The organism is Alteromonas sp. C1M14 (assembly GCF_018860965.1).
Classification (GTDB): Bacteria; Pseudomonadota; Gammaproteobacteria; order Enterobacterales; family Alteromonadaceae; genus Alteromonas.
Genome location: NZ_JAHKQF010000015.1, coordinates 230,685 through 288,355 on the forward strand (window position 1 = coordinate 230,685; position 57,671 = coordinate 288,355).

Genomic DNA, 57,671 nt, shown 5'->3' on the forward strand with positions numbered 1-57,671 from the left:
TCTACTCGCTGCGGGTTATAACGTGTTAACAGTAGGTGTTCTTTTACTGATTTACCCTGTTCAGCACGCATGGATTTGCTTTGTAAAATACCTAAAATACGATCGGAATCTCGTACTGACGACACTTCAGGGTTAGTGACAACAATGGCTTCATCAGCAAAATACAAGGCCATTTGCGCGCCCTGTTCAATTCCCGCCGGTGAATCACAAATAATAAATTCAAAATCTTCGGCTAAATCGTTCAGAACCTGTTGTACCCCTTCCATGGTCAACGCGTCTTTGTCACGAGTTTGAGAAGCCGGAAGAATAAACAGGTTATCGGTACGCTTATCTTTAATTAGCGCTTGGTTTAAGGTTGCCTCTTTATTGATCACATTCACAAAGTCATACACAACCCGACGCTCACAACCCATGATCAAATCAAGGTTACGCAAGCCCACATCAAAATCAATCACCACGGTTTTGTGTCCAGCTAACGCCAGCCCGGTTGCAATGGCAGCGCTGGATGTGGTCTTACCCACCCCACCTTTGCCAGATGTTACTACTATAATTTTCGCCATTTTTTAATCCCCAAACGTGTGGCGCCTTGATCAATGAAGCTTTTCAACGACCAACGCATCCTCATGTAAATAAGCCTGTGCCGGTTGCTTCCAGCACTGTTGTTGTATGTTTTCCTGCATCACAAATCGTCCGGCAATGGAGACCAATTCCGCTTCCATCGTATGACAAAAAATGCGGGCTGCGGTATTCCCTTTTACGCCGGCTAATGCCCGCCCTCGTAAGGTACCATAAACATGGATGTTACCATCAGACAATATCTCGGCACCTTCACTTACCGCACCGATTATAACCAAATCGCACCCTTCTGCATAAACCTGCTGTCCTGACCGCACGGGACGAGAAACCATCTTGGCGGGTTTGACGGGCTCTGAAGTTGCTTTATTTATGGGGGCAGCCGTGACGTTGTCGTCACGGTTAGAAGATTCTGAGGTCTCAGATGGTTTTTCTGACTTTGGCGTAAGTGCTTTATCACTTAATTTACTTTGGCTAATATCAGCCATACCTAAATCGTTGATCACCCCTTTGAGTGCATCGGTGATCCCTTTTACAGCCATGGGTTGAAGCCCCTGGCGGCGACACAATACCACGAGTAATTCAAACTCGGTGGCCGACAAAGCAATACCAAGATGAATAATGAGCGATGAGCGGGTGAAAAAATGTGGCGCGCTGGCAACTTTGGCAGCCAACTGAGTTTCAAATTCATCGGGTTCAAACTGAATGACTTCCAACACTATGCTGGTAAGTGTGGTGCCTTTCATACGAAAGCACGATTCTGTCATGTAGCATATCCTGAAGTTATGGTGAGTATCCCGCTTCCCTTTTGCGACGCAATAAGGAACGAGGTCTCAACTCTACCAAAATCCAGGATCTGGGCAACCGAAAGGCGACTGACAGCCTCATGAGTGTTTATTTTTTATCCAAAAATGACGCCATTGCCGCCCTTTCCCGATAAAATGGCGGCCTTTTACGGCTTAGCGTTCTTCAGGAAACAGATACTGACAAACACGATTGGCACATTCAGAGGCCTTAGCAACAATCTTAAAGCGTGCCTGCGGCATCAATTCATCCAACCAATTGCCAATGCGTTGCACACTGGTTTGACAAGGTTTTCTGTCGAGACCAAATCTCACCGCTAAATTGGCACTGGCTACCTCACTGACTAAAGTGGTATAAGCATCAAATTGAACCGGATCAGTAAGGTGTCCCCCCACATTCATTCGCGTTGGATGGCCCGCCCAACGTATTAATTGCGGCAACAGTGTGGCGTAATAAGCGGCTGTGACGTGCTTGGCATACAATCCGGTCTCTGGCGGCATTTCAATATAGTCATGTTCGTCATGCCAACTCGCCACCTGCCCTTCGCGAATATCCACCTTCATGGCCTTTAATCTGTCTCGTAACAACGAAAGGGGGGCAACGAAGCTTTCTTCGTAGGGCATAGCATTATAATTGGTTAGACAGCTGGCGTTATAAACCAACTGAATACGACGACCTGACTGCACCATACCCTCGTCACCGTCACCTAGAGACAATTCAGCAGAAGGCATCGAGTAGTAATGAAAGACAGGCGCTGGCAACGCATCTTTTTGCAGTTTATAGCCCTCTTTTTTCCACTGGGTACGGGTAGCCCACAGGTTGCTCGTATAACCATAGGTCCGGGACGCCATAGACAGCATCAACCAAGACCACATCGACTGGTACGGCACCTTAGAACGCACATTAAATTGGGCTACCGCTTCGGGCTGTTCAACCCAGCGTAAAATACAGTCGCTATCTTTCAATAACAAGTGCTCAAGCAACGTTGGATAAATGGCTTCATCCAAATCCCAGCTCTCATGATGCAAAACGATAATATCTGCCAAGGTTTGACACCCGGCCACGGGTTGTCGTCGCAAGAAGTAATACAGGCTTTTTGCCGAGCAAATGTCTTTTCTGACAATATCCAAATCGTTAATGTATAAGATCCAAAAATGCAGCTCTTTTAATAATGTATATAGTTCTTTTTTTGAAACCGCTTCCCACCGGCTAGGAACTTGAAGATCAAATATCTTACTGATTTGGGTTTCATTGTAGGCGCCGGCAATTTTCTCCAAAATAGCTTGATAGGATAAACCTAGCCAATCCTCAATATCCGCAATTTGTTTACTAATTTCACACAAATTCGATACGCTCGCATCCAAACTTCTATCTTGGCCGAGAAAATGAATAGGTCGAGGGCTATTGGCAGTTTTTGCTAGAAAACCACTAAAAGGATCACCACCACTGAATTTCGCTGACAAACGTAGCAGCGTTTGTGGGCTAAAGCCCGTTGCTAAGGAACACTCCAATTGCAACGGGTAACTCTCGCGAAATTGGGAAAGGGTTAACATATTTACATCCTTCTCTATCGATTCAGGCCCGAACGTGCTGTATTGACCTGGTGACGGGTGACAGCCGGGTCCTGATATAGAAAGGAGTGTAGCGAACAGATTAACCCTGTTCGATATGGAAAATGATAATCAGATGTCTCTGTGTATAAGTACCAGAAAAATCAAATCTAGCACTTTATATTTAATATATTAATAATCAGTAAGATAGCAGCGTAATTCTTCACGATGTCTTGCCATATCAATAACAAAAATCCCGCTGTTTTTCGCTAAACTGACAAACCTCGTGAAAGGCTTTACGTAAAAAGCCAGGAGCATGTCTATTTAGGCCCCTGTCAATGCCATGAAGTTACAGTGCAAAACCACTGTGTCTAGGTGAAGATAACAGCAATTCATCACTAAGCACGCCTTTACCCTTTCCGCCGCGCCATCTAATTTGCAGGCCGGCTTCAAAGGCTTGATATTCCACCGCAAAGGCTTTTCCCATGTAACCGGCTACTATCCAGTTGTCAGTGAGTCGATATTGCCCTTCTACCATGAGATTACCACTAACCCCCGTAGAACGGTTATACCCTAAGGAGGCATTGTCATTGTCGGGGGTTTCATCGGTATAAAGGGGAAAGCGGGGATCATCTTGCTCCGCTAAATGAGAAACACCTAATGTCCCTTTTAGTTTGATTTGCCAATGGCGGGTCTCGGCCGTTAGCAGTTCTGTGTAGATACCGGTACTGATCAAGTAATCAGGACTAAAATAACCACCATTACCATAGGTAAAACCACTTAGGTTATGACGGTATTCGGTATAACTGGTATAAGGCCCCAGCCGCCAATAATCTAACTTCGAAGACACTACACTGGCTATGTTGTAGCTTAGATCTGTGCGCAACGAAATGGCCTCATTATCCTTCACCAACTCGCCGGATAATTGACTTAACTGTAAGGTGCCTGCCAAAGATAGATTCGTGGTTATGCCATAGGCGGCCAAAAGCCGGATCCCATCTTCAATAACATACCCCCATGGGCTTTCGTGATTAGCATCATAGGTGCCTGTTTGGCTAAGCATGCTGTCTTGTTTTTCTTTTCTAAAGACGGAGGTGGCCAGTGTCACCCTAGGTAAAAACCAGGTCGCAGACACCTGGCCGGTCAACTTGGCGTTAACGGGCTGATCTAACATGCCGTAATTGAGATTGGCGTAAAAGTTCATGCCCTTGGCTTGATAAACCAGTTCACCACGAATGCGTTGATCTTCAAAGCCCGTAATGCCGTTAAAGGGGGCGGACAACTGACCGTCGGCGAACCATGCGTTTTGTTGTACTTCGCCGGCATAAAACTGCACCACATCCACCCCTAGCCGCCATTGCCAGTTTTGGTAAACATCACTAATACCCAAGGATTGGGTAAGCACATCAAAGTTACCTAAGCCTTCCTCTCCACTACGAGAGCGGGTCGTTAATCCATAGGTAACACTGAAACTATCGCGACTGTGGGCCTGGGTAGCCCGTTCATCTCCGTTAAGATAAGCGAATAAAAATTGCTTTTGACCCCATGAGGCTTGACCCTCACTGACCTGACGCAAACGATTCACCACCGCAAAACGATCAGACAGCTGTGCAAGCACAACGTCATTGTTTTTATTCAAGGTGATCAGTTCATTTCCAATCACTTGATCATTAGGCGTCGCGTCTAATACCTCGGTAAAGGCGGAAGTGGCCAGAGAGGCTTGTCCATCCTTTGCTGCCGCCCACCCTAACAGGGTTTGCTCTTCAAGTTTAAGGGGGCGGATTGTCTGCAATTGCTGGGCAGCGCCAATACTATTTTGATAGTCACGGCGATTGTAAAAATCGACTTGTTGCTGCGCTAACCCGTCGGCGCAACGTTGTACAAAGGTTGTCGTCTCAGTCTGACAAGCTAAATCCAGTGCCTGTTGACGCTGACCATCAGACCACAACGTTAAGTACTGTCCTTCCACATCCTCAATAAGCAAGAATAACTCAAACGCATAGGAATACTGTTGGGCTTCGTACTGTTGCCATGCCTCGCCCTCTATTACTTGTGATACCACCGCTGCCTGCGCCCCGGTTAACCATTCTTTTAATAAAGTGAGGTTGTGATTATCGATGGCCTGCTGGGTTTTTCTACTTGCTAGGGTATCGAGTCCTTGCGCTGCCGATTGTTGTTCGGCGTTTGTTTTGCTCACCGCCCTAGCTTGGGTAAATTGTTGTTCGGCAGTCTCCCATGCATTTCGCGCGAGTGCCGTCCACCCCATCAACAAGTGGAAATCGGCCCGCTGTAATCTATTTGTTAACCGTATAAGTTGCGCAAAAGCCTCATCCTTTAGATTTGCTCTTTGTTGTTCACTAAGCTGGGCAAACCCTTCTAATGGCGCGCTCAAAGAGGGAGGAGTTTGCTCATCCTTTGCCTGATTATCCAAGGGTGTTTCATCCCCTGCGGCAGACTCGGGTTGCACAGCAATGGCCTTGGGTAAGCGCCCATTGATCCTGGCAATTTCCGTTTTTACATCGTCTGGTATTTGCCAATGAGGATAGGCCTCTTGCAAACGCTGAAATTCGCGATTTGCTAACGCTGTCTGCTTTTGATTGATGTGATACCACAACCCGGTGGTATCCGGCTGCCCTTCTTCTAAGGGAGTAAGGCCGACATTTTGTTCTTTATAGGTGGTTTTTGTTTGCCCGAACGCAGTGGCCGTGACCAAGGTCAATGCCATCACAAGGGCGCTAAACGGGTATTTTTTTGCCCTTGTCTTCATCATTGACTATCTGCCACTGCCAACATGGAAAGCAAAGTCAAACTTGCCGAATAATAATCCATGGTTCTGTTCACTTCTGGCCATTGGGGCGCGTGTTCCTGGGTTAGGCTTAACACAGCCTCTGCCACCGCGCTCATGCCTGCGCTCATCTCATACTCCGCCCCTTGCTGTGTTGTTAGATCCAACGTGGCAGGTACAAATTCTTGTCGCCACCAGGCATAAAATGGCGCCAATAATTGCGCCTGCTCAGGTGCCTCTAGCGCCTTACCAGCCCACGCTAGGTGAAGAGGAATACGTACCGCATTAAAACCATAATCAGCGGACACCACATTATCCAGCGTAACCAGTCCGTGCTCGAAACGTAACCAATCAGGGGGTAATTGGTAAACGCTAAACTGAGCTTCTTTAATAAGGGCAATGCCACTATCAAATAAGGCTTGCCAACGGGGGGCATGCTCAGTGTGCTTTTTAATGGCTAATATGGCGGGAAATACCCAGTATGAAAGATTAAGCTGCACGTTTGTACGGGGGGGGGCAGCATCGGAGTCATCAAAACCATACTGACCCGGTAACAATAGCGTATAGCCATCTGCAGATACTAACAGGTGTTGTTCCACCCCATGAATAATGTGCTTTGCCTCGGCTTTATAGGCATTATCCTGCCACTTGTCTGCAGCACGAAGCAACGCCCAACTAATCAGTAGTTCACCATCAGACGCGTTATTGGTATCGTCAATACAGGCCCTATCTTTGCTAGGACAAGGTCGATATCGCCAGCTAAAAAGCCCATCCTCTTTTTGCAGCGTCGATTTAGTCCATAGCCAGAGTGCATCAAAGGTGGCTTTATCATTGGCGGCCACGGCAAATAGCATCCCGTAGCCCTGCCCTTCGCTATGAGAAACCCCCTCATTGCCGTCATCAATGACGCGCCCGCCATTAACAAAGAGCGCCTTGTATGCCACAAATGCCTCCACAAATGCACTGTTATCGGGTTTGGCACAGGAACTCAATACCATTGCCGATACCAGTGTCAGCCATTTCAACAGGGTATTTACCATGACTTCTCTATTTCTTTATTACGACGCTTTAATAGGAGGTAAAGCAAGACGCTAACCCCGAGTACGCTGACAATAAATCCTAACAACCAATACCAAGGGTGATTGGACAACCATAAACGTAAATATAACCAACTGTCTTCGGTTTCGCCCACCTCGTATTTTCGGGTTACTTGCATGGCCAAAGTCGGCTCTTGGTTATCTTTCCATGCAAAGAAATCGCCGGCTAACTGCCCCCATAGCGATAAACTGATCAGATCATTGACTCTGTCTTGTAAAATCGTCGGTGTTTGGGCAGCAAGAATAAATAAGGTGTCCGCTTGTGATGCCAATGGGTGTTGCTGGGCAAGTAAAATCCCCTGATTACCCAAATCACTTTTTTGTACGGTATCGCCGTCAACTTCCATTGCCTTAAATGATTGATCATTGGTCAGCGAACGAATTTGATTGTGTAGGGTGTTTTGCAATCGGTATGGCCATCGCTGAGTCGCGTCGATAGCAGTACTAAACTGAGATTGCTCTAATTCTGTTAATGTTTCTGGCGTGCCCAATACGATGGTTGAACCCTCTTCACTAACCCGAGTCCCCACCGAAATATGTAAATTCAGTAACGGCGTTTGCGCTACCTGCGCCAGTTTTCCAATAAGGGTTAATGCACTGTCGAAAAAACCATGGGACGGCACAGCCACCGTGGTGCGTGACGCCGCAGTAAAGCGGGCAAAGGGATACGCGGTTTCAGCGAACAGGGAAAGATCTGGTTGTACCGACACACTGCCTGCATCGGGCAGCACTAAGGCCGAGGAATTGTTTAACTGAAATGCTAAATGGGAACTCGGTACAATACTACAAGGGACGCCGGCTAACGGCGCATTAAGGGTGATATCAAAATCAATGACGTTAGTACCGCCCTTAAAGGTACGCGCTGGCACCCGTAGTTTGTAGTTGCGAAACACCTGGCCGTTTGAATTATCTAACGCCAGCCCGTGCACAAACTCGCCATTCACGGTGACATTCATAACCGACCCAGGCCCAACGCCAGCACCATATCCAAAGTCCAATAACAAGTCTACACTGGCATTTTCTATCACATAAAAATCAGCAGGTAGGCGAAAGGATACCTGTTTGTTAAAGCTGCCGTTGCGACGAAAGTTTGCGTTTGTGATCCCAAAATCTTCAAAAGTGTAGTGATTGTCGGGTACAAGTACGCGATTACGTTGCAGGTGCGTTGCCGTTAAGGCGCGCTGGGACAGTGTTTTCAGGTTATCGCTAAGGTTGATAGCGTCATCCATCACTGCCAAAGTTTGCGCCGCTTCTTGCACTTGTTCGTCGGTGGTACCACTGACGATTAATCGGTAACTTGGCGGCACCACAACCCGATCACCCATAATAAACGCCGGCGTTCGTTGGGTTTTCAAATAGGCACCATCAATTTGCGCAATTTCATCGTCGGTGAGTACCGCTGTTAACGCCTGCGCTGTCCCCACCAATACGTGTACAACATCATCAGAGGGCTCATCGAGATACCATGCTGTTTGCTGATAACGACGGTTTCTTTGTTCAGTCCAATCCCAATCTGTATCATCCTCTTGATTTGGCAAAACAGGCTTATCGGCGAACACCCTATGTTGCACCTTTAAAGGTTGATATTGGTTTCTTAACGCAAGGGCTTGGGCAATCAGCGGTAAGGTCTGATCGATTAACAATGGCTTCAGTTCACTTGCGGTGTACAGTTGCACCTGCCGTTGACCACCAATCCCTGGATTAAAAAAGCCACTGAGTTCATTTAAGGTAAAGGCATTGTCATTCACCGTATTCGCCACGGTCAGGGTTGAATTATAGAGATTCACTTCACTCCATAATTCTGGCGCACCACCGTCCTCACATTGATTGGCATAATGCTGACTGACTGACAAACTCAGGTTGTTAAAGCCTGTTCTCCACAGCGCTTTGGGAATGGTTATTTCAGACGTCAGGGAGGGACGCTGAGGATCGAAGGCTATCTGGCCAATGGTGGCATTGTTAAAGCGGACGAACATTTGTGAACGATTTTCAAGTAAGGCTCGAGAACTGGTTATATCTAACTGTAACCTTGCCTCCTGCACCTCAGCCACCGATGATAATGGAATGGCAATATCCATCGATGCCGCCGCACCGTGTAAACGGACCATACTATCCCCTGCGATAAAATCAGACAGTTTGTAAACATGATTTTGCCCGTGGGCCGTAAACGACACTATCAGTGACGCCAAAAATACAAGCCAATTTTTTTTCATTGATTATCCTTTCCCGGCGATGCCATTAAGCCAGTTTTTCGAACGAGATTGCCCATGAATACAAGCATGTGTAAATAAACGGGTTTAAGCCCGACACCAAGGACGTGCTTGGCGCCAAACCAATAAGAAACTTCACGTGTCCGTCTGCGTTGAAAAGACAACCACCGCCGACTATCGCAGAGAACAAAAGCAATTAATTCATTTTGTTGTTGTTCGGTTTCAGCCACAAAACGGACTCGCAACGTATGTTTTTTCCGGTTAAAGTGCAGCACTTCTGCCGGCAGGTTCACATATTTATCGAGGGCGTGTGACCATCCTCTTACCACGGCTCTTTTTGATACCTTTGAGCCCTCACCTTTTAGATGCAACATGGCCCCGCCAAGGGATAAGTCCATCAGGTTACCCACCCAGGCTTGCTCATTCTCCATTTCAATGGTTACGCTGTTGGTGGCCGGTAAGCGGGCTTGCTTTCGAACTTGCTTACGTTCTATCAAAACACTCATAACTGATAATAAAAGTAGCAGGTTAAAGCTATTCCACAACATCACGACCACGGTTAACTCCCACAATAGAGGGTCGGCAATGAGCTTGTAGACGCCGGCAAACAAGGCAATGATAAGCAACCCCATGAGCCAGTAAAAAACACTGGAAAGCGGGGACACAAAGGTTTTATCCAAACTTTCGCCTTTAGGGGTGACCACAAAAGACGGTGCGCGGGGTTTCATCAATACTTTGACAAGGGCATTTAATAGAAATACACACTGCAAGAGTTCATATAGCTCGGACACCAGCGGCCATCGCGTGCGTCCAAATAGCATGGTAGAGACCATATAAGCCCCGACCACATGAGGAATGGTAAAGGCCAACACTTCCAATAAAGAGGCCTGATAAACTTGCAACCCAAATACCAGATAGGCTAACGGCATGAGAATGAAAATCACCCTGGCAAAGGGGAACAACCAGAACATGATAGAGCTCATGTAGCCCACCCGCTGATACCATTTTAACCCTTGGGTTTTATAAGGCTTTTTCAGTAACAGTATTTGGGTCATACCCTGCGCCCAGCGCATCCGTTGTTGTATAAACGCGTCGAAGGTTTCCGGCGCTAAGCCACTGACCATGGGGCGATCTACATACACAGATTCGTATCCCATCTTATGCAGATCTAACGCAGTCTCCGCATCTTCGGTAATGGACTCTCCGGAAATCCCGCCCACCAGATCCAAATGTTCACGCCGTAATAAAGCAGCCGAGCCACAGAAAAACGAGCTTCCCCAGTAATCCAACCCTTTTTGAATGGTGCCGTAGAACATGTCATTTTCCGATGGCATACGGGAAAAGGCCGTAAAATAGTTGCGTTCCACTGGGTCAGGGTTGGCCATAAAATGGGGCGTTTGTACTAGGAAAACTTTTTTATTCTTGAGCATCCATGGCACGGTTCTATCAAGAAAATCTGTGGTAGGTACATGGTCGGCATCCAAAATAGCGACCAGATCACCATGGGTATTTTGAATGGCACTGTTGACGTTACCGGCTTTGGCATATTCGTTTTTTTCACGGGTGTGGTAGATAATGTTCAGGCGTGTGCACAAGGCCTGCATTTCCCGTCGCCGCTCCTTTGCCGCCAAGGCTTTCACAGGATCTTTAGCATTAATTTTTTCGTCGGTACCGCCATCATCCAGTAAATGAATATGAAGTTTGTCTTCGGGGTAATCGAGCATTTTCGCCGCGCGAATGGTCACTTCCAAAATCTCAGCATCTTCATTGTACGTGGGGATCATCACATCCACGCTGGGTATAATTGTCGGATCACATCCTTTCAACGTTTGCAGGGGCCGCGTTAAGGGGTACGCATTGACAATCGCTCCTAGTACGGAAGTCACCCCGGCGTATATTTCCGCGCCAAAGAGCAACCAAACCACAATAAAGGAAAGCACATCGGAATAAGACAGGGTGTAAATACCTCGCCATAACAGATATCGAGTAGTCAGGGCGATGGCCAGAACCAATGCGATGGTTCTAAAGAAATATTGGTATTGCTGGGTATGTCGGGCTTCTTTTGTACACAAAGAAATCACCACCAACACAATAAATGAGGAAACTAACTGGGCGAGTGCATCAACAGGGGCAAGAAGAAGAAATCCAAGGCAAAACGCTGCAACAAAAAGGACAACTAAGTGCAGCGTCGTATAGTGGGATCTAGCAGCTTGTGATTCATCCAAACTCGTCATTCCATATATTAATTTGCGTTACGTTGGCGTTATTTGCTCGGTTAATTAGGGTCATTCTGCCCCCAGCGATGTCCACTTCATGATTACTCTGATAGAACATCCGCGAAATATCATTCCGATGCTTCTGAGAACTTCTTGTGGCAACGATGCTTGCGGGGTAAACCACAAGAGAGACAGCAGCCAGTGCCAACAGTCCGAAAAAGAGAACCGGAGAGAGGGTGGGTTCAACGTAAAGAGAAAACAAACTCATTCCCACACTCAGTACCAAAACTATAGATGTGGATTTACGTAAACGCATAACTTTCGCAAAGTTTTTTTCTGCTGCCAATAAAATACCGAGGCGCTTTTTCCACAGTTGCTCGGTCTCTAAAGGGGTATGTTCAACGAAAAGATGAGGCTTGTGCTCATGCTCAAAAAGGGCTTTGCTTTCTGGCAAACCTTGAGATTGTGGACAGGTAAAGTCGTTTACCGCCAGCTTATCGTTCGCACTGTTATCTGCCTCTAGGCTAATAACGGTATGTTCATGTTGTGATGTGTTGTCTACTAATTTCACCGCAAATTCTCTCTAACTTGATGACGAGTTAATTTTACTGCCACCCTAAAAAAGAGAGTATTGACGATTCCATACCTTACTAGAGCTATTTATACCCATCCAATTGAGGCTTACCAGAACGGGCCTACAACAACACGTCCTACCACTTAGTATTCCCAAGGCCTACAGAGGAGTTCACAACATTTCAAAAAAGCAAATTTTTATTTTTACGCCTTAAAAAGGCGATGGATATTTAATCAAATATGGTTTTTTATTATCCCCCATTGCCCTTGTCATCATAAAAAAATGCCGCTCACCTAAGATGAACGGCATGAATGGGAGAAGGCAATTAGGTTACTTCATCGGTATCCTCAACTACCCCTCACTCTGTTGTTCTACAATCCAGCGATTCAACTGTTCCTTCACCATACTCATAGGGCGAGCTCCTGGTAGTAAGATTTGGTCATGGAAGGCGCGAACATCAAATTTATCCCCTAATGCCGTTCTTGCTTTATGCTCTAACTCCACAAACGTAAGCATACCCAATTTGTAACCTAGCGCTTGTCCCGGCCAAGCCATATAACGCTCAACTTCGGGGACCACATCTGACAACGAGGTACCTGTGGTGGTATGGAAATAGTCTATGGCCTGTTCCCGCGTCCAATGCTTATAGTGTAAGCCCGTATCTACCACCAATCGAACGGCGCGATAAAGTTCGGCTTGCAAGCGTCCAAGATCCCCTAACGGATCCTTGTCATACATGCCCATATACTCACTTGTAAAATATTCTGAATATAACGCCCACCCCTCAACATAAGCATTGTAAGGGGCGTTTTGACGCAATATTCCAATATCCTGCTGCGCCATATTTAACGCGATTTGAAAGTGATGGCCAGGCACCGCTTCATGATAGGTAAGAGTTTTAAGGCCAAACTTAGGCACCGCCGCCATATCACGAAGATTTATCCAGTAAATGCCAGGTCGGGTGCCATCCAAGGAAGGCGGCGAGTAAAAGCCTCCCGCTTCCCCAGCTTCGGATACCGGGGGGATCCGTCTTACCTCCACATTTTGTTTTGGTAATGTTCCATAAAACTCTGGCGCTTTATCCATTACTTGATGAATTTGCTCGTTTAAGTATTCCAACAGCGCTTGGCGGCCTTCATCGGTATCGGCATACACCTGACCGTCAAGGGTGGCGAGGACTTTCATTCGCTCCCCCACAGTACCTTCGCCATAGCCATTTTCCTGCAAAATACCATCCATTTTGCTAGAAATACGCGCCACTTCAGATAACCCTAGTTGATGAATTTCTTCGGCGGTCATCTCTGAATCACCTAAGAAGCGGATCTGATGGGTATAAAATTCCTCGCCTTGGGGCTGGGACCAGATGCCATCATTGTTGCTGGCTTTGCGCTCACTTTCTACTACCGCATCTCTGGCGCGGTTATAGGCTGGGTAGACCACCGATTTAACCAGCTCTGTCGCTTGTGCCGTCCAGATTGCTTTTTGTTCTTCGGTTATCCCGTCTATTTTCCCAAGCTTATTGGCAAAGGTGGTCACCAATTCATGGTTAGCCGGTTGCGCTTCTAAAAAACGGTTAAAGAAAGCCAGCGTCTTCGGATGGAGCTTTTTCGGTAAGATGATCCCATTGGCTTCATCGGCTTTAAATTTCGTTACCACCTGGTCAACAAACTCTCCCATATTGGCCAACCGGGTTAAATAAGCCTCAATTTCTACCTCATTAGATACCGACTGCTGTACCTGCATTAATTTTGGCACATCGATAAGGGGCCCAGATATTTGATTGATAATGTACGGTAGGTGTCCTCCCCAGGTATCAATGTAACCGCCGGTAAAATCCACATCGCCGGTATAATATTCAAAGATATTTGTGAGGATCTGCTGATGCATTTTAGCGTCTTCATCTAAATGCGCGGTTTTTACATTGCTCATCGCTTGTCGCGCTTCTTGCATGGTTTGTTGTAATCTTTCAAGGCCACTAACGGTGTAATCAGGAAAACGGCTATTGTACTCTCCCCCCGCCTGCTCTTGTTCGATTGCCAACATTGTGGCTAATGTGGGCTGTTGGCGTAAAAATTTTTGAGTATATAAATTCACTTGTTCATCTAGCAGCATGCGAGCCGCATTCACTTGTTCTTCGGATTGCGTTGGCAAATCCCCTGCTTCGGGCGTGGAAGGCTGACAGCCACTAAGGCTTCCGGTAACCAATAGAGCAAGTGCAATGGCATTTAACTTCATGTAATCCCCTGATATGAATATGTTATTTATTGAACATTTAATGGGCTGATGGTGGTTTACTCACCTGGGCGCCGACAAATGTACTTTCTCTGATTTATATCAATTTATTTTCTTCTTGGGCCCTTTGTGGGCTCAAGCAGTCGACATTTGTTTTTTTAATGGGTTATCGTAGTGTTCTTTCTTATCCAGTTATCATGAGTATGTTCCTCACGTTTTACAAATACATTGAGAAAACTTTTTTTCATACACTAAACAGAAAAATAGTGGGCAACATTGGCTTCCTATTTGTGCTTCAGCTCGTCATTTTCTCGCTGCTTTTTTATGCATTTTCCGATATAAACAACGCCCATAATGACCTCTTCAAACCGGCATTCATTGTGGCAATTGTGGTCAGTATGGCAGGCTTTGTATTTACCCTGTTTTATTTACGATACCTTATTGTGCGTCCAGTGAGAGCCTTGCTAGACACCTTGCACAATATAAATCACACCCAAGGGGATTTACGTACCCAATTGCCGGCATTTACCCAAGATGAGTTTCGAGAACTCTCCGACGCCTATAATTTATTTACCCACAATCTAAATACGCTGATGTCACAAATTCAACATCAGGCTGAGGGCACGTCTACAACCAACGAGCAAATGGCCACCATGGTGGATGATGCATCAAACAAAGCTGAACACCAAAAAACCTACAGCCACGAAGTCGCCGCTAAAACACGGCAAGTCAATGAGGGTATTGAACATATAGTCAAAAATAGTGAAGAGGTGGCGTTGAGCAACAAAGATAACTTATCTGCGGCCAACCTAGCCAATTGCACCTTGAATGAATCACAAACCCAATTGCGAAAAATCACTCATTTACTTTCGGTCTTTTCTCAAACCGTTCATGGTTTACAAGACAATGCTGGCAATGTAAGACATATTTTAAAAATGGTAGAGGAATTTGCCGATCAAACCAATTTACTGGCGTTAAATGCCGCCATTGAAGCCGCACGAGCTGGTGATGCGGGCCGGGGGTTTGCGGTAGTGGCCGACGAAGTGCGAGCCCTGTCAGGAAAAGTCGCCAATGCCACGGGACAAATAAGTGCGTTTCTCAATGACATGGAACGGTTGGTGAACGATACTCAAGCAGAGTCCGAGCAATTGATACACGCCTCGGAGCAAATGGAAACAAACCTGAATGGCACCATGAAAACTTTCACAAAAATGACCCAGGATTTTCAGAATAACATGGTGCATTTCGGCAGTATTACCGAGGAAGTAGACGGTTTAAAACGGCAATACCAAGACACCCTAACTGCCGTTGATAACATCACCGCGCTAAGCGAAAATATGCAGCAACAACTACAAACCATTCGACAGCAATCCATCGATGCACAAGCCCTTGCGCAAACCACAACCACGCGGCTGTCTCGCTTTCTAGATACCTAAAAATATCGATTATAGACAAAAAAAAGCCCTCTAGGAGGGCTTAAAAGTGAACATAAAGTGGTTAGGCAATACGTAATGCAGCCATTGACTTTATTGGTTGAGGAAAGGGATAACTGGCATCGAGAATCACTTTACTACCATCGCTAAACTCATATTCCGTTAATGTGTCTGAAAGGGGGTGGCATCGTTTGCACATTCTAAAACATTGCAACCAGACGTGGGCGTCGTCTGTTCTAATTGCTTGTTCAGCTTGTGAACGATGTATAGCAGATACAGTCATGTTGATATCTCCGATATGGGCCTGAAGGCTTTCGACGAACTACCTGCGAAAGAAACCGTAAAGTAATAAATTAAGAGAGTACTACTGTAAAGAAACATTCCATGAAATACTTTGATCTACTTCAAGTATGTTTACATTCTAAAGATAGCCCAACTTACAAGATTAATGAGAATTATTTATTACATAGAGAAAACCCGACGTTATAACGCTCACAACACCTAACTAGCGGGAAATGGGGAAATATCCTTGTTGTTTCAGCAGACCAAAAATATGCTCACATTTAACGGTTATAAACTCTTTTAGTAGACGAACCGATGGGGTAATCAATTGCCTAGTGGGACAAATTAACCACAACTGGCTATCTGGGGGGCTGTAAGAAGGCATAACCGGAACGACTCGACCGGCCAGCACATCATCTGACATATCCAGTAAGGATTTATTAGCGATCCCTTTTCCTGCCACACACCACCGTCTAACAAGCTCGGCATCGTTGGAAGCTCGGTTACTATGCATCCTCACCTTGGTGACTTGTCCCTGGTGTTCCAACGCCCAGTGGTCGTAAACCTTATCGTACAATTGATAAAGTAGACCGTTGTGATGTTGCAATTCATCTAAAGCGCTGGGGGTACCAACGTTCTGCAGGTAAGCAGGCGAGGCGCACAAAATACGCGGCACATCACAAATTTTAAACCCGTACAAATGACTATCTTTTGGCGATCCGTACCGTAGCGCCAAATCCACCGGATCCCGATAAAAATCGATATTGCTATCGGAGATGTGTAATTTCACCCGCAAGGCCGGATGTTGCGCCATAAATTCATCAAGCCAAGGCAACACCTTATTGCGGCCAAAATCCGAAGAAACAGATAAACGAATTTCGCCTTCGATTTGGTCTTTTTGATTACGTACTTCTTGTTCAATATTGCCTAGCATGTTGAACGCATGCTCGAGGGTAGGCAGAAAGCGTTCACCGGCAGGAGATAACCGTAAATGGCGTGTGGAACGAATAAACAACTCTGTACCAAAGTGTTTTTCTACTCGCTTTACCGCGGCACTAGCCGTAGCGGTTTGCACCGATAGGTGCTCGCCAGCTTCCTTAATACTTTGAAACTTTGCCACATTTATAACAATGCGAAGATCTTCTACGTTCATAATATCAATTTATTTTTGATAATAATTCAAAGTTTACATTGTTTTTAGTTGAATAAATAGGGGTTACACTTCACGGACTTGATGCAATATTTCCCATTTATTTTTAGGATTATTTATGACTCACCCCATTATTGACGAACTAAATCAACGCCATACCGTGAAGCATTATGACGCTACCCGCAAAGTCTCTAAACAAAATCTAGAGGTACTTTGCGAAGCGCTAAGGTTATCGCCTTCCTCTATTAATTCCCAACCATGGAAATTTATTGTGATTGAGAGCGAAGACGCAAAACAACGCTTTCATGACACCTTTGAAAACAAATTTCAGTTTAATCAAAAGCACGCAAAAACTGCATCACATACCATTTTGTTCGCTTACAACCCTCGCTATACCCGTGAAGACTATGCCAAGGTTGTGGATCAGCAAATTGCAGACGGGCGGATGAAAAAAGAAGACAGAGAGCAAGGCTTTGGCGCCTATGCTTTTGTTGATCTTAATACCGCCGAAAATGGCGTAAATGCAGCGTGGACAAAGGCCCAAACATACTTAGCATTAGGCAATGCCATGCATACATTAGCTAGGTTAGGTATTGATTCCACCCCCATGGAAGGGGTGGATAAAGATCTTATCGCCCGCTATTTCGGTAAAGAACTTGACGGCTATGTGTGTGAAGTGGCATTGGCCATTGGTTATCATGATGAACAACAAGATTACAATGCTCAGTTACCAAAATCCCGTTTACCAAAAGATGACATCATCACCGTCGTATAATGTGTTGCTAGGGTAATAGTGAATATGACGATGCTGAATAGCCAAGCTATGCCGTTGTGCATTAACCTAGCCAAACAGTGATATAACCACCGTTGAGTAAAATAATGAAAGCAGTCGTACTGAAAAAACCAGGTGGCCTAGACCAGATCGCCCTTTGTGAGCGTGATGAAACGGTGCCCGGCCCCACAGAAATTAAAGTGGCGATCAAAGCCAGTTCATTGAATTATCATGATCTTCTTGTGGCCCAAGGCCACATGCCTACCGAAACGGATCGGATCCTCATGTCTGATGGCGCAGGTATAGTGGAACAGGTCGGTGAAGAAGTAACGGAATTCGCCGTGGGTGATGCGGTGGTCTCAACTTTCTTTCCCCAATGGTTAAACGGCCCGGCTACCACCCCGGTAGGCAACTTTGCCCAGACACCCGGCGATGGGGTGGACGGTATGGCGGCTGAGTATGTTGTCCGTTCCACTAGCGCCTTTACCCATGCACCTAAGGGCTGGCGACACGAGGAATCTGCCACCATTACCACCGCCGGCTTAACCGCTTGGCGGGCACTGGTTGTCGATGGCAAAATTAAAGCTGGCGACACCATTTTAACCCTGGGTACAGGGGGCGTATCGCTAGCGGCCCTGCAAATTGGCAAGCTCATGGGCGCAAAGGTGATCATCACCTCCTCATCCGATGACAAACTGAGCAAAGCCAAAGCCTTGGGAGCCGATGTCACCATCAACTATCGCACCACCCCCAACTGGGCGGAAGCCGTGCTTGCTGCTACCCATGGCAAAGGCGTGGATCATGTTATCGAATTAGGTGGCCCCAATACCCTTAACCAATCCATAGAGGCCGTGCGTGTGGGCGGCCACATTTCATTGATTGGGGTACTAACCGGGTTTCAAGGTGATATTGCCACCGCATCCATTATGGCCAAACAGGTTCGTTTGCAAGGCTTAATTGTGGGTTCAAAACAAGATCAAATGGAGTATATCAAGGCCCTTAATGCCAGTGACATTCGGCCCATCATTGATAAAACTTTTGCTTTTGACGCGCTGGCAGAAGCCTTTGACTATCAACAATCCGGTAGTCATTTTGGTAAAATTTGCCTAACTTGGTAACCTTTTGTAAACCGATGCCTGTTGGTGCATCGGTTTTGCTTTTTGTTGCATTGTTCGCCACTATGGCAGCAAATACCCCTTCTTTGGTATCACCCCGTTTATGCAAATTACCGTTATACCGCCTCTAACAGCACACAGCATTTGTAACGCTACGGTTGTTATTCCCGTTTTCGAAAATTCAACCGGGACGCTGACTTCCAGTATCCTCGGTGATGAGGCCGCGAAAGCTGCTCTAGCCTGTCTTAAAAAAGAAGACTTTAGCGGTACGAAAAACACCCTTCGGTATTTAATCGATTTGCCTGCATGTCCATTTTCTCACGTCTTGTTTTTAGGCTTAGGCGAAAAACAGGCATTGACTGAATATGGCTGGAAAAAAGCCCTCGACAGTCTGTCTACGGTGCTTGGTCAGTGGAAGGTTGAAAACCTTGTTATCGCCGTGCCTGATGGTGCCTTTTCATCCATCAGCGGTATTGAACTTGCGTGTATGGCGACAATGGATACTCATTATCAGTTTACCCGCTACAAAACCCAATTTCAGCCAGGTAAAGCACTGAGCAGGCTTTATGTTACGCCAGCTACGGCCATTTCTGAAAAACAGGCCAACGCCATAGAAGCAAAGTTTAATGCCTTAGCCAAGGGATTGTCTTTAGCCAAAGACTTGGCTAACGGTCCATCTAATTATTGTACGCCACAAACCTTTGTACATACCGCACAATCCCTGGCCGAACGTTATTCTCGTGTTACCGCCCACATCCTTGATGAACCCGCCATGAAAGCCATGGGCATGGGCGCTCTACTTGCGGTGTCAAAAGGCAGTGAGCAGCCAGCATTTCTGTGCACGCTCCATTATCAAGGCACCACAGCAACGACCCAACCCTACGTGTTTATAGGCAAGGGCGTCACCTTTGATACTGGCGGCATTACCCTTAAGCATGCGCCGGGAATGCAAAATATGATTTACGACATGGCTGGTGCAGCCGCGGTCATGGGCTTAATAGAGACCATCGCTCACTACAATCTTAACCTTAACGTCACTGTTATCGTACCGGCGGTGGAAAATATGGTTGACGGCAACGCCTATCGACCAGGGGACGTTCTCACTACTTTGTCAGGTCAAACCGTGGAAGTCATCAGTACCGATGCAGAAGGTCGCCTCATTTTATGTGACGCCATCACCTATGCCTCCCGTTTTAACCCCAAAGTGATGATTGATGTGGCAACCCTTACCGGCGCAGCCATCACTACTCTTGGCCATGCGGCTAGTGGGTTAATGAGTAACTCTTCCACCCTCGCGGCCTCGCTAACCCAGGCCGGTGACGCCGCCCATGACAAAGCCTGGGAAATGCCCCTATGGGACGACTATGATGCCCCTCTTGAATCCACCTGCGCCGATATGCGTAATGCTGGAAATAATGCCCCGGGCATGATCACCGCCGCCTGTTTTCTAAAACAGTTTGTCAGTGATACCCCATGGGCACATCTCGACGTTGCCGGCAGCAGTTTTACCTATGGCAAAGGCAACAGCGCCACAGGGCGTCCCCTTCCCTTATTATTTCAATATCTTCTTGGCGAAGAGGAATAGGCATTTCCTTGTACTCCTAAAGTAGTAAATAGTCGTTTTTAACTAGCTCCAAAGTACTATATTTTTCCCAAAAACCGTGGCATATAATCGAAGTGAATGTTAAATCATCGTTAACAAAAACTAGGAGCTCTATCATGTGGACAAAGCCCGAATACAGTGAAATGCGTTTAGGATTTGAAGTTACTTTGTATATTAAAAACCGTTAAGGGTGGCCTAGGATACAGCCTTTAACGGTTGTATTTAATCAACCCTAACTTGCGAATTCTTTACAGTACAGATAATGTACTGAAGAAGACGCGCCATGATAAAGGTTGCCTTGTGCAACCTTTTTTATTGATTTGTCACCCGTAATAAAATAGCGGGCAATGTAGCAGGTGATGTATGCATATACGCGTTCTCGGTGCGGGAGCCGGTGGCGGCTTTCCACAATGGAATTGCCATTGTCGTAATTGTAAAGGGGTTCGTTCAGGCTCCATTGAGGCGAAAGCCCGTACCCAATCGAGTATTGCGGTATCGGCCAACGGCAAAGATTGGGTATTAATTAACGCGTCCCCCGACATTCGACAGCAAATAAACCAAACCCCCGCTTTGTGGCCCCAATGTGAAACTCAGCAACGGGGAACCGCTATTCGCTCGATTATTCTTACCGACAGTCAAATTGATCACACAACCGGTTTATTAACCCTACGGGAAGGGTTACCGCTACCAGTGTATTGCACCGATGTAGTGTACGAAGATTTAACCGAAGCCTTTCCTTTATTTCCCATGCTTAAACATTGGAACGGCGGCCTACAAAGACGGCCCATTGACACCGACGAAAAAGCGGCGTTTACCCCAGAAGGTGCCGAAGGCTTAATTTTCAAGCCTATTGTGCTGGCCTCTAATGCCCCGCCCTATTCGGCCTACCGAGATAACATTGTGCCTGGCAATAACATCGGCTTGCATATTGAAGACACTCACACCGGCGAAATCGTTTTTTATGCCCCAGGTTGCGTGCAAGCCAGCCCGCTAGTAGAACGAACGTTAGCCCAAGCCCAATGCGTACTCTTTGACGGCACATTGTGGCTCGATGACGAAATGATCACCAATGGTTTTAGTCAACGTCTAGGGACTCAAATGGGGCACATGCCAGTAAATGGTGAGGATGGTGCAGTGGCATTATTAAATCGGTTTGCCATTAAAAGGAAAATTCTTATTCACATAAATAACACTAACCCGGTACTTGATGAATCGTCAGACGCCCACCAGTACTTGCTGGATAATGATATTGAATTGGCCTACGACGGTATGCACATCGAACTGTAACTGACCTTTGATGAAAAGAGGAACACCATGTCAATTCAAGTCCCTTGGAGCAAAGAAACCTTCGAGCAAAAACTCAGAGCAAAAGGGGAGTACTATCATATCTATCACCCCTTTCATCAGGCCATGAATGCAGGAAAATGCAGTAAAGCCCAAATTCAAGGTTGGGTGGCCAATCGATTTTATTATCAAGTTTGTATACCGGTGAAAGATGCCGCTATTTTAGCCAACTGCCCCGATATGGCCACCCGCAGAAAGTGGATCCAACGTATTCTTGATCATGATGGTGAAGAAGGCGACCCCCGTTTAGGCGGCATTGAGGCCTGGTTGCGCCTAGGGGAAGCGGTGGGATTAAGCCGTGATGCGCTGTTAGACGAAACCCATTTGTTACCCGGCGTGAAATTTGCTGTCGGTGCCTATGTTAATTTTGCCCGCCGCGCTACATGGGAAGAAGCCGCTTGCTCATCGTTAACAGAAATGTTTGCCCCGGAAATTCATCAAAGTCGTTTAGATACTTGGCCGACCCACTATCCTTGGATCGATAGCCAAGGCTTTAGTTACTTTCAAATGCGATTAAGCCAAGCCCGACGGGATGTGGATCACGGGTTAGCCATTACTCTGGATCATTTCACTAGCCGAGAACAACAAGAAAAGGCATTAAATATTTTGCAGTTCAAATTGGATGTACTCTGGTCCATGGCCGATGCCATCAGTTTAGCCTATGAATTTGACCGAAAGCCTTTTACCGGCATTGCGGACCAATCCATCTGTCATAAGGGGATGTTTTAATGCCCACGCCCATGCGCAATAAACTGTATAAATTACAATTTGAAAAAGCCCAGGATTGCTACGTATTACTGTACCCTGAAGGCATGGTAAAGCTGAACCCCAGTGCCGCAGAAATACTCTTACAAGTAGATGGCAACAACACCGTTGATGGCATCATTAGTGCGCTAAAAGCTAAATTCCCTGATGCCCCAGACAGCATCAGCGAAGACATTCACCGCTTTCTTGATGAAGCAGAAAACAAAGAGTGGATCCATTATGAACAATGATACGACGGCAACCCCAGGCCCTCCCCTATGGCTACTGGCAGAAGTGACTTACGCCTGTCCACTTCATTGTGCGTACTGCTCAAACCCAGTAAACCTCACTGCCAAACAAGACGAAATAGACCTTTCCCACTGGCTGAGAGTGCTTACTGAAGCCCGCGAAATGGGCGCCGTACAATTGGGTTTTTCTGGCGGCGAGCCCTTATTACGTAAAGATCTTGAGCAAATGGTTGCCCACGCCAGTGAACTGGGGTTTTATACCAACCTAATTACTTCGGGTATTGGTTTAACAGAAAAGCGCCTAGCTAAGTTAAAAGAAGCGGGACTGGATCATATTCAACTGAGTTTTCAGGCCGCCAATGCCGAAACCAATGATCTTATTGGTAACCGACGCCATGCCTTCGCCAATAAGCTGGAAGTAGCCAAGTTAATTAAGCAGTATGACTATCCTATGGTGCTTAATTTTTGCTTAACTGCTCAAAATATCGATCAAATCGATGATGTGTTGGCATTAAGCTGTGAACTGGATGCGGATTTTGTCGAATTAGCCACGGTACAATATTACGGTTGGGCGTATGTAAACCGGGATCAACTGCTTCCCACTCAGCAAGCCCTTGTAGACGCCGAAGCCAAAGTAAATGCTTTTCGGGCACAGCAACAAGGTAAAGGGCCCAAATTTATCTTCGTTGCGCCGGATTATTACGACGATCGCCCCAAAGCCTGCATGAATGGCTGGGGCTCTACGTTTCTCACCGTGGCGCCAGATGGGGCGGCCTTACCATGCCATAGCGCTAAAATCTTGCCCATGACCTTTCCTAATGTACAAGACAAGTCGTTAGCAGACATTTGGTATCAAGATTTTTCCTTTAACCAATTTCGAGGCACCGACTGGTTACCCTCCCCGTGCGCGCAATGTGATGAAAAAGAGAAGGATTTTGGCGGCTGCCGTTGCCAAGCTTATATGTTAACGGGTGACATGTTTCAGGCCGACCCGGTGTGCGCCAAATCCCCTCATCACCATACCATTGAAAAAGCCATCGCACAGTCTCAGCAAGAACAGAAAAAAGCGCTGGTGTTAAGGGATCCAAAAAACAGCATCGATGTGGTAACACTGTAACCGATGGCAGAGGTATTGACCTGTGATAACGGCACACGGCTATTGTTTGATAGCCCGTGTCCTGATACTTACGCCGCCGTTTTTGTTATCAATACGCCTATTTACGATTTTACCGGTGTCGCTCATGTTGCCGAACATCTCCTGTTTCGCACATCTTCGTCTTATCCTAGCCCCCACAACCTTTTTGCTGCCCAGGCGCTTACACCATTATCGATTAATGCATCGACGCAGGGAGATATGACCTTTGTCTTTGCCCAAATGCCTCGCATTGAGGCCCATCAATTTTATTTTATTGAAGCCCTACAATATTTATACGCGGGCATACTTAACCAACACTACACGACAACGGATATCCGCTTAGAAAAAGACGGGGTGATCCGCCAAGAACTCGGTTTTTATGAACAACAAAAAAACTATCGTTTAGCGGTGAAATCGTGGATAGATGCGCCACAAAATTACACGGCAAGTGAAGTGGCAACCTTGTGCGCAGGCGGTTTTTCCACTGAGCTTGCCTCCTTAAGCACACAACACATTCTTGCTTATAAACAACGCTGGTATACACCAGAAAATATTACCCTTATCACAAACCTGTCCACGCCTACCCAAGTGCAAGATATTTTGCTCGCCTGCGCTCAAAAAGAGCCCCTGGGCCAATTTACTGGGGCAGAACTTGACGATCTCACACCGGCTTTGACACAACGGCCTCCCGCTGTTGCCAATTACAGCAAATTTTCTGCCACCATCAATCGGCTCATGACCCGCTACCGTCATTTAGACCTGCCAATTTTTACCCGAGAGGCACCGTGGATACCGCCAAATTTTATCCATAACTTGTTCGATGGCAGTACAAGATTATCACCACCTTGTGATATCATGACGGTGGATCCAGACCAAGCCACACTGCCGGAAAGCTGGCTAGCAGCCTTTCCCGATGGGTTGGTCAATCTGCCGCCTCTTCCTCGTTACATGCAACGTCAATGGACGCACTTTTGTAACTATAGGCTAACCGTCAATGGGTCGAAAGACTGGTATCTTGGCATTCCCGAACACGCCGTAGATCCCCACATCTTACCCAATCTGATTATGGACAGTCGTTTTTGGTTGCCCCGTACTGCCGGGGAATGCTATGCCTTAGGCGTTGCCCGTCATGGTGATCAGATCCTCCTATTTGGCGTAAATGATAAGCAGGTTAACTACCGTCAGCAGTGGGCAGACTGGATCCTCCTTCAGTTGTTAGGTTAGTTTAAATAGGTTGTTCATATCCCATTAGGATGTTTCTCAGGATCAGATAAATGACACAATATTTTTTACAGGCTTTCATCTACTTGATTGCTGCGGTAATTGCTGTGCCCGTTGCCAAACGCCTAGGTTTAGGCTCAGTACTTGGGTACCTGATTGCCGGTGTGTTTATCGGTCCAGTCCTACATCTTGTGGGTAATGAAACCACCACCATTCAGCATTTTGCTGAGTTTGGTGTAGTGATGATGTTATTCCTAGTGGGGTTAGAACTTGAACCTAAAGCCCTATGGGCAATGAAAGGACGTTTAATTGGCCTAGGTGGCATGCAGGTAGGATTTACCGCTTTGTTTATTTGCGCCATAACCTCCGCGCTAGGACAGCCCCTCTCGGTGGCTTTGGTTGTGGGGCTTATTTTCGCCCTGTCTTCCACTGCTATCGTATTGCAAACCTTCCAAGAAAAAGGGTTACAACAAACAGAAGGAGGAAAGAATGCTTTCTCGGTTTTGCTGTTTCAGGACATTGCCGTGATCCCAATGCTGGCCATTATTCCCTTGCTGGCATTACCCGAATTGGCGGCCATGGCCCAAGAGTCCTCGGCCCATGATGGCGATAATATCAGCCTTGTTAAAGGCTTGCCCGGCTGGCTATACGGGCTCATCATTATTGGGTCGGTGGCGTTAGTGACCGTAGGGGGCCACTACCTTAGCCGGCCGCTGTTTAAATTTGTAGCCTCCTCAGGTTTACGAGAAATTTTCACAGCCACCGCATTAATGCTCATTATTGGCATCGCCGCACTAATGAGCCTAGTGGGTCTATCTCCAGCGTTGGGGGCTTTTTTGTCTGGCGTGGTATTAGCCAACAGCGAATTTAGACATGAGCTTGAGGCGAATATCGAGCCATTTAAAGGCTTACTGCTAGGGCTGTTTTTCATTACAGTGGGAGCCGGCATCGACGTCAAGGCCCTCACCGAATCCCCGGTTCTCATTCTTTCTCTTACAGTGCTTGTTATGGCGGTAAAAGCATTGGTGTTATACATCATTGCCCGCGTATTTAATTTACAAGATGGCAATAAATGGTTATTTACCCTTAGCTTGGCTCAAGCCGGCGAATTCGGTTTTGTATTACTGAGCTTTTCGGCACAAAATAATGTGCTACCCAATGAAATCATTGCCACCTTGTCTTTGGTTGTTGCCCTGTCTATGTTCCTCACCCCAGGCTTGTTTATTCTATTTGATAAAGTGATCCTGCCGCGATTAGAAAGCCAGTGCAATGAACGTCAAGCTGACACCATCGACCAGCCGGGATCGGTGATCATCGCGGGGATCGGTCGCTTTGGCCAAATCGTAAACCGCCTGCTTATTGCCAACGATTTTAAAACGGTGGTGCTGGATATTCGTTCTGAACAAATTGATGCCATGCGCAAGATTGGCACCCACGCCTACTTTGGCGATGCGTCTAAACCTGACATGCTGCACACCGCCGGCATCGAACAAACCTCGTTAATGGTGGTGGCCATCAATAACCGTGAAACCGCAGTTGAGATGGTCAAATACATTAAACATGCTCACCCTCATGTGCGTGTTCTAGCCCGTGCTTTCGACCGCGGTCATGGCTATCGTTTGCGCCAAGCAGGCGCAGATTTCACCGTCTCCGAAACCTATCATTCTGCATTAGAGTTAGGTGCAGAAGCCTTACGTTCCCTTGGACGCCATCATCTACAGGTGGCGAGACAAAAAGCCGCCTATAACCGCATTGAAGCCAAGCAAAGTGATACCTTATACAAAGCATGGAAAGATGATGCCAGTGGTGAGCGGGTAGACAACAACTACCTTAAGCTGTTCGCCCAATTAGAATCGTTAATTCAGCAAGCATTAAATGAAGATGCCGACGACAAACTTGCCCGCCCCCAATCCTCTGGAGGGCCGGCAAGTGACAAAACAAAAGGCTCCAGTGACAGAGCACCATAACCCCCGTAGCAACAAACGGTCACCGGGGGCGAGCTTATTGCGCGACGGTGGGAAGCGGTGTGAAAGGTTCGATCCCAAATTCAGGATAAATTTCGGTAGGGAACAACACTTTCCCATCAGTGATCACCATAGCCACCTTTTTTATCGCTTTGAAATCTTCCACAGGGTTACCCGGGACAAGGAAGAAATCAGCCAATTTGCCCGTTTCTATGGTACCGAGTTTGTCATCCTGACCGAGATAACGAGCCATGTCATAACTGCCACGGGTGATCACTTCAGCCGGTGTCATACCGAAAGACTGAAATAACTCCAATTCTCGGTGCAGCTCGAAGGCCCCGCCCATATCGGTACCAGGTACAATCAAAATGCCTTTCTTATGCATGTAAGCAAGGGTTTCAATGATTTTATCAAAAGCTTCGCGATAGGCTTTATCTTCCGCGTCATCACTCACATTGAGCATGGCCACCCTTGCTGAGCGCTGCACATCAAGGGGCATATGATCGATATAATCTATCATGGCTGTGCGGGTTTCCCCGTTGCGAGACAACATGCCGTTTTCATGGATAACGGTGGTGGGATCAATGGCAATATTTTTCTCTACCATGGTGTTAAGTGTGTGTTGGACTTTTTCGCTGCTAAGATCTAACCCCACAAACCGTTTCATGCCGGTAATACGAAACAGTGTTCGCGTATCTTCTTTAGGCCCCAACACCCAACCTAACATTAGCTGGTTGATATGGGTGATTTCATCATAACCGGCAGCGATCATTTCATCGGCTTTCGAGAAAGCCGGCACATGACCGGCTACGCGCATCCCCCGCTCGTGGGCAACTTTCGCCATAGCCGGCACCCAATCACCATTAATTGAATTGTATATTTTTATCTGATGATAGTCGCCACGATCGGCATACATGTTCACCAGCGCCACCGCTTCCTCTTGAGTGCTGGCTAGTTCACCCGTGGCTGCACTAAAAGGGCTTTTACCCTCAATAAAACCACTCTTGTAAATACGCGGGCCAATGAGTTTGCCGCTATTAATATTGTTGACCAGTTCATCGAGCACATTAATTTCATTGCCCATGTCTCTTACCGACGTCACCCCGGCCAGTACATTGAGTAAGGCATCGTTATCTTGCATATGGCCATGCATTTCATATAACCCGGGAACTAACGTGCCGCCAGCGCCATCAATGGTCACTTGTCCGGCAACCGGATTATCAACAACCGGCTCAATGGCTTTGATGTCACTGCCTTCAATAAGCACCGAGCTTAACTCACTTAATGTGCCAGATTGGGGCTGGAAAATACGGACGTTATTAATACGCACAGGTTTATCGTATACATGGGTGTAGCGCTGGGCGATATCTTGAAAGCGGTTTGCATTAAGCTGAGCCGTTAGGTCCCGCAACCGACTTTCTTCATGGGCAAATTCAGGTTTTATGGCGGCAAATCGTGGCGCCACTACGGCCACTAAGCGATTTTCTGCATCGATTGCCACATATTCAGGATCCATAAAAATCCCCCCTACTGCATATAGCGTCACAGCCTGCTCAGCATCTGCCCCTTGTGGTGTTAGCAATACCGTTTCCTTCGCTTCAAGCTGGAGATTTCCCGCTGGCATAGCGGGGTACGAAGTGCGCTGGGCGTCAATTAACGGTTTGGCAAAAAGATAAAGGGCATAAGGACTGGCATATTGAGAAATATACATGGGCTTATTTGCAAACGGCATCTCCCCTTCTTCTGACGAGGATTGCCAGGTGCCAACGCCCTCTTTTACTTCAAAGGCTTCTTCCACATGATTGCCAAACACGGTTTTACCTTTAATACTCCAGGCAACGGGAATACCGGTTTCATCTAAGGTTACTGTTTCGGACGAACTGGCACCTCGGCCATTATTACTAAATCCAAATTCTATAAATTGTGTTTTATCTTCATGCTTCACAACCAATGAACCCACTTTAGTTCCGCCTAGCAAAACGGAAAAAGTTTCCGTAGCCATGGCCGTATCACTGACCGTACTGTTTTGTTCAGTGGTTTCTTTTGGGCTGCATGCGCCAAGGGTACATACAAAAAGAACCACCAGTGCTCGTAGGTTCATTGTCTCTCCGTTATTTAATTTTTATTCCTGTTAATAGGTTACTGTACACCATCCTCTCCCGTTAGGTACTTTACTTGTTATTATTTTTAACATCTTGGCTCGTTGCCCCATAGATTTCTCTCGTTCAGTGGCATTGCCAACAACCCCGTATCCATTGAAAATAGCCGGTGTTTTTAACATCACTGCCTGCGAGCATGGTGAGTTTTTTTCTAGTTTTCATTTTTATAGGGATTGTAATTTCGTGAGAATACTGCTTTTTTCAGGTTGTCTTGTGACCTCGGCCAATGTAATAGCACACGGCTTCGACATCGAACAAATAGAGGTGGTAGGCAGACAAACCCGTCTTATCGGCGATGCCATCGCCGCGTCATCTGGCATAATTGGGCAGGATGAAATTGCTAGCCGTCCACTGCTACGTACCGGCGAGATGATGGAGCTTGTGCCCGGTATGGTGGTGACCCAACACAGTGGTTCTGGCAAGGCAAATCAATATTTCTTACGGGGTTTTAACCTAGATCACGGTACGGACTTCAGTACATCGGTTAATGGTATGCCAATAAATATGCGTTCCCACGGGCATGGGCAAGGTTATACCGACTTAAACTTTATCACCCCAGAATTTGTCCACCATATCTCTTATAACAAGGGCGCGTACAGTGCACTGCAAGGCGATTTTTCCACGGCAGGCTCGGCATCCATGAGTCTTATCTCTACCCTTCCCAAAGACATTATCGCCATGGATCTAGGCCAAGACAATTACGTTCGTGCCGTGGCAGGAAAATCCTTTCACAGTGACGCATCATCAGTATTTATAGGTGGAGAGTTAAATACTTATGACGGCCCATGGAGCGATATCGACGAAGACGTTGAAAAAGTAAACGGCTTGTTCAATGTCACTACAAAAACCAATAGTGGAACCATCACGGTTACCGCCATGGCCTACGACAACAGCTGGAATTCGGCGGATCAAATTCCTACCCGAGCGGTAGAAAGCGGCTTAATTGATGAACTCGGCTCCTTAGATACCTCGGTGGGTGGCGACAGCAGTCGCTACAGCTTATCCACCAATATTACCATTGACGATTTTTACGTTTCCGCGTACGCCATCGACAGCGATCTCGATCTTTTCTCTAACTTTACCTACTTTTTGTCAGATCCCATCAATGGCGATCAGTTCGAACAGGTGGATAAACGGCAAATATACGGCGCCGAAGCGGGCTATCACTTTTCCGCTAGCCCAACTAACATGGACTGGACTCACCTCATTGGCATGCAAGTACGGGTGGACGATATCGGCGAGGTGGGGCTGCACCATACACAAAACCGAGTGCGCTTAAGCACCGTTAGAGATGACACCATCGACGAGCGCTCGTTTTCTTATTTCTATCAAGGGGATCTCTTGCTCAATTCCCGAACCACACTGCGGTTGGGGGCTAGGTATGATTATTTTGATGTTAACGTAAACAGCGACACCCCAGAAAACTCAGGCAGTAAAGATGACGGGATCGCCAGCTTCTCAGCCGGTTTAAGCTATATTTTCTCCACCCGCATTGAAGGCTATATTAATGCCGGTCAATCTTTCCATTCCAATGATGCCCGTGGCGCAACCCTATCGGTGGATCCCGAAACCGGTGAAGAAGCCGACCCCGTAGATTTACTGGTAAAGGGTAATACCGCGGAAATGGGCTTGCGCTATTTTACCAGCAAAGCCCTGAATATATCGGCATCACTGTGGTATTTAACCCTAGATTCCGAATTGTTATATGTTGGCGATGCGGGGAACAACGAAGCTTCTCGAGCCTCCCGTCGCTATGGCGCTGAACTTGCCGCCTATTATTGGTTTAACGATACTTTTAATGCTGACCTTGAGGTGGCCCTTACCCACTCTCGCTTTAAAGGCAATGAGGAAGGCGAAGGCAATCACATCACCGGGGCCCTTGGCGAAGTCATTAGTGCCGGGCTCACCTGGAAATTTGCAACGAACTGGGACAGCAGTGTGCGTTTACGCCATTTCGGTCCTCGCGCTTTAGACAGTTACGGTGATGTTGAATCTAGCAGCCTTACCGTGGTTAATGCACAGGTAAACTGGCAACGGGAAAGCTGGGCCATTACCTTTCAAGCATTAAACCTGTTTGATAGCGACGACCACGACATTGATTATTTGTACGAATCACAGTTGCAGACCGAAACAACCGCGGTAGAAGATGTGCACTACCATCCTATTGAGCCTCGTACACTGCGTGTAAAAGTGGCGTACACCTTTTAAACGCTGTCAGAACGGTTGGCTAAAGCACGCCATACAAAAAGGCGCCGCATTGCAGCTGCGGTATAGCTTGCAGTTACTTTTCCATGTGCTATAGATAAAGAAGACGTTACAGCAGGGATTGTAACGTCAACTTTGATAGCCAAACCAGACATGCTGGCAAATATTTTCACAAAAAAAGAGAATCCAAATGGCGAATAAAACGAAAGCCCTAAAAAAAGAAATTAAAGCGCGAAAAGCCAAAATTGCAAAACACGAAGATAAAGTAAAAAAACTGAAAAAGAAGCTAAAAAAAGCCAAGTCATAAAAGAAATAATCGAAATCATTAAAAGCAGCGCAGGCTGCTTTTTATTTTCTAGCCCAGGTCCAATCATAAACCCAATACAGGCATAGCCAGTGGCGAAAGATCTGCCCATATTATCTGTATTATTTACAGCCCGCTAAAGCCCGCGTTATTCCTCCCCTCAGAATAAAAATAAAAACCAAAGTAAAAACATAAGGTTACTTAACAACACATCTGGCCACCCCTTTGCATGACGTATAAGACGAACCTTTAATTAATTATATGCCATGGGGTTTAGCATTGGCATCATGGCAGCAAAGCGATGAATAGACCCATTGCTTACGCTTTTTTCAACGGTTATGAGGGTGAACATATGGTCATGCATCTGGAATCGCCAGCCACCGCCATCAAGGCTTTTATTGCACAGCAAGATTATCCCTGCGTGGGGGCGAAAACAGCGTTACAAAAAGATCAGATAGCGGTTCATGGGTTTTCCGCCATTGATGACGATACCCATAACATGGACATCCTTCATCAACTGTATAAATTTATTGATGCCTTTAATGTGTCCTGCGATATGTACTCATCATTGGTATGTACCTTTGAAGGGCCTTATCACTGCTCTGAACGGGAGTATGAAAAGTTACTGTGGAATAAGCTCCAACAATTGCACGATATTGATAACCGCCTTCATCATTGGGACAAAAACGTCAGTGATGATCCTGAGAAGGACGATTTTAGTTTTAGCGTAGGCGGTCACGGCTTTTTCATTATTGGTCTTAACCCTGCTAGCACCAGAAAAAGCCGACGATTTGAATGCCCCGCCATTGTATTTAATTTACATGCCCAATTTGAGCAACTTCGCGAGGAAGGAAAATTTATTCAATTTCGTGATCATATTCGTCATCAGGATAGCCAATTTAGCGGCTCACCCAACCCCATGCTCAACAACCACGGCGCTGACTCGGAAGCGAAACAGTATAGTGGGCGCAAACTTGAAGACGACTGGCAATGCCCATTTCATAAACATAAGGATTAAAATATGGAAACCATCCCCCCTAGAAGCGGTACCGCATTCGAACTGAAAAAAGACCAACTGCTTCGTATTGTTGATCCCCAGGGCGAGCAAGTTGCCGATCTCTACGCCTTTGCGAGTGACAATCATGAGGAGTTTTTATCTTCTGGACGCTCTTTGGATTACAACGAAAGCCTCCAATTTGGTAAAGGCGGTAAGCTGTATTCAAACCGCAGCCAAGTGATGTTCGAAATCATCGAAGATACGGTGGCAAATCATGACTTTTTACTGACCCCTTGCAGTGTTGACACCTTTACCCATTTTTATCCTGACGAGAAGCCCGTACCAGGCTGTCATGGCAATCTGGCCAAAGCCTTTGCCGCCTACGGCATTCCAGAGCACCTAATTGGCACAACCTTTAATACCTTTATGCATGTCAATATAGATAAAAGCGGTAAAATTAGCGTACTGCCTCCCACCAGTAAAGCCGGTGATTACACCGTCTTTAAAGCCCATATGGATATGATTGTAGGGGTCACAGCATGCTCGGCAGGTGAGTCAAATAACTTCAGTTATAAACCCATATGCTACGAAATAACATAAAGTCTCTTTGGCACTACCCCCATCAGCGGCGCTACCAGTGGCTCAAGGTTGCACTAAAGAATGCCCAATGGCTGGCGAGCGACAGGGTATGACGTTATAGGCATACTTAAGTGGTGCGGTATCATCTTTTATGATGGTTAAAATTTCATAATCATTGATTTCCACCACTTTACTGGCGGCAGGATGTTCGCAGCGAGAGTACGTATCAGCCTCATAAACAAAGATAAAATCAGCCAATAACTTTTTCTGTCTAAGCCTAAAAGAATCGCCGTTTCGCTTTGCTTCTAAAATGAACTGGCTTATCTTTTCGTCATCAGAAACTACTTCTATGCCATCATCGTTATTGATCAGCTGCTGTTCTGGTGGCGCAGTGATATCTACCTCTTCGGCTTGTTCGGCAATTTGCGTAATGACCTCGCCCACTTCAGAAGAATCAGAAAACTCCAGCACCCCACTTTGGGCAGACACCGCCACAATTTTAATCAGCAACGCTAATGTCCAAATGTAACGCACAAAGGCTGTGGTAATGACATATTTATAGTCTGGCGGGTGCCATAGCCCATGCACGCCGAAGGGCTTTAACAACACCAAAAGGATGAGATAAATGGGCATCAATAATTGGGTACATAGCAACACTAAAACCGTCGACACGAAAAACCAACTAGGAAGCATAAGGATGATGGCGAAATTGTGGCTATAAGGTAAGGCATCCGCGGTAATCCCCGTGACCCCATTGACCAGTCCACTGGCCGACGCCAAAGCAAAATTGGCCATCACCGCGTAACAAAATAACACTAACGCTCTGCCGGGCAAGCTATCCCACACCAGCATAAAGCGAGGCCAAAACTCCCTCACTAGACCAATTAACACCAAAGAGAACATCACCAATTGTAGAAAATCACTACTGATTTCCAGCGTAAGCAGTGCCAAGGCGATTAAGGTGGCGGCTACGTAACAACGTTGGGCAAAGTTCAATGTGCGCCAACGGCAGAGTAATTGTCTACCAACACGTTGTAAATCGTGAAAAATACGCCGCTTAGCCAGTAACAGAAAACGCAATACCTGCACTTTATTCTTTCGTGTCAGTAGCTTGTGATGTGCCAATTACTTTTCCTTTGCGTAATAGGCTAACGGATGCTCCGAGTTTAACCTTAAGTGAATACGGGCATCAGGGCTGACCGAGACCTCATGGCTTACACGTACTTTCAGTAATTCACCAGTATCCAGAGTTGCCGCACACAATCGGCTTTCACCTTCATAGCGACTCCACAATACCGTGGCATTGGCCGCATCGGCGTCCAACGTGGCGATAAGATCATCCGGTCGAATTAATACGTCCACGTCGGCGGTTGTGTGACCAATGCTTTTTCCCGGGGCTGTGCCAATAGGGGTTTGTAGGTTCGCCCCTAACACGGTGGCAGGAATAAAACAGGCATCCCCTAAAAACCCAGCGACAAATCGACTTGCGGGCTCGGAAAAACACCGTTCTGGCGTGTCCAATTGTTCTAACACACCTTTATTTAATATCCCCACTCTATCACCCACAGATAACGCTTCGTCTTGGTCGTGAGTGACCCAAATTGCGGGCACGCCAGCGGTTTTTAGTGCCTCTCGTATTTCCCAGCGTAAGCTGTCTTTTAACGACGCATCTAAATTTGATAAGGGTTCATCAAGCAATACAAAAGCGGGTTCATGGGCAAGGGTACGGGCAAGGGCAACCCGTTGTTTTTGTCCGCCCGATAACCGGGCCGGCTTAGCATTACGAAATTCATTTAGCCCCAGTAACGTTAACCAATGATCGGCCAAGGCAGTATCTTTCAGTCTAAAGCAGACATTCTGCTCTACCGTCATATGAGGAAACAAGGCAAAATCTTGAAAAACCATGCCCACATTGCGCTTCTCTGGGGGAATACTTTTGCTTGGCGTCGCCACCCAACTACCTAAATCTATTTTGCCTTCGCTAATGGGGATCAACCCTGCCAACGCCTGTAAAATAGTGGTTTTTCCACAGCCGGTTGGCCCCACCAGCATCAGTATTTCGCTGTTCTCTAATACGAGATTGAGCTTATCAACGACGCGGGTTGAACCATAGTCTACAGATAAATCAGAAACATTGAGCATTAACGACGGCTATCCTCGTTGACTGAAAATTCGGCCCGGCACTCGCCAGACAACATTAAGACCAGTCCTAATCCGGACAATAAAACCAATAATAACCCCGGCACGGCGGCGCGTCCAAAATATCCCGCTTCATACACTCGCCACAAATAGGTGGCAAGGGTTTCAAACCCGGTAGGGCCAAGCATCAAGGTGGCAGGCAACTCCCGCATGGCTTCTAAAAATACCAGTGCGGCACCTGCAACCATACCTCGCATGGTCAACGGCAAGGTGATGCGCATAAAGGCTTCTCGGGGACTTGCTCCCAATACCCTAGCCGCTTTCACTAAACCCGCATCTTGGTTCTCTGCGGTACTTCTTATTGTGCCTACCGCTAACGGTAAAAAGCGTAATACATAAGCCAGTACCAAAAGAGCGAGTGTTTGATACAACACGGGAATTTGCAACCCTAAGTAAACCAGCGCGGTTCCCATTACAATGCCCGGCACACCAAAACCAAAATAGGTAATACGCTCCATTAGCCGCCCGGCTTTACCGGCGATGGCCGCGTGGGCCACAGGCACCGCCAATACAACAGCGGCTATGGCAGCCAACATAGAAGCATAGGCAGAATTCCAGGCAAAGGTAAAATCAAAACCGCCAGTGCCTTCCCGGATTAACCACAAGGTAAAGATACCTAAGGGCAGCACAATAGAAAGCAAGACGATGGGCAAAAAAGACACAAAAAATCCACCACTAACCCACCGCGGTAACCATAGAGTTAGGTGCTTTCCAGGGCGTTCTTTGTCGCCGCCAATCCGTGATTCCATAAACAACACTAACACCACAATAAGCATTAACTGCAGTGACAACATGGCTGCCTGACTTAATCCGAAGGCGTTATATTCAACAAAAATGACGCGGGTAAAGGTGTCAAACCCCATGATTGCGGGGGTACCAAAGTCCGACAGTGCATACAGCGCCGCCAACAAGGCCCCGGCCGCGATACTGTTTATCACCCGTGGCAAAACAATACGCCAGAGGCTCATAAACAGGGTTTGGCCCAAGGTTCGGGCGGCATTGACCAAGCTAGCATCTAAACTCAGTAAGGCGGCACGGGTGGTTAGCATGACAAACGGATAGGTGTACAGCGACATCACCAGCGATGCCCCCCATAAACCGTCTAAAGAGGGCGTGGTTATCCCCGTAAGGTTTTCAATTTCCCCGCCACGTCCAAAAGCATAATATAAAGTAAAAGCCCCTAAATAGCTTGGCAGAGCAAGGGGAGCGGCAAAAGCGATAAGAAATAAGCGGCGCAAAGGGATATTTACGTAAGCGGTAAAAAAAGCGAGGGGCACGCCAATGAGTACCGAACCGGCCACGGTAAGGCACATCAGCGCCAGGGTATTTCCCAGCACCTGTAAATTTCGACTATCGAACAGTTGGGCGTTATCTGAGGCAAGAGAAAACAACACGCCAATGGGCGTTAAAGCCATTAGCGCGATAAGTAAAGCAAAGGGATAAGATTTAGGCCAGCTTGTCACAGAATGCCGACGTTCCGCATCAAATCTAACGTTGGACGAATATCTGCCAATTTACGCAAATCCAACTCGGGAGGGGAAATATCATTCAACGATGTCAGCCCCGCCGGTGGCGATACCCCCTCCACGAGGGGAATTTCATAAGCTTCAGACGCCAAGTAAGATTGCACTTCCTTGGACAATAAGTAGCGAATAAAGTTAATCGGTAAATCGCCCTCAGACAGCGCCACAATACCGGATGCATTGACCAAGCAACCTGCGTCATCGGAGGTGTAAGCCAATTCTACAGAGGCATCGGGTTTACCCGATTTTAAACGCAGCGTGTAATAGTGGTTAGCAAACCCTAAATCCACCTCCCCTCGCTCTACGCCCATTACCACACCTAATTCACCGGCATATTTTTTGGCATGGCGGTTAACTCCTCGTAGCCAATCTGCCGTGGCTTTCTCACCCTCAAGCAAGCGCATTGCGGTGACAAAAGACTGAAAAGACGCGTAGGCGGGTGCCCACCCTAATGCCAGATCTGAATCGGCTAATGCCATAATACTATCGGGTATTTGATTGGGGCTGACCCGCTCAGTATTGTAAGGTAATGTGCGTATCCGACCGGTAACCGGTGACCACTGGGGATATTGAAAACCGGCTTTAAGTTGCGCGGTCAAACCTTGAGGTAAAGGTTTGGCTAACCCTGCATCGGTAATCATTCCGATGGCACCGGTATCCACCGCCCAGAATAAATCCGCTTTGCGAACACCGGCTTTCGCTTCGGCAATAAGGGTATTGCCCAATGCCGCTGTCGCGCCGCGACGGATCTGCAAATTAAGCTTAGGGTTGCGTTTTTTAATGGCTTCTAGCACGTTTTCATACAAGCCGCCCTCGCCCCGCCCTAGGTATAGGGTAAGATCACCGTCCAATTCAGGTAAGTCGTTTACAGACACGGCCTTCGTTGTCTGCGCAAATGCCATGGAACCTGGTAGCGAAAAACCGCTAACCAGGCCGGATACGGCTAGCCCTTGAATAAAAGTGCGTCGTTGCATTAATGATCCTTAAAAAACACTCTTGCGATTTTCCTCAGCTTTTTCAAGCAGCACCTGAGCTTTATCGAGTTTCCCTTGCATGGCATCAACCACGGCACGAACGGCATCTACGCCTTTATCTTGGCTAATCGCCAGTGGCAGGGTGACGTTAAAATCTTTTTCAAGATCTTCAACTAACGAGGCATCTTGCCCAATTAAGTCACCTTCAATGCCTTCAAAGCGTTGCAAATAGGTATCGTGTACCAAGGTGGTAGCCACTTCAGATAGCTGTTCAGCGTACTTCGCCACTACCCGGTCCAAACGCTTTTTAATATCGTCGATAATTTCCGGCGCAGTAGTGGGCTCAACTTCGGTGGTTTTGACTTCCGCCACCAACCCTTTCTTCTGATACTCAGAAGCAAGTTTAACGGCACCGAGTCCTTGCCACAAGGCTTGATTCAGTTTGCTCTGTTCTGCCCGCACTGCGCTAATATCGGCGCCTTTATCAATGGCTTGTTTAACACCGTAAATGCCTTGCCAAATGGACGCATAGACAGGTACATACTGAGTTTCAATGGCAGAATGAAAATCCACTTCTTCCCAGTAATCGATCATCACATTGGTATCAACCTGACCCTTGCCTTTAGCAGCATAATCATCAACCACTGCAGCAAATTTTTCAGTCAGCCAAGTCACCTCTTCACCGTACTCCGAGAGATGTTCATGGAGGTTATTCACATGCTCACTGATAACACCATTAGCAGATACTTGCGTAACAAAAAAGCTACTCGATAGCCCCACTAAAAATGCCAGGCCACGTTTGTGCTTTGTATAGAAAGTCATAGATTACCCCAATGTAAATTTACTTTTGGAAATGATACTTATTATCATTAATTATGTAAAGCGAAGAAGGCCGCCTATATTTTGAACGTACTGTACTGTAAACCACCCAACAAAAACAGGGCGATAAGTTATCTTGCGAGGTGTTTTTTTAGTAACAATTTGGCGGTTTTAATGTATTACATTATGATACACTGACAAAAAAACAATACTGCCAAACAGGTTATGTCAATGGAAAAAGAAGGAAATAGCCGCCAGGGAATTCAAGTTATTTCTAGGGCTGTGAAAGTACTGCGGGCATTAGAAGGACGCCCGGAAGGATTGAGCCTCAGTGCGATAGCGAAAGAAGTTAATCTTCCTCGCTCTACTGTTCAGCGTATCGTCGGCGCACTGTCATCAGAAGGCTTTCTGATCTCAGCCAGTCCGACTTCTCGGGTGCGTTTAGGCCCTAGCCTCGTGTCTTTAGGTTCAGCAGCGAAAGCCGATATTGATCGGGTCATCATTCCCCATATGAAAAAGTTGTCTGCGGAAGTAGAAGAAACGGTGGATTTATCTGTTCAGGACGGTACATCGATGATCTTTATTGATCAGGTGGTGGCTGACTCGCAAAAACTACGGGCCGTGTCGGCAGTGGGAGATGCATTCCCTATTCATACCTGTGCAAATGGTAAAGCAATATTGGCAAAAATGCGCGACTCAGAAGTAGAAGAACTGCTCACCCTCTCTGCCCTTAATCAACTGACTACCTTTACTGTTACCGACATTAAGCAGCTTAAAGCTGAAATCGATAAGGTGCGTAAAAAAGGCGTAGCATTTGATCGGGAAGAACACTGTGAGGGCGTTTGTGCTACGGGGATCTCCATTGACGACCCCTATGGTCGCAACATTGCGATATCTATTCCCGTGCCGTCGGTACGCTTTAATCGAAACAAGCGGGTTATTGCCGATAAACTGATTGAATATAAGGCCATTATAGAAAAAGCGCTGGGGGCAACCCTGCAGTAGCAGGCCCAGCGCGTTAACCTTTTTATTGGCTGGCTAGCCTATTAGGAAGAAGGCAGCCCTTTTTTTGTGTTTTCCCGCTGCCCTAATACAAAAGCCACTGCATAAAATGACGCTCCAAACAATATAATACCGCCCATCCACAGATGGGTAATAAGATCAATGCTCATTGCGATTTCCTCTTTTGTTGATTAAGTAATGTGCAAGCGAAAATACAAAGACGATTGACGTAATTGTAGTTAACGCTGTAAGAAACAAAGATAACGCTAAATTCATAAGTCCTTTCCCCTACGCTGACGCAGCTTTATTGCATGCAGACGTGTCTTTGATAAACAATCCAGGCTTGGCCTTGGTTGAAGCCAAATTACCCAGCACGGTTATGCTCAAAGCGACGATGGCAACCACGTGGGCGTTTTCCAGCATTTGTAGACCAATAAGGTGTTTAATATCAGTGAACGACCACAGTAAGTTAATCGTCCAGCTGACCAGCAATACCCACTGGGCCACTGCCGCACTGCGCTTCCAGAACAAACCAGCCACGATGATAAAGAAGAAGGGCACCAGCCAAGCGAACAACCAGGTAATGGCTAAGATCACATTGGGATGGAAGAAAAATGTCATCAATGCGGAAAACAAACCAATAACAATGATGGTATAGCGGATCAGGAGTTTTTCTTTTTCCGGCTTGAGCGGCTCATGTAGGTGAGCGCCTACAATGTCCTTAGCGAAAATCGTGGCCGGGGCCAGTGCAGACATTGCGAAGGTAGACAACAGCGCACCTAAGAAGCCCGCTTGTAATAGCACCACCAACCAAGTGGGCAACAAATTCACAATTAATGCCGCCCCTGCCAGTTTAGGTCCTAACTCAGCAAATTCAGGAATGGTGGCGGCGGCAATTCCCACCAACACAGGAAAGACACCGAACAGTCCGTTAATTGGCGCCGCTATCCACAACGAGCGTTTAATGGTTTTTTCATCTCGAGCGGACATAGCAGCTTGCATACCTTGCTGATTCACCGACTGGGAGAACACCACCGAGAAAATTGCAGCGAGGGCAAAACTTACTAACAAATCGGGTTTCGCTAGAATGGATAATTTAAAACCTTCCCCTTTATTGACGTAATATTGGGTGACGCCGTCCCATCCATCAGGCAACACAAAGGCTAAATAAATCCCCGCAGTGATCACCGCCACATACATTACCACCGCATTCACCAGGTTAACCCACATGGTCTGTTTGATACCGCCCATGCAAACATAAGCCGTACCGAAAGCAGCGCCAATGACCGCCGACCACCCTAATGACCAACCGGACATCGCGGCGATACCTATTCCTAATGTTTGGGCTTCAAGGGTCACTAACCCAAACACCACCATGGCAGCAATACACGCGGTATAAATGCGTAATTTAGGGCTATACAGTTGACCGATTAGCTCGGGGATCGTTGCGGTACCAACCCGACGGATCCAGCGCCCTGTGCCTAAACAAATTACACATAACAGGATGGTATGAGCGAAACAAAACCACAGCGCTACAGCACCCAAAGAAAAGGACATTTCCATCAGCCCATATACATGAGCAGAACCAAGGTAAGTAATGGCAATGGTGACTGAAAACATGGCCAGACCAGCATCTCGACCACCCAAAGCCATATCTGTGACCTGGTGTTCCTGAGCGGATTTCCAGCTCAGGTACTTACCGATGCCACCAATAACAATGACATTGTAAGCTAATACCATCAGTAAAATACTATTCACACGGACCTCTTATATTTGTTATGCCGTAGCGCGCTACCACCGGTCACACGCAACGCTTGTTATGTCTGGCGTGTTAACCTGCGGTACATCCACCGTCTACATAAATTATCTGTCCGTTGATAAAGTCAGACGCAGGCGACGATAAAAAGAGTACCAACCCCACCATGTCCGTTGTTTCTGCTACACGCCCCATGGGCAACCGAGCAAGAAATGGCGCAATACGACGGGGATCGTCACAAATCTCTTTGGTCAGCGGCGATTTAATTAAGGTGGGGGCGATGGCATTTACATTAATGGTAAAGCCATCTTTAACCCCTTTCATCGACCACTCGGTGGCCAATTGTTTAGTCAGGTTATCCACCGCTGCTTTTGACGCCGCATAGGCACTATAGCCATCGGGATGACCACAAAAGCCGCGTACCGACGACGTATTCACAATTTTGCCTTTCCCCTTGGCCATAAAGTAGCGACCAAATACCTGACAGGGGATCAAGGTGCCCGTTACATTCACTGACATCACCTGCTCAAATTTGTCTGCTGGCATGTCCTCTGCAGGGGCTCTAAACGCCATTCCCGCATTGTTAACTAGGATATCTATGGCGCCAAACTCTCTGTCGACCTGATCCACCAAGGCTAAAACCGACGCTTTGTCTGTGACATCACTTTGAATGGCAACACAATGGCCACCCACTTCTTTTACTGCGTCTACCGTTTCCGCTAAGGTTTTCATGTTACGCGCTGTTACTATAACGTTAGCGCCGTGTAAAGCAAATGTTCTTGCATAGGCAGCCCCTAAGGTCCCATTTCCGCCGGTAATAACGGCAACTTTACCTTTCAGGTTGAACATGTTGAGCGCAAAATCATCGCTCCAGGAATCTGTCATCGGCATAAAGCCTCCTCATTACAGTCTCTGTACTACTCGGTTTTAAGCGCCACTAAGATGTGGAAACGGTAACCAGTACTGTGGTTGTATTATTGGTTTCGTTACGCAACTTGCGTCCTTCATTAGGAAGGATCGCAATGGAATCACCGGCTTTGAGCACAAAGGCGCGATTTTTTTCATCAACAACGGTGAGTTCACCGTCGATAACGTAGTAGGACTTTTCAAATTCAGCACCAAAAGCGCCTGCTTGGTATTGCATGTCTGCGCCACCATTGGGCAGAAAGTAACTCAGTCCCTGCCAAAATTTTGTTAGTCCTGATTCCTCTTCGCCCTGCACTTTCATGGCCACCATGCCGAAGTGTGCTGGAGGGTTGTAAGGCTTTATTTGATCAAGTTTTATATGCTTCATGACCTATCTCCGGGCTAGAAGCCCACGTTATCTTTACCTTTCAACCCAAGGATTTCCCGAGTTTCTGCTGGGGTGGCAATTTCGAGAGAGAACTCACTTAAAATGCGTTTTATTTTCTCGACCTGCTGGGCATTGCTGTCGGCCATCTGGCCTTTACCGATAAACAAACTGTCTTCCATGCCTACTCGCACGTTCCCGCCCATCAGCGCCGCTTGGGTAGAAAATGACATTTGATGTTTACCTGCTGCTAGCACAGACCATTGATAGTCGTCGCCAAATAAGCGATCCGCGGTACTACGCATGTACATCAGGTTTTCTACATCAGCCCCGATTCCGCCTAAAATGCCGAAGATGGTTTGTATAAAGAATGGCGGTTTAATGAGTCCACGGTCGGCAAAGTGAGCCAAGTTATATAGATGGCCTACGTCATAACATTCGTGTTCGAATTTAGTGCCATGCTCAGACATGATGGTCATGATTTTTTCGATATCACGGAAGGTGTTACGGAATATAAAATCATCACTGTTACGCACGTATTCTTCTTCCCAAGGGTGCTTCCACTCCTTGTATCGATTGGCCAGAGGGAACATGGCAAAATTGATACTGCCCATATTCAACGAACACATTTCTGGCTTCACTTTCATGGCGCAAGCAAGACGTTCTTCAACGCTCATGGTAGGACTACCACCGGTGGTTAAATTAATTACCGCATCGGTTTTTTCTTTTATCGCTGGCAGAAAATCCATAAACACATCGGGATCGCCCGTAGGCTGTCCGGTTTTAGGATCCCGCGCATGTAGATGAATAATAGAAGCCCCTGCTTCGGCTGCCTCTACCGAAGCATCGGCAATCTCTTCTGGCGTAATAGGAAGTGCATCAGACATCGTTGGCGTATGCATAGCGCCAGTGACTGCACAGGTAATGATGACTTTACGATTCTTTTTCATCTTTATGCCCTTTTTTGTTTTGTACTTCGATCAAATATTTACTGAGGTTGACTTTCACTGCCTGGGCTTCTTCTTCCGTCCAGGTTTTAAACCCTTTGCCGGTTTTCATGCCCCACTCTTTGCTGTCAACTTTGTGTTTTAAAATGTCAGCAGGCTGAGTGTCATTGTTGAGGCTTTCGAGAATGACGTTGTGAATATCAAGGGTGAGATCTAAACCAACTAAATCTGCGTTTTCGATGGGGCCGAGTACCGGCAAACGTAACCCAAAACTGTTTTTTACAACGGCGTCTACCCCTTCTGCCGAGCAAACACCGTCGTTAATAAGTGCTATCGCCTCACGCCATAGCGCATGCTGCATGCGGTTGCCTACAAAACCAGGCACATCTTTTTTTACGTGTACCGGTTCTTTGCCGGCAAACTTAAGTAGTGTCATCATTTTTTCGATGGCTTCATCACTACTTTGATCGGTCTGCACCACTTCCACTAACGGCACCAAATAAGGAGGGTTCCACCAATGGGTGCCCACTACCTGATTTTCAAAATGCAGGCCTTCAAAAATTTCTTTGATAGGAATAACAGAGGTATTGCTAGCTACCACGGCGGTAGACTTTGTGTAAGGTCGAATGCGACTAAACAATTGTTGTTTTAACTCGCGCTTTTCAGGCACCGCTTCAATAATAAAATCAGCATCGGTCACTGCCTGCTGCAGATCTCCGACCACATTGATGTATTGCAATGCATCGGTACTTAACGACATGATCTCAAGATTCGACGCTATTTTGTCTTTAGCGGTATCTCTGGCAGTGGCATACGGGTCGTAAAGCGTGACAGCGATTTGCTTACACGCAAACACCTGTGCAATACCGCAACCCATTAATCCTGCGCCTAACACCGCAACTTTCGTTGATTCAAACATGTTGCTCATCCAGATAGATAAACGGTGCCCTTATTAAGCGGGCACCGTATGGAAAAATGGATTACTCAGCGCTGCCTTGTTCGATGCGGTAGCTACCGCTTTTGTCGACCATAGCAACCAAACGTACGATACAACCGTCACCGCCTTTCCAGCGCCATGGGAATGCCGCAATAGTGACCCGCTTACCGGTGACTTTGTTGATTTCGCCGCCCACGTTTTCGATACCGCAAATTCCGTTACTTAATAACGCACGGTGACAAGGCTCCCAGTGTGGGAAGTCTTCAATAATCGAACGACCACCAGAGAATTCTTTATATTCGTCTTCCAGATGAGGAATCAGTGGACCTGGGCCATGAGGGCCGATGGCTGTACCAAGAGGATGGTCAAGGGCTTGAACATCGATACCTACCATTTTGACTTTCTTCTTCGCTAACCATTCGCCTGCACACTTGTACAAACCTGGACCATAGTGATAATACTCAGAAGAATCCGCGTAGGTTTCATGCCAACCTGTATTGATAATAACGATGTCGCCTTCGCGAATTTTAGGGGTGGCATTTTCTAAATCTTCTGCGGTAATCACTTCCCACTTCTTCTTCGGGATAGAAACCACCACTGCCGTACCAAAGAAACGAGGAAGCGGCATTTGATCCATAAATGGCGTGCCTTCTACCACGTGTGCGGGCGCATCAATATGAGTACCTGAGTGCATAACTGTGGTAATACGCTGGGTCAACACTCCGGACTTACTCATACCGTGCAGGCGCTCAATTTTCACATCTTCAAAATATGGCCAGCAAGGCTGTCCTAGTCCCCATTCGTGACTGAGGTCATAAAACTCCATGCCAGTATCATTGTTCAGGTTTTCTTCCTGAATCATTTCATCCATATCTTGCTTAGAAATTTTATGTACACGTTTTATATCGTTAATTTTCATATTTAATTACCTTAACCGAATTGCGATACACCTATACCGTGATACGAACACTAACAACATAAAAGTCACCTGTCAATCACATATGATTAACACAATAAACACATAAAATAATCACAAACCATTGTTTTAAAAGGAATATTCAATATACCTTCAAAAATAATTTGTTAAATTATATTTTTTTGAACAGCTCGTTAACAAATTGTTACTAATTGATTGACATCCTTCCCTCTAAACAGGTAGGTTATTATTCAATCGATACAGCTGTACCACAAAGCGGAACGGTCGATCGTGTAATAAATGCAGATTAAAAATAGAAAAATACACTCACAGATCTGAGGGAAATATAATGAAGTCATATAAGTGGAATCCCATCCAACGCACGCTAGCTCTGGCATTTGCTGGTCTTTGTGCACCTGCGGTGCTGGCCCAGGAGGACATAGCTACATCTACTTCAGAAGAAACAAACCCATCTGCTACATTAGAAGTGATTCAAGTCACATCACAAAAAAGAACACAAACACTGCAGGAGGTACCGGCTACAATTTCGGCGATTCCGGCCGGTGTGATGGAAGATTATGGTATTGATGATTTATTCGAGATTGCCAATTTAGTACCCGGCATGGTGTTTTCCCGCGCACCGGATGATGGCCTCGCCCTCACATTACGGGGGTTAGGCACGCCAGCCCGTACACAAAGCTTCGATCAATCCGTGGCCTTGTTCCAAGATGGCATGTTCGTGGGCAAAGGCCGTATGTATTCAGCGGCATTTTTCGACGTTGAACGCATTGAGGTGATAAAAGGCACCCAAAGTACCTTATTAGGAAAAAACACCAGCTTAGGCGCAATCAGTATTGTCACCCGCAAACCCACTGACGATTTTGAAGCCAATATTTCTGCTGGTGTGGAGTTGCAAAATGGGGGCTGGAGTCTGGATGGCGGTGTTAACCTGCCCATAACCGATGATCTCAAGGTGCGGGTCGCCGGTCATTTTGTGGAACAAGATGGTTGGATAGAAAACCTGGCCACTGGCAGAGACGTACCGGAAGACAGTGATCAAGGTGTGCGGGTAACGGCGGTCTATACGCCTACCGATACCCTTTCTGTTACCGCGTCTTATCAACACTCTGACAGTGAACGCATTGGCAATGGTTACCAATACGTGGACAATGGCGGCTATTTTACAGACGATGTACTTGAAATCGTAGGAGAAGCACAACTTGATGACACCAAAACAGCCACCTGTGAAGAATGCCCCAACAACGAAAGCTACCATGATACGTCCGTAGATGCGTTCACCTTGACCATAGAAAAAGCGTTTGATGATTTAACCCTCACCTCGGTGACTTCCACGGCTACCTACGACATCCTCTTTTATGATGATTTCGATTTTGGCAGTGCTTTTGACGAGTACACCTATGTGACCACCGGTGAAGTGGACTATTACAGTACCTATTTTAAGCGGGAAGAGGATTATGATCAGTTTTCCCAAGAGTTGCGTTTAGCCTCGGATGGACGAGAAGACTTTGATTACATGGCCGGTTTGTTTTACTTCAAAAGCGATTGGAACTCGCTGGAATGGCAGAATTACAATACGCCAAACTTTCCACCAGGGGATACGGCGGGAGAAATTTTCAATGGCGCATTTGGCAATGATTTCAAACAAAAAACTGAAACCTTGTCGGCGTTTATCCAATCGGACATCTACCTTTCTGACACCCTAACCCTTGCTGCCGGATTACGTTACACCGACGAAACCAAAGATGTGCAGTTTGATCGTATCCAAGGATCACTGGCCACCTTATGGAACACGGTGGTGAATCCGCCGTTCGAGTCAGACCTTACCTTCTCCGACAGTTTTCTTAACGGTAATGTGTCATTGCGCTATGAAATGTCGAGAAACGTTAGCCTTTATGCCTCCTACGGTTTAGGTAGCAAAACCGGTGGCTTTGCCGAATCAGCAGAGGTTACCAGCGGCGATCCCTCCTTAGATGTATCAGAAGGCGGCGCACGGGTGAAATCGGAAGAAACCCAAACCTACGAGGCGGGAAGTAAAATGGTCTTGTTTGACCGTAAAATGAACCTGAACCTGGCATTATTTTATACCGAAATTGAAGACTTCCAAGAAACGTCCTTTTTGGTCACCGACGCCAGTGCTGGCTTCCTGACACAAAATGTGGATGTGGAGTCTACCGGGTTTGAAATTGATGGCCTTTATCAGCTAAACGATGACTGGCGTCTTAGCGGTGCCCTCACCTATGCCGATAGCGTACACAAAGATGATGGCAGTGATTTGGCTCAAGCGCCCAAGTTTACTGGTAATTTCGGTTATTCCTATATTACGGAACTAAACGTTAACGACTTATTATTCCGCTCTACCGGCTATATACGCTACCGGGATGAAATGGTCAGCCAAATTAATGAAACCTACCCATCTGATAGCTTAACTACCTTAGATGTGACCGCTGGCGTAGAAGCTGGCGATGGCATTTGGGATGTAATGTTGTCAATAACAAACCTCACCAATGCCCGCTCTGCCGACTTTAGCAGCCCGATAGCCGGCCCTGTTGGCGCCATATTGGGTGCACCAACGGGGGATCAGGGGATCACCGCAGAAACTTTAAATCAGCAACGTATGGTTAAGTTACAGTTTAACTACTACTTCTATTAACCTACTTGCCCCAAGGCGTCAGGCATGAGTGTCTGGCGCTTTTATATCCCCCGGCAAGATTGTCGTTCAGTGATGGAACAAGCAATCATGAGCTTTTGTGAATGGCGATCTTTATTATCAATCATATCCAACAGTAAACCCGCCGCCTCCTTGCCTATCACATAGGGCTCCTGTTTCACCACCGTTACAGGCACTTTAAAGAATTCGGTCATGGGAATATCATCAAAACCAATGAGGGAGACATCATCGGGTATAACAATGCCTTCCTGATTTAAATGGGCCAATAATTCAGTGGTAATGGCCAAATGCTGAGTAAAAAACGCCGTGGGAGGATTATCCGATTGTAGTATGGTTTTTGGCGCTTGTTCGAAGCCCGTTTCTCGATGCCAATATTGGATCAAAGACCCACAGAAGGGAACATTGTGTTTGGCTAATGCATCGATATACCCAGTGTAACGCTCTTTTCTCGACTTTACGTTTTCAAAGGTTTGGGTCATAAAGCAAATACGCCGATGACCTAACTGGATGAGGTACTCGGTGGCATCGAAAGCCGCTTGACGATAGTCAGACAACACGATGTTCTGTTCACTGCCATCGTGTTCTAACTGAAAATGCACCACCGGCATCCCCTTTTCCATATAGTCAGCAATAAGGGCATTATTTTTACCCGACGAGGCAATAATAATGCCGTCCACCCGCATTTGATAGAGGGCTTCTAGCGCCTGCGCCTCTACCTCAGGATCAAAGTCAGTACTAAAAATTTGTGCGTTATATTGATGCTTACGACAAAAATCATCTACCCCGCGAATGGTTCTACAGGTATCAAAACCAGTGATATCCCGAACAATCACTCCCACCATTCGGGTTTTTTTCCCTTTCAGATTGCGGGCCGTGGGGTTCGGGGTGTAATCCAACTCTTTAATTGCCGCCCGTATTCTTTGTTGGGTTTCCTTCGACATATAGTCGAACCGCCCATTAAGGTATTGAGAGACGGTACTATTTGACACTTTCGCCAGACTTGCGACATCGACCAGTTTTGCTTTTTGCATGAATAGAGTAGGTTTACAATGTTGTTAATGTATTGTTGACATTGTGCATGACTATGGTAGCTTCATCAACTAAAACGTTTTACTAAAACGTTTTATGTCCAGTTAGAGAGGAGACTTGGGTGAAAATTTCAGCGATAAAAGTATTCGTGTGCAATCCCGGTAGAAACTTTGTCACCGTAAAAGTGATTACCGATGAAGGCATTTACGGAATTGGTGACGCCACATTAAACGGTCGAGAAATGGCCGTGGTCACCTGTCTTGAAGAACACATCATCCCCTGTCTCATTGGCCGTGATCCCCACGCTATTGAAGATATATGGCAGTATCTGTATCGCGGTGTTTACTGGCGCAAAGGGCCGGTTAACATGGCCGCCATCGCTGCCATTGATATGGCATTGTGGGACATCAAAGGCAAAGCCGCTAATTTACCCGTGTATCAGTTACTTGGTGGTAAAAGTCGCACCGGTGTCACCCTATACGCCCATGCCAGCGGTAGCTCCATTGAAGACACCTTAGATAAAGCAGAAGCCTTGCAACAGCAAGGATTTAAAGCCATTCGCTTACAATCAGCCATTCCCGGACTCAATGTGACCTACGGCGTGCTCGGCGATAAAAAAGATTACTTTGAACTACAAGGTAACCGCCCCCTTCCGCCGGAAGAAACTTGGTCAACCCAAAAGTACTTCTCCATGATCGAAGACTTGTTCAAACGAGGGCGTCAGCGTTTAGGGAATCACATCCATTTGCTTCATGATGTACACAGTCGCCTAACCCCAATAGAAGCAGCACGCTTAGGTAAACTGCTTGAACCCTATCATTTATTGTTCTTAGAAGATGCGGCTATTGCTGAGAACCAAGCCAGCTATGAAGTTATTCGACAGCACACCACCGTTCCTTTAGCCATTGGTGAAACCTACAACAGTATATGGGAATGCAAAGATCTCATTGAAAATCAGCTTATTGATTACATTCGTACCGCGGCCACCCACGCCGGCGGGATCACTGCCCTGCGACGCATTACAGATTTTGCCAGCATACACAATGTGAAAACCGCCCCCCATGGCGCGCCGGACCTTTCCCCTGTGTGTTTTGCTGCTCATATGCACATTAATATTTGGGCACCCAATTTTGGCATTCAGGAATTTGTCGGCTTTGGCAATGACAAGCTTAACGACGTATTTTCCCATAATTTTAGTGTATCAAATGGCATGGCAACCATGACTGACGCCCCCGGCCTTGGCGTGGATTTTGACGAGGAAGCGGCGGCGAAATACCCCTACAAACGATCTTACCTTCCCGTCAGTCGACTTGAAGACGGCACCGCATGGCATTGGTAATCACCCATAAATAGACAGCGCGATAGAAAGAAGGAATATAAAATGAAAAAACCGCTCACCGTTTTGATTCAGGGCACAGGCTTTGCCGGACAAGGCCATGCGGAGGCATTTCGCTACGCTGGTGTGGACGTTATCGGCATGGTAGGACGCACCGAAAGCGTGGTGACAAAAGTCGCCGAAGAAATGGCCATTCCTTATTCTGGCACCAACTGGAAACAAGCCTTGGCCGAATTAAAGCCTGATATTGTTTCTATTGCTACGCCCGGCGGTGCCCACGAGCAAGCGATTATTGATGCCATCGAGGCCGGCTGCCATGTGTTTAGTGATAAGCCATTAACCACCGATGGTCCATCAGCGAAAAAACTCGCCTTGTTAGCGGACGAAAAAGGGGTGAAAACCGCTTTTGCCGCCAGCTTTCGTTATATGCCCGATGTGATACATGCAAAACGTCTGGTTGCCGAAGGAGCTATTGGTGAGCCTCAGGAAATTGAATGTATCTCTCACTTTAACTTAGAAAAACACATCCCCTTTGGTTGGTCTCATCGCGCTGAAGATGGCGGTGGTCGGTTGAATAATAACTTCACCCACAAACTGTCTATCGTTACCTCCATCGTCGGTGAGAAGATCCTTTCAATGATGGGGGAAGTGCGAGACGATTTACAAAAAGCCCCCATTGTGGAAGGCGTTCACAACTTTAAAAAGCGCCGGGAGTTTATTCCTAAGGACATCCATGATCCTAACCTGAAATGGGGTAAATCCAATGTGGAGTGGTCGTATACCGTACTGGCTCAGATAGAAAGCGAACTTGCCCATAAACCGGTGTCTGTCCTATTTAAACATGGTGGTCTACACCCCCGTTTTCACGAAGATCATGTGGTTATATACGGCAGTCACGGGGCCATATACATAAAAGGCCATTATGCCAGTGGCCCACTGTATTTATACGATGAAAACGGTCAATGGGTTGAGACACCACTACCTGAAGATATTGTGCAAAACCAACCTGAAGGCGAAGGTGACACCGAACGCAACTGGCGTTACCTCATTCGAGAACTGGTACAGGATATTAAAGGCGAAGCCGTCGCGCCCTACCAAACCTTTAAACAAGGTGCTCAATACCAGCAATTAATCGATTTAATTCGACAAAACGATAATTGGGTTGATGTGACTCATCTTCAATAAAAGGCCGTCTCATGGTGTATGAATATCTGGTTATCGCAGGGTACTTTTTGCTGATCCTGGGAATAGGTTTTGCATTTAAGTCAATGGCAAAAAACTCCACCAGCGATTACTTTCGCGGTGGAGGACGCATGCTGTGGTGGATGGTGGGCTCCACTGCCTTTATGGCCCAGTTTTCGGCATGGACATTTACTGGCGCAGCAGGCAAAGCCTTTACCGATGGCTTTGCCATCAGTTTAGTCTTCTTCGCCAATACCTTTGCTTACTTTTGTGGCTGGCTGTATTTTTCTGCCCGCTTCCGGCAAATGCGTGTCGACACGCCTACCGAGGGTATCAAACGTCGCTTTGGCCCTGAAAACGAGCAGTTTTTTTCTTGGGCGTTAATTGTATTTAGCATGATCAACGCCGGCGTATGGCTCAATGCGCTGGGCGTATTCTCCAGTGCCGTTTTTAATGCCGATATTAGCTTAACCATTGTGATCACAGGGCTTACCGTATTATTTGTTTCTGTGTTGTCCGGCGCGTGGGGAGTCGTCGCTTCGGATTTTGTGCAAACCCTCATCGTCGCGGTGATCTCCATTGCCTGTGCTATCGTTGCCTTAGTCAAGGTGGGAGGGCCTGTTACCTTGGTCAACGACTTCCCGGTGGATTTTGTCATGGGGCCGGATATGAATTACGGCATTTTATTGTTTGGTACCTTCATCTTCTTTTTAACCAAACAATTAATCACCATCATGAACCTCAACGATTCTTTTCGTTTCCTTAACGCCAAAGACTCGGTGAATGCACGAAAAGCCGCTCTACTGGCCATGGTATTAATGGGGATAGGCAGCATTATCTGGTTTATTCCACCCTGGGCCTCTGCCATCTTGTACCCTGACGCTGCTGCCGCTTACCCTGAACTGGGCAATAAAGCCGGCGATGCGGTGTACTTGGTATTTACCCGCAATGCCATGCCTGTTGGCACCGTAGGCTTGCTGTTGGCGGGCTTGTTTGCTGCTTCCATGTCTTCCATGGATTCGGCGTTAAATAAAAACGCCGGTATTTTTGTGCGCAGTTTATATCAACCCTTTTTGCTTAAGCGAGAAACCGCCGTCACCGACAAACACCTGCTTCGTGTTAGTCGCGTGGTGAGTTTTATTAGCGGGATCTTAGTCATTATCGTGGCATTATTCTTTAAATCGTTGAAAGAGCTTAGTCTTTTTGAACTGATGATGAATGTGTCTACCATGATCCAAGTACCATTATTGATCCCCCTTATCTTTGGGCTATTGATTAAAAAGACGCCCCAATGGGCACCTTGGGTTACGGTTGCTATTGGGCTAAGTGTGTCGTGGATAATGACCTATGTCATCACCCCAGATACGTTTGCCCAATGGATAGGCCTCGCCCAACCTTTCACTCGGCGAGAGTCCGTTGATGTGGGGTTAATGCTTATGATTGTGGCCCATCTCGTTATTACCGCCGGGTTCTTTTGTGCTACCACCTTGTTCTACAAACCTCAAAACGACGGGCACCGAGCAGAAACCGATCGTTTCTTTAGGGATATCGAAACCCCAGTGATCGCCGACTTTGAACAAGACGACTATGATCGTCAGCAACGTAATAAGCTGGGACTGATGGTTATTATTATGAGCGCAGGCATGGTGGTGATGATGGCGATCCCAAACCCTCTTTGGGGTCGGCTGGTGTTTTTATGTTGCGGTTTAGTGATGTTTGCCATTGGTTGTTTGCTTAAATACAGCGCTCGACCGGTCAACACCCCACCCCAAAGTAAAGGTGAATTATCATGAAGCAGCAAAATTTGGCCACGGCGTGCCTTATCCCCCCTATCAAGGAGCTCCTTTGCGTGGCGAGTTTAATGCTATTTTTACATGGCTGTAAGCTAATCCCTCCCGCCCCTTCGGTAACGTTAACCCACGGCGTAGATCCGTCAGCGGGTTCAGCCTTATCGGCGTATATCATTACTACCGACAACGCCACCTACTACTTGGAAAAGTCCGGTGGCGGTCTCTCAAGCCTTATGGACAAAGCGGGTAACGATTGGATAGGGTTTAACGATATAAAAGGTTCAGGCTGGAAAGGGGAATATCGAGGCTTTCCCAATGCGGTGCACAAGCAAGACGGTAATTACTTCCATGCCATGAATGCCGGTACGGACCCCTCTACCAGTGAAGTGACTATCGAAGAGCCAGACCATGTACGCATCCTGTTTACCTCAGAAAACGGGCAATGGGAAGGTCAGTGGGATTTTTACCCCACCCATGGAGACTTTACAATGACCAAAGTCAGCCCCGGCTATGCTTACTGGCTTCAGTATGAAGGTGTACCCGGGGGAGAAATGGACGACACAGATTTTTGGTTTAATTCAGCATCATCACAAAAGCACCTTATCGAAGAGACCTTCTCTGGAGACCTACCAGCGCCAGAATGGATCGCATTTGGAGATAAAGATACCCCTCGAATGTTGTATTTTCTCAAGCATCAAGACGACAACTATCCCGATGATTATGTGAGTCGCCCTTTTATGACGGTAATGGGGTTTGGCCGACAAAACAAAGAGAAATTCTTAAATGAACTGGTGCGTGTTTCCTTCGGCTTTGTAGAATCAGTCCATTATGACAAGGTGCAAGACACAGTCACCCAGTTAACGACCCCTACCCAATAAGCCAATCGCTGTCTTCGTAGGCCGCTGGCGTGGTTAACCATTCACCCCATTTTTAAGCCAAAAAAAAGAGTCCCGAAGGACTCTTTTTTTCAATTAGTCACACGATGCCACGTGTTCCGATAACAGAGAGGTGGCTATATCCAGTACGGGTTCACCATTGTACAGCCCCTTGATTATCGGTAGGTAAGCTTGGCTAAATACTCGGTCTTGCGCCAATTCACCAAATACCGACTCTAGCTTCAAAAATGCCAGTGGATCTTCAGCTGTGCCTGATGCCGCCTGATGCAATGCATCTGCCATGGCATCTTGAATTTGCAGTGGCTTGCCGTCTTCAGACGCCTGTTTATCTGAGTAATAACACCACGCAGCAAGGGTCAATGCACTTAATTGAACACTGCCATTTGCGCTCAGGTTATCTTTTATTGTTGGCAGCAAAAATACCGGGATCTTTGCAGAGCTTTCAAGGCATATACGAGACAACGCATCTTTAATGTAAGGGTTGGCAAAGCGAGACAGCAATACCCCTTTATATTCTTCAACATCGATACCGTCTACAGCGTCGAGAGTTGGCATAACCTCAGAGCTCATAAATGCGGATAACAATTCACGCAGCTTAGGTTCTGCCATCGCGCCATGAATGGTGTCGAGTCCGGCCACAGAGCCCACTAAACCGAGCACCGAATGGCCGGCATTGAGCATGCGAAGTTTAAGTTTTTCGTACGGTGCCACATGGGGAACAAACTGTGCCCCCACTTGTTCCCAATGGGGTCGTGAATCAGAAAATAAATCTTCGATAATCCACTGATGGAAAGGTTCACAAACCACAGGCCAGCCATCGCTAAGTCCCATTTCCTGTAACTTTTCGCGATCAGCATCCACAGTAGCCGGTGTAATCCGATCAACCATGGAATTAGGAAAACAGACGTTTTGTTCTACCCAGTTGGCAAACGTGACATCAGTGAGACGAATAAAAGATAACAGCATCTTTTTAAGCACGTCACCATTATGCTGAATGTTATCACAAGACATAATGGTAAACGGTGTTTGACCAGCCGCTTTTCTTTGCTTTAAGGCCGCCGTTAAAAAGCCAAATACGGTTTTAGGTGTTGCCGGATTGGCAAGATCGAACTGCACATCATCATTATTGGCAATGAAGTTACCGGTAGTAGGATCAAAGTTATAGCCACCTTCGGTGATGGTCAGCGAGACAATCTTTGTCTGTTTGGCCGCCATTTGGTCTATAACCCTGGCAGGATCATCTGAAGCCATTAAAAAGTCCGTCATGGCGCCAATAACCCGCGCCTTGTGCTCACCACTACCATGCTTTTCAATGAGGGTGTAAAGATAGTCTTGAGCAGCAAGAATATCTTGCATACGTCGGTCGCCTTCGCGCAAACCTACCCCGCAAATCCCCCAGGATAAGTCGCCAGTTTTTTCCATAATGGCATCAACATACATGGCTTCATGTGAACGGTGAAACCCGCCCACTCCAACATGTACAATACCGGCGGTTACCTTTTCCACCGGATAACCTGGGACAGTAATATGCTCAGGTAGTTGGTTTAGCTTATCCCTGCTCAGTGAAATGCATGATTGCGGTTGCATATAAACCCCTTATTTGACGAGTGCTTTTTGGCGACGCATCGCCCAATAAGCAGTAGAAAAGTAAATCAGTGTGCAAGCAAAGCCTAGGTTGAAAAACAAATCACGGTTGCTTTCATAACTTGCAATATCAGCGCTCAACAGGAAGGTGTTTCCTGCCATGATAATGGTAACGATGAGGCTGGCCACTGATACAAAACGTAAGACACGAGTAACCGGTGAGATATCATCAACATGGTCGGGCAGTTTCGCACCTTGCTCTGTTTGATAAACTTCCACCTGTTCACAGAAGGCCTTCATCTGCGCTTTTTCTTCGGTGTAGTCTTCTTTCGCGCCATGTTTACCCGCTAATACGGTGTAGACGAAAATGGTAAAGAACCACGTAGGAATGAACAAATAGTAAAAGGAAATGACATCTAACGCATTAAGTCCAAATCCAAACACCAAGCCTAAGCCCCAGCTAGCGACAGCGGGTGTGCTATGGGTAAGTTCACGGTAGTGTGCCCAGTAACGGGTGTAGCCAATCTTCGGAAAGATAACATGTTCAGCAAATACAATTGCGCCCACCGGCACCACCAATAAACCCGCATAGGTGAGCAACGGCAGTAATTTTGTAAAAACAAAAGGAAAACACGCAATACATACGGTTACTGCACCAACAATTGCCGTGGTTTTATTTCGTGATTTATCTTTGAAAATAGCTTGAGCAGCCAAACCTGCGCGATACAAGTTGGCATTGGCGGTAGTCCAACCGGCGACAATCACAATAACCAACCCAGATAAACCCAATGCATGATAAGCAACATCACCTGGATCAAGCTGAACAATGGATTTTTGGACTAGTACGGCGGTACCCGCCCCCATAATACCGGCAGAAATCCACGCGATATAGTGACCGAACAACATACCCGCAGAGGTACATAAGCCGTAGCGTTTACGTTTAGCATAACGCAACAAAGCCATATCAATTAAGCCAAAATGGGTAATGGTGTTAGCCGCCCATGAAAAGCCAATCACTTCCATCAAGCCAATACCTGGCTCGCCGCTTTGGGTTAACCCTGTCCATACAGACGTAGAACCGATCTCCATGAAATCAGCCCAGCTGGACACCGTGGTCGAGCCGATAACGGCATCGGCCAGCACAGGCATAAGCACTAAGGGGCCAGCAATAAACATGGTAAACAACCAAGGGGCACAAATACGAGAGAAGTCTGAAACGGCATTAAAACCGTACATGGCTACCAGAACAACAATCACGCCCACAGCCGCTACCACACCAACAAATGCCATGTTGGTGGGATACCAATTAAGCTGAGCGGGAATATCCAGCGCAAACCGCACTGCCGTTGCTGATACGGTGATCATGGCGGCGGAGATAACCGTGAAGATAATAACGTTAGCCCAGTTATATAACTTGGTCATTGAATCGCCAGCGATTCTTTGCAAATAGGTATACAAGCTAAGGCGAGTTTCCACCGCGATTGGGGTGGTAATAAGTGTCCAAC

General features: G+C 46.8%; 47 protein-coding genes (2 of these 47 cut by a window edge). 20 read left to right on the forward strand and 27 right to left on the reverse strand.

The features are described 5' to 3' along the window. The 9 genes from minD to KO501_RS13560 form a co-directional block, all read right to left on the reverse strand. On the reverse strand, positions 1–560 hold the 5' portion of the coding sequence (minD, locus tag KO501_RS13520) for a septum site-determining protein MinD (protein WP_216030198.1). It extends 250 nt beyond the left edge of the window; 560 of the gene's 810 nt are visible here — the first part of the coding sequence; the start codon lies at positions 558–560; the stop codon falls past the left edge of the window. 30 nt (positions 561–590) lie between these two features. Next, positions 591–1,340 (reverse strand): septum site-determining protein MinC, encoded by a 750-nt coding sequence (gene minC, locus KO501_RS13525; protein WP_216030199.1) that lies wholly within the window; start codon positions 1,338–1,340, stop codon positions 591–593. Between the two features lie 192 nt (positions 1,341–1,532). Then, positions 1,533–2,930: a zincin-like metallopeptidase domain-containing protein gene (locus tag KO501_RS13530; RefSeq protein WP_216030200.1), complete on the reverse strand. Its 1,398-nt coding sequence runs from the start codon at positions 2,928–2,930 to the stop codon at positions 1,533–1,535. Between the two features lie 346 nt (positions 2,931–3,276). Then, a complete protein-coding gene (locus KO501_RS13535; RefSeq protein ID WP_252728419.1) occupies positions 3,277–5,697 on the reverse strand; it encodes a cellulose synthase subunit BcsC-related outer membrane protein in 2,421 nt (806 codons plus the stop codon). After that, positions 5,694–6,752 carry a glycosyl hydrolase family 8 gene (locus tag KO501_RS13540; RefSeq protein ID WP_216030201.1) on the reverse strand — a complete coding sequence of 353 codons (1,059 nt, stop codon included), beginning with the start codon at positions 6,750–6,752 and terminating at the stop codon, positions 5,694–5,696. Before KO501_RS13540 ends, KO501_RS13535 begins: the two co-directional genes overlap by 4 nt. Then, positions 6,746–9,022, reverse strand: a complete 2,277-nt coding sequence (locus tag KO501_RS13545; RefSeq protein WP_216030202.1) for a cellulose biosynthesis cyclic di-GMP-binding regulatory protein BcsB — start codon at positions 9,020–9,022, stop codon at positions 6,746–6,748. Before KO501_RS13545 ends, KO501_RS13540 begins: the two co-directional genes overlap by 7 nt. Beyond that, positions 9,019–11,244 carry a UDP-forming cellulose synthase catalytic subunit gene (gene bcsA / locus KO501_RS13550; RefSeq protein WP_216030203.1) on the reverse strand — a complete coding sequence of 742 codons (2,226 nt, stop codon included), beginning with the start codon at positions 11,242–11,244 and terminating at the stop codon, positions 9,019–9,021. Before bcsA ends, KO501_RS13545 begins: the two co-directional genes overlap by 4 nt. Next, a complete protein-coding gene (locus tag KO501_RS13555; RefSeq protein ID WP_216030204.1) occupies positions 11,237–11,806 on the reverse strand; it encodes a hypothetical protein in 570 nt (189 codons plus the stop codon). The genes bcsA and KO501_RS13555 overlap by 8 nt, the downstream gene beginning before the upstream one ends. A gap of 354 nt (positions 11,807–12,160) precedes the next feature. Continuing rightward, complete coding sequence (locus KO501_RS13560) at positions 12,161–14,044, reverse strand: DUF885 domain-containing protein (RefSeq protein WP_216030205.1); 1,884 nt, start codon at positions 14,042–14,044, stop codon at positions 12,161–12,163. A 377-nt stretch (positions 14,045–14,421) separates the two neighbouring features. Here KO501_RS13560 and KO501_RS13565 point away from each other — a divergent pair, with 377 nt between their 5' ends. Then, positions 14,422–15,477 (forward strand): methyl-accepting chemotaxis protein, encoded by a 1,056-nt coding sequence (locus KO501_RS13565; protein WP_216030206.1) that lies wholly within the window; start codon positions 14,422–14,424, stop codon positions 15,475–15,477. Between the two features lie 61 nt (positions 15,478–15,538). On the opposite strand, the gene KO501_RS13570 is transcribed toward KO501_RS13565, so the two are convergent. Together KO501_RS13570 and KO501_RS13575 are read right to left on the reverse strand one after the other, a co-directional pair. Next, complete coding sequence (locus KO501_RS13570) at positions 15,539–15,757, reverse strand: hypothetical protein (protein WP_216030207.1); 219 nt, start codon at positions 15,755–15,757, stop codon at positions 15,539–15,541. A 222-nt stretch (positions 15,758–15,979) separates the two neighbouring features. Beyond that, on the reverse strand, positions 15,980–16,909 hold the full coding sequence (locus KO501_RS13575) for a LysR family transcriptional regulator (RefSeq protein ID WP_216030208.1): 930 nt from the start codon (positions 16,907–16,909) through the stop codon (positions 15,980–15,982). Between the two features lie 115 nt (positions 16,910–17,024). On the opposite strand from KO501_RS13575, the gene KO501_RS13580 reads away from it, so the two are divergent. The 10 genes from KO501_RS13580 to KO501_RS13625 all read left to right on the forward strand — a co-directional run bounded on the left by KO501_RS13580 (position 17,025) and on the right by KO501_RS13625 (position 27,055). Further along, complete coding sequence (locus KO501_RS13580) at positions 17,025–17,681, forward strand: nitroreductase family protein (protein WP_216030209.1); 657 nt, start codon at positions 17,025–17,027, stop codon at positions 17,679–17,681. Between the two features lie 104 nt (positions 17,682–17,785). Next, positions 17,786–18,796, forward strand: a complete 1,011-nt coding sequence (locus tag KO501_RS13585; RefSeq protein ID WP_216030210.1) for an NAD(P)-dependent alcohol dehydrogenase — start codon at positions 17,786–17,788, stop codon at positions 18,794–18,796. Positions 18,797–18,896: 100 nt separating this feature from the next. After that, the gene (locus KO501_RS13590; protein WP_216030211.1) at positions 18,897–20,378 is read left to right on the forward strand and encodes a leucyl aminopeptidase; all 1,482 of its coding nucleotides are present in this window, start codon (positions 18,897–18,899) and stop codon (positions 20,376–20,378) included. Positions 20,379–20,512: 134 nt separating this feature from the next. Further along, the gene (gene pqqA / locus KO501_RS13595) at positions 20,513–20,584 is read left to right on the forward strand and encodes a pyrroloquinoline quinone precursor peptide PqqA (protein WP_216030629.1); all 72 of its coding nucleotides are present in this window, start codon (positions 20,513–20,515) and stop codon (positions 20,582–20,584) included. Positions 20,585–20,759: 175 nt separating this feature from the next. Next, positions 20,760–21,683 (forward strand): pyrroloquinoline quinone biosynthesis protein PqqB, encoded by a 924-nt coding sequence (pqqB, locus tag KO501_RS13600; RefSeq protein ID WP_216030212.1) that lies wholly within the window; start codon positions 20,760–20,762, stop codon positions 21,681–21,683. Positions 21,684–21,710: 27 nt separating this feature from the next. Beyond that, positions 21,711–22,469, forward strand: coding sequence for a pyrroloquinoline-quinone synthase PqqC (gene pqqC / locus KO501_RS13605; RefSeq protein WP_216030213.1), 759 nt, complete (start codon positions 21,711–21,713; stop codon positions 22,467–22,469). Then, a complete protein-coding gene (pqqD, locus tag KO501_RS13610) occupies positions 22,469–22,735 on the forward strand; it encodes a pyrroloquinoline quinone biosynthesis peptide chaperone PqqD (RefSeq protein ID WP_216030214.1) in 267 nt (88 codons plus the stop codon). The genes pqqC and pqqD overlap by 1 nt, the downstream gene beginning before the upstream one ends. After that, a complete protein-coding gene (gene pqqE / locus KO501_RS13615) occupies positions 22,725–23,849 on the forward strand; it encodes a pyrroloquinoline quinone biosynthesis protein PqqE (protein ID WP_216030215.1) in 1,125 nt (374 codons plus the stop codon). Before pqqD ends, pqqE begins: the two co-directional genes overlap by 11 nt. 3 nt (positions 23,850–23,852) lie before the next feature. After that, positions 23,853–25,091 (forward strand): insulinase family protein, encoded by a 1,239-nt coding sequence (locus KO501_RS13620; RefSeq protein WP_216030216.1) that lies wholly within the window; start codon positions 23,853–23,855, stop codon positions 25,089–25,091. Between the two features lie 50 nt (positions 25,092–25,141). Beyond that, positions 25,142–27,055 carry a monovalent cation:proton antiporter-2 (CPA2) family protein gene (locus tag KO501_RS13625; RefSeq protein WP_216030217.1) on the forward strand — a complete coding sequence of 638 codons (1,914 nt, stop codon included), beginning with the start codon at positions 25,142–25,144 and terminating at the stop codon, positions 27,053–27,055. A gap of 34 nt (positions 27,056–27,089) precedes the next feature. On the opposite strand, the gene KO501_RS13630 is transcribed toward KO501_RS13625, so the two are convergent. After that, the gene (locus KO501_RS13630; protein WP_216030218.1) at positions 27,090–29,153 is read right to left on the reverse strand and encodes an amidohydrolase family protein; all 2,064 of its coding nucleotides are present in this window, start codon (positions 29,151–29,153) and stop codon (positions 27,090–27,092) included. Between the two features lie 241 nt (positions 29,154–29,394). Here KO501_RS13630 and KO501_RS13635 point away from each other — a divergent pair, with 241 nt between their 5' ends. From KO501_RS13635 to KO501_RS13645, 3 genes are all read left to right on the forward strand, one after another. Beyond that, positions 29,395–31,419, forward strand: coding sequence for a TonB-dependent receptor (locus KO501_RS13635; protein WP_354667835.1), 2,025 nt, complete (start codon positions 29,395–29,397; stop codon positions 31,417–31,419). 602 nt (positions 31,420–32,021) lie between these two features. Further along, positions 32,022–32,738: a guanitoxin biosynthesis heme-dependent pre-guanitoxin N-hydroxylase GntA gene (gene gntA / locus KO501_RS13640; RefSeq protein WP_354667836.1), complete on the forward strand. Its 717-nt coding sequence runs from the start codon at positions 32,022–32,024 to the stop codon at positions 32,736–32,738. 3 nt (positions 32,739–32,741) lie between these two features. After that, entirely contained in the window at positions 32,742–33,317 is a 576-nt protein-coding gene (locus KO501_RS13645) for an urea carboxylase-associated family protein (protein ID WP_216030219.1), read from the forward strand. Positions 33,318–33,359: 42 nt separating this feature from the next. On the opposite strand, the gene KO501_RS13650 is transcribed toward KO501_RS13645, so the two are convergent. The 5 genes from KO501_RS13650 to KO501_RS13670 are packed head-to-tail and all read right to left on the reverse strand — an operon-like array spanning position 33,360 to position 38,814. After that, the gene (locus tag KO501_RS13650; RefSeq protein ID WP_216030220.1) at positions 33,360–34,421 is read right to left on the reverse strand and encodes a hypothetical protein; all 1,062 of its coding nucleotides are present in this window, start codon (positions 34,419–34,421) and stop codon (positions 33,360–33,362) included. Further along, positions 34,422–35,438 carry an ABC transporter ATP-binding protein gene (locus KO501_RS13655; RefSeq protein ID WP_216030221.1) on the reverse strand — a complete coding sequence of 339 codons (1,017 nt, stop codon included), beginning with the start codon at positions 35,436–35,438 and terminating at the stop codon, positions 34,422–34,424. Further along, positions 35,438–36,958 (reverse strand): iron ABC transporter permease, encoded by a 1,521-nt coding sequence (locus KO501_RS13660; protein ID WP_216030222.1) that lies wholly within the window; start codon positions 36,956–36,958, stop codon positions 35,438–35,440. The genes KO501_RS13655 and KO501_RS13660 overlap by 1 nt, the downstream gene beginning before the upstream one ends. Next, complete coding sequence (locus KO501_RS13665) at positions 36,955–37,992, reverse strand: ABC transporter substrate-binding protein (protein ID WP_216030223.1); 1,038 nt, start codon at positions 37,990–37,992, stop codon at positions 36,955–36,957. The genes KO501_RS13660 and KO501_RS13665 overlap by 4 nt, the downstream gene beginning before the upstream one ends. 9 nt (positions 37,993–38,001) lie before the next feature. Beyond that, complete coding sequence (locus KO501_RS13670; RefSeq protein ID WP_216030224.1) at positions 38,002–38,814, reverse strand: hypothetical protein; 813 nt, start codon at positions 38,812–38,814, stop codon at positions 38,002–38,004. 228 nt (positions 38,815–39,042) lie between these two features. On the opposite strand from KO501_RS13670, the gene KO501_RS13675 reads away from it, so the two are divergent. Further along, on the forward strand, positions 39,043–39,816 hold the full coding sequence (locus tag KO501_RS13675; RefSeq protein ID WP_216030225.1) for an IclR family transcriptional regulator: 774 nt from the start codon (positions 39,043–39,045) through the stop codon (positions 39,814–39,816). A 41-nt stretch (positions 39,817–39,857) separates the two neighbouring features. On the opposite strand, the gene KO501_RS18495 is transcribed toward KO501_RS13675, so the two are convergent. From KO501_RS18495 to KO501_RS13705, 7 genes are all read right to left on the reverse strand, one after another. Continuing rightward, complete coding sequence (locus KO501_RS18495; RefSeq protein ID WP_289847301.1) at positions 39,858–39,983, reverse strand: hypothetical protein; 126 nt, start codon at positions 39,981–39,983, stop codon at positions 39,858–39,860. Between the two features lie 118 nt (positions 39,984–40,101). Further along, positions 40,102–41,571, reverse strand: a complete 1,470-nt coding sequence (locus tag KO501_RS13680) for a sodium:solute symporter family protein (RefSeq protein WP_216030226.1) — start codon at positions 41,569–41,571, stop codon at positions 40,102–40,104. A gap of 73 nt (positions 41,572–41,644) precedes the next feature. Continuing rightward, positions 41,645–42,454 carry an SDR family oxidoreductase gene (locus KO501_RS13685; protein ID WP_216030227.1) on the reverse strand — a complete coding sequence of 270 codons (810 nt, stop codon included), beginning with the start codon at positions 42,452–42,454 and terminating at the stop codon, positions 41,645–41,647. A gap of 52 nt (positions 42,455–42,506) precedes the next feature. After that, the gene (locus tag KO501_RS13690) at positions 42,507–42,863 is read right to left on the reverse strand and encodes a cupin domain-containing protein (RefSeq protein ID WP_216030228.1); all 357 of its coding nucleotides are present in this window, start codon (positions 42,861–42,863) and stop codon (positions 42,507–42,509) included. A gap of 14 nt (positions 42,864–42,877) precedes the next feature. Further along, the gene (locus KO501_RS13695; RefSeq protein ID WP_216030229.1) at positions 42,878–43,810 is read right to left on the reverse strand and encodes a 3-keto-5-aminohexanoate cleavage protein; all 933 of its coding nucleotides are present in this window, start codon (positions 43,808–43,810) and stop codon (positions 42,878–42,880) included. After that, on the reverse strand, positions 43,794–44,726 hold the full coding sequence (locus tag KO501_RS13700) for a 3-hydroxyacyl-CoA dehydrogenase NAD-binding domain-containing protein (protein WP_216030230.1): 933 nt from the start codon (positions 44,724–44,726) through the stop codon (positions 43,794–43,796). Before KO501_RS13700 ends, KO501_RS13695 begins: the two co-directional genes overlap by 17 nt. Positions 44,727–44,787: 61 nt before the next feature. Beyond that, positions 44,788–45,663, reverse strand: coding sequence for a cyclase family protein (locus tag KO501_RS13705; RefSeq protein ID WP_216030231.1), 876 nt, complete (start codon positions 45,661–45,663; stop codon positions 44,788–44,790). A gap of 346 nt (positions 45,664–46,009) precedes the next feature. Here KO501_RS13705 and KO501_RS13710 point away from each other — a divergent pair, with 346 nt between their 5' ends. Continuing rightward, positions 46,010–48,331 (forward strand): TonB-dependent receptor, encoded by a 2,322-nt coding sequence (locus KO501_RS13710; RefSeq protein WP_216030232.1) that lies wholly within the window; start codon positions 46,010–46,012, stop codon positions 48,329–48,331. A gap of 41 nt (positions 48,332–48,372) precedes the next feature. Here KO501_RS13710 and KO501_RS13715 read toward each other — a convergent pair whose 3' ends face one another. Further along, positions 48,373–49,380, reverse strand: a complete 1,008-nt coding sequence (locus tag KO501_RS13715) for a LacI family DNA-binding transcriptional regulator (RefSeq protein ID WP_216030233.1) — start codon at positions 49,378–49,380, stop codon at positions 48,373–48,375. Between the two features lie 119 nt (positions 49,381–49,499). Between KO501_RS13715 and manD the strand changes: the two genes are divergently transcribed. The 4 genes from manD (at position 49,500) to KO501_RS13735 (ending at position 54,564) form a co-directional block, all read left to right on the forward strand. Next, the gene (gene manD / locus KO501_RS13720; protein WP_216030234.1) at positions 49,500–50,717 is read left to right on the forward strand and encodes a D-mannonate dehydratase ManD; all 1,218 of its coding nucleotides are present in this window, start codon (positions 49,500–49,502) and stop codon (positions 50,715–50,717) included. A 42-nt stretch (positions 50,718–50,759) separates the two neighbouring features. Then, complete coding sequence (locus KO501_RS13725; RefSeq protein ID WP_216030235.1) at positions 50,760–51,899, forward strand: Gfo/Idh/MocA family oxidoreductase; 1,140 nt, start codon at positions 50,760–50,762, stop codon at positions 51,897–51,899. Positions 51,900–51,910: 11 nt separating this feature from the next. After that, the gene (locus tag KO501_RS13730; protein WP_216030236.1) at positions 51,911–53,689 is read left to right on the forward strand and encodes a transporter; all 1,779 of its coding nucleotides are present in this window, start codon (positions 51,911–51,913) and stop codon (positions 53,687–53,689) included. 68 nt (positions 53,690–53,757) lie between these two features. Then, on the forward strand, positions 53,758–54,564 hold the full coding sequence (locus tag KO501_RS13735; RefSeq protein WP_252728468.1) for a hypothetical protein: 807 nt from the start codon (positions 53,758–53,760) through the stop codon (positions 54,562–54,564). A 93-nt stretch (positions 54,565–54,657) separates the two neighbouring features. On the opposite strand, the gene KO501_RS13740 is transcribed toward KO501_RS13735, so the two are convergent. Further along, positions 54,658–56,169: a mannitol dehydrogenase family protein gene (locus KO501_RS13740; RefSeq protein ID WP_216030238.1), complete on the reverse strand. Its 1,512-nt coding sequence runs from the start codon at positions 56,167–56,169 to the stop codon at positions 54,658–54,660. 9 nt (positions 56,170–56,178) lie between these two features. Further along, positions 56,179–57,671: the 3' portion of a hypothetical protein gene (locus tag KO501_RS13745; protein ID WP_216030239.1), read on the reverse strand. It continues 223 nt past the right edge of the window; 1,493 of the gene's 1,716 nt are visible here — the last part of the coding sequence; the start codon falls outside the window, past its right edge; its stop codon occupies positions 56,179–56,181.

Excerpts from the sequence above, each read along its gene's own strand:
- minC (WP_216030199.1), bottom strand. The coding sequence starts at position 1,340 with ATGACAGAATCGTGCTTTCGTATGAAAGGCACCACACTTACCAGCATA.
- KO501_RS13530 (WP_216030200.1), bottom strand. The coding sequence starts at position 2,930 with ATGTTAACCCTTTCCCAATTTCGCGAGAGTTACCCGTTGCAATTGGAG.
- KO501_RS13535 (WP_252728419.1), bottom strand. The coding sequence starts at position 5,697 with ATGATGAAGACAAGGGCAAAAAAATACCCGTTTAGCGCCCTTGTGATG.
- KO501_RS13540 (WP_216030201.1), bottom strand. The coding sequence starts at position 6,752 with ATGGTAAATACCCTGTTGAAATGGCTGACACTGGTATCGGCAATGGTA.
- KO501_RS13545 (WP_216030202.1), bottom strand. The coding sequence starts at position 9,022 with ATGAAAAAAAATTGGCTTGTATTTTTGGCGTCACTGATAGTGTCGTTT.
- KO501_RS13560 (WP_216030205.1), bottom strand. The coding sequence starts at position 14,044 with ATGAAGTTAAATGCCATTGCACTTGCTCTATTGGTTACCGGAAGCCTT.
- KO501_RS13570 (WP_216030207.1), bottom strand. The coding sequence starts at position 15,757 with ATGACTGTATCTGCTATACATCGTTCACAAGCTGAACAAGCAATTAGA.
- KO501_RS13575 (WP_216030208.1), bottom strand. The coding sequence starts at position 16,909 with ATGAACGTAGAAGATCTTCGCATTGTTATAAATGTGGCAAAGTTTCAA.
- KO501_RS13580 (WP_216030209.1), top strand. The coding sequence starts at position 17,025 with ATGACTCACCCCATTATTGACGAACTAAATCAACGCCATACCGTGAAG.
- KO501_RS13585 (WP_216030210.1), top strand. The coding sequence starts at position 17,786 with ATGAAAGCAGTCGTACTGAAAAAACCAGGTGGCCTAGACCAGATCGCC.
- KO501_RS13590 (WP_216030211.1), top strand. The coding sequence starts at position 18,897 with ATGCAAATTACCGTTATACCGCCTCTAACAGCACACAGCATTTGTAAC.
- pqqB (WP_216030212.1), top strand. The coding sequence starts at position 20,760 with ATGCATATACGCGTTCTCGGTGCGGGAGCCGGTGGCGGCTTTCCACAA.
- pqqC (WP_216030213.1), top strand. The coding sequence starts at position 21,711 with ATGTCAATTCAAGTCCCTTGGAGCAAAGAAACCTTCGAGCAAAAACTC.
- pqqD (WP_216030214.1), top strand. The coding sequence starts at position 22,469 with ATGCCCACGCCCATGCGCAATAAACTGTATAAATTACAATTTGAAAAA.
- pqqE (WP_216030215.1), top strand. The coding sequence starts at position 22,725 with ATGAACAATGATACGACGGCAACCCCAGGCCCTCCCCTATGGCTACTG.
- KO501_RS13620 (WP_216030216.1), top strand. The coding sequence starts at position 23,853 with ATGGCAGAGGTATTGACCTGTGATAACGGCACACGGCTATTGTTTGAT.
- KO501_RS13625 (WP_216030217.1), top strand. The coding sequence starts at position 25,142 with ATGACACAATATTTTTTACAGGCTTTCATCTACTTGATTGCTGCGGTA.
- KO501_RS13630 (WP_216030218.1), bottom strand. The coding sequence starts at position 29,153 with ATGAACCTACGAGCACTGGTGGTTCTTTTTGTATGTACCCTTGGCGCA.
- gntA (WP_354667836.1), top strand. The coding sequence starts at position 32,022 with ATGAATAGACCCATTGCTTACGCTTTTTTCAACGGTTATGAGGGTGAA.
- KO501_RS13645 (WP_216030219.1), top strand. The coding sequence starts at position 32,742 with ATGGAAACCATCCCCCCTAGAAGCGGTACCGCATTCGAACTGAAAAAA.
- KO501_RS13655 (WP_216030221.1), bottom strand. The coding sequence starts at position 35,438 with ATGCTCAATGTTTCTGATTTATCTGTAGACTATGGTTCAACCCGCGTC.
- KO501_RS13665 (WP_216030223.1), bottom strand. The coding sequence starts at position 37,992 with ATGCAACGACGCACTTTTATTCAAGGGCTAGCCGTATCCGGCCTGGTT.
- KO501_RS13670 (WP_216030224.1), bottom strand. The coding sequence starts at position 38,814 with ATGACTTTCTATACAAAGCACAAACGTGGCCTGGCATTTTTAGTGGGG.
- KO501_RS13675 (WP_216030225.1), top strand. The coding sequence starts at position 39,043 with ATGGAAAAAGAAGGAAATAGCCGCCAGGGAATTCAAGTTATTTCTAGG.
- KO501_RS18495 (WP_289847301.1), bottom strand. The coding sequence starts at position 39,983 with ATGAGCATTGATCTTATTACCCATCTGTGGATGGGCGGTATTATATTG.
- KO501_RS13685 (WP_216030227.1), bottom strand. The coding sequence starts at position 42,454 with ATGACAGATTCCTGGAGCGATGATTTTGCGCTCAACATGTTCAACCTG.
- KO501_RS13690 (WP_216030228.1), bottom strand. The coding sequence starts at position 42,863 with ATGAAGCATATAAAACTTGATCAAATAAAGCCTTACAACCCTCCAGCA.
- KO501_RS13695 (WP_216030229.1), bottom strand. The coding sequence starts at position 43,810 with ATGAAAAAGAATCGTAAAGTCATCATTACCTGTGCAGTCACTGGCGCT.
- KO501_RS13700 (WP_216030230.1), bottom strand. The coding sequence starts at position 44,726 with ATGTTTGAATCAACGAAAGTTGCGGTGTTAGGCGCAGGATTAATGGGT.
- KO501_RS13705 (WP_216030231.1), bottom strand. The coding sequence starts at position 45,663 with ATGAAAATTAACGATATAAAACGTGTACATAAAATTTCTAAGCAAGAT.
- KO501_RS13710 (WP_216030232.1), top strand. The coding sequence starts at position 46,010 with ATGAAGTCATATAAGTGGAATCCCATCCAACGCACGCTAGCTCTGGCA.
- KO501_RS13715 (WP_216030233.1), bottom strand. The coding sequence starts at position 49,380 with ATGCAAAAAGCAAAACTGGTCGATGTCGCAAGTCTGGCGAAAGTGTCA.
- KO501_RS13725 (WP_216030235.1), top strand. The coding sequence starts at position 50,760 with ATGAAAAAACCGCTCACCGTTTTGATTCAGGGCACAGGCTTTGCCGGA.
- KO501_RS13730 (WP_216030236.1), top strand. The coding sequence starts at position 51,911 with ATGGTGTATGAATATCTGGTTATCGCAGGGTACTTTTTGCTGATCCTG.
- KO501_RS13735 (WP_252728468.1), top strand. The coding sequence starts at position 53,758 with ATGCTATTTTTACATGGCTGTAAGCTAATCCCTCCCGCCCCTTCGGTA.
- KO501_RS13740 (WP_216030238.1), bottom strand. The coding sequence starts at position 56,169 with ATGCAACCGCAATCATGCATTTCACTGAGCAGGGATAAGCTAAACCAA.